Annotated in this window: 49 protein-coding genes and 2 pseudogenes; 11 read left to right on the top strand and 40 right to left on the bottom strand. The window is 44.9% G+C overall.

Annotated features, from left to right (window positions below; translation table 11 throughout):
* Positions 1 to 309: 309 nt before the first annotated feature.
* The 14 genes from D5281_RS16125 to D5281_RS16060 form a co-directional block, all read right to left on the bottom strand.
* Complete coding sequence (locus tag D5281_RS16125) at positions 310 to 2097, bottom strand: ABC-ATPase domain-containing protein (RefSeq protein WP_160561134.1); 1788 nt, start codon at positions 2095 to 2097, stop codon at positions 310 to 312.
* A 15-nt stretch (positions 2098 to 2112) separates the two neighbouring features.
* A complete protein-coding gene (argS, locus tag D5281_RS16120; RefSeq protein ID WP_160561133.1) occupies positions 2113 to 3894 on the bottom strand; it encodes an arginine--tRNA ligase in 1782 nt (593 codons plus the stop codon).
* A gap of 104 nt (positions 3895 to 3998) precedes the next feature.
* On the bottom strand, positions 3999 to 4652 hold the full coding sequence (locus tag D5281_RS16115) for an epoxyqueuosine reductase QueH (protein ID WP_160561132.1): 654 nt from the start codon (positions 4650 to 4652) through the stop codon (positions 3999 to 4001).
* A 36-nt stretch (positions 4653 to 4688) separates the two neighbouring features.
* On the bottom strand, positions 4689 to 5981 hold the full coding sequence (locus tag D5281_RS16110) for an adenylosuccinate synthase (protein ID WP_160561137.1): 1293 nt from the start codon (positions 5979 to 5981) through the stop codon (positions 4689 to 4691).
* A 291-nt stretch (positions 5982 to 6272) separates the two neighbouring features.
* Entirely contained in the window at positions 6273 to 7424 is a 1152-nt protein-coding gene (locus tag D5281_RS16105; protein ID WP_160561131.1) for an aldo/keto reductase, read from the bottom strand.
* A 26-nt stretch (positions 7425 to 7450) separates the two neighbouring features.
* A complete protein-coding gene (gene larE / locus D5281_RS16100) occupies positions 7451 to 8284 on the bottom strand; it encodes an ATP-dependent sacrificial sulfur transferase LarE (protein WP_330585082.1) in 834 nt (277 codons plus the stop codon).
* A gap of 64 nt (positions 8285 to 8348) precedes the next feature.
* Positions 8349 to 9704: a nickel pincer cofactor biosynthesis protein LarC gene (gene larC, locus D5281_RS16095; RefSeq protein WP_160561130.1), complete on the bottom strand. Its 1356-nt coding sequence runs from the start codon at positions 9702 to 9704 to the stop codon at positions 8349 to 8351.
* 72 nt (positions 9705 to 9776) lie between these two features.
* Positions 9777 to 10535, bottom strand: a complete 759-nt coding sequence (larB, locus tag D5281_RS16090; protein WP_330585081.1) for a nickel pincer cofactor biosynthesis protein LarB — start codon at positions 10533 to 10535, stop codon at positions 9777 to 9779.
* 303 nt (positions 10536 to 10838) lie between these two features.
* Complete coding sequence (locus D5281_RS16085) at positions 10839 to 11861, bottom strand: branched-chain amino acid aminotransferase (protein ID WP_160561129.1); 1023 nt, start codon at positions 11859 to 11861, stop codon at positions 10839 to 10841.
* 256 nt (positions 11862 to 12117) lie between these two features.
* Positions 12118 to 12306, bottom strand: coding sequence for a hypothetical protein (locus D5281_RS16080; RefSeq protein WP_160561128.1), 189 nt, complete (start codon positions 12304 to 12306; stop codon positions 12118 to 12120).
* Between the two features lie 329 nt (positions 12307 to 12635).
* Entirely contained in the window at positions 12636 to 13127 is a 492-nt protein-coding gene (locus D5281_RS16075) for a dihydrofolate reductase (protein WP_160561127.1), read from the bottom strand.
* Positions 13128 to 13163: 36 nt separating this feature from the next.
* Positions 13164 to 14012: a thymidylate synthase gene (gene thyA, locus D5281_RS16070; protein WP_160561126.1), complete on the bottom strand. Its 849-nt coding sequence runs from the start codon at positions 14010 to 14012 to the stop codon at positions 13164 to 13166.
* A gap of 147 nt (positions 14013 to 14159) precedes the next feature.
* Entirely contained in the window at positions 14160 to 15758 is a 1599-nt protein-coding gene (locus tag D5281_RS16065) for an MBL fold metallo-hydrolase RNA specificity domain-containing protein (protein WP_160561125.1), read from the bottom strand.
* A gap of 94 nt (positions 15759 to 15852) precedes the next feature.
* On the bottom strand, positions 15853 to 16131 hold the full coding sequence (locus D5281_RS16060; RefSeq protein ID WP_160561124.1) for a Rossmann-fold NAD(P)-binding domain-containing protein: 279 nt from the start codon (positions 16129 to 16131) through the stop codon (positions 15853 to 15855).
* Positions 16132 to 16239: 108 nt separating this feature from the next.
* Here D5281_RS16060 and D5281_RS16055 point away from each other — a divergent pair, with 108 nt between their 5' ends.
* Entirely contained in the window at positions 16240 to 16911 is a 672-nt protein-coding gene (locus D5281_RS16055; protein WP_160561123.1) for an MntP/YtaF family protein, read from the top strand.
* Here the strand turns inward: D5281_RS16055 and D5281_RS16050 are convergent.
* The 11 genes from D5281_RS16050 to D5281_RS16000 all read right to left on the bottom strand — a co-directional run bounded on the left by D5281_RS16050 (position 16846) and on the right by D5281_RS16000 (position 32331).
* A complete protein-coding gene (locus tag D5281_RS16050) occupies positions 16846 to 19581 on the bottom strand; it encodes a cation-translocating P-type ATPase (protein ID WP_160561122.1) in 2736 nt (911 codons plus the stop codon). The two genes, D5281_RS16055 and D5281_RS16050, sit on opposite strands and share 66 nt — an antisense overlap.
* Positions 19582 to 19810: 229 nt before the next feature.
* Complete coding sequence (locus tag D5281_RS16045) at positions 19811 to 21748, bottom strand: hypothetical protein (RefSeq protein ID WP_160561121.1); 1938 nt, start codon at positions 21746 to 21748, stop codon at positions 19811 to 19813.
* Between the two features lie 145 nt (positions 21749 to 21893).
* The gene (locus D5281_RS16040) at positions 21894 to 23048 is read right to left on the bottom strand and encodes a hypothetical protein (protein ID WP_160561120.1); all 1155 of its coding nucleotides are present in this window, start codon (positions 23046 to 23048) and stop codon (positions 21894 to 21896) included.
* Positions 23049 to 23201: 153 nt separating this feature from the next.
* A complete protein-coding gene (locus tag D5281_RS16035; protein ID WP_160561119.1) occupies positions 23202 to 24566 on the bottom strand; it encodes an MATE family efflux transporter in 1365 nt (454 codons plus the stop codon).
* 77 nt (positions 24567 to 24643) lie between these two features.
* Positions 24644 to 25624 (bottom strand): beta-galactosidase small subunit, encoded by a 981-nt coding sequence (locus D5281_RS16030; protein WP_160561118.1) that lies wholly within the window; start codon positions 25622 to 25624, stop codon positions 24644 to 24646.
* The gene (locus D5281_RS16025; RefSeq protein ID WP_160561117.1) at positions 25608 to 27530 is read right to left on the bottom strand and encodes a glycoside hydrolase family 2 TIM barrel-domain containing protein; all 1923 of its coding nucleotides are present in this window, start codon (positions 27528 to 27530) and stop codon (positions 25608 to 25610) included. Before D5281_RS16025 ends, D5281_RS16030 begins: the two co-directional genes overlap by 17 nt.
* 263 nt (positions 27531 to 27793) lie before the next feature.
* Entirely contained in the window at positions 27794 to 28993 is a 1200-nt protein-coding gene (locus D5281_RS16020; RefSeq protein ID WP_160561116.1) for a MalY/PatB family protein, read from the bottom strand.
* 403 nt (positions 28994 to 29396) lie between these two features.
* Positions 29397 to 29540 carry a FeoB-associated Cys-rich membrane protein gene (locus tag D5281_RS16015; RefSeq protein ID WP_160561115.1) on the bottom strand — a complete coding sequence of 48 codons (144 nt, stop codon included), beginning with the start codon at positions 29538 to 29540 and terminating at the stop codon, positions 29397 to 29399.
* Between the two features lie 30 nt (positions 29541 to 29570).
* Positions 29571 to 31757: a ferrous iron transport protein B gene (feoB, locus tag D5281_RS16010; protein WP_160561114.1), complete on the bottom strand. Its 2187-nt coding sequence runs from the start codon at positions 31755 to 31757 to the stop codon at positions 29571 to 29573.
* A 90-nt stretch (positions 31758 to 31847) separates the two neighbouring features.
* Positions 31848 to 32069, bottom strand: a complete 222-nt coding sequence (locus tag D5281_RS16005) for a FeoA family protein (protein WP_160561113.1) — start codon at positions 32067 to 32069, stop codon at positions 31848 to 31850.
* Between the two features lie 49 nt (positions 32070 to 32118).
* On the bottom strand, positions 32119 to 32331 hold the full coding sequence (locus D5281_RS16000; protein ID WP_160561112.1) for a FeoA family protein: 213 nt from the start codon (positions 32329 to 32331) through the stop codon (positions 32119 to 32121).
* A 395-nt stretch (positions 32332 to 32726) separates the two neighbouring features.
* Here D5281_RS16000 and D5281_RS15995 point away from each other — a divergent pair, with 395 nt between their 5' ends.
* Positions 32727 to 33086: a metal-dependent transcriptional regulator gene (locus tag D5281_RS15995; protein WP_160561135.1), complete on the top strand. Its 360-nt coding sequence runs from the start codon at positions 32727 to 32729 to the stop codon at positions 33084 to 33086.
* Between the two features lie 141 nt (positions 33087 to 33227).
* Here the strand turns inward: D5281_RS15995 and D5281_RS15990 are convergent, their stop codons facing one another.
* Positions 33228 to 35714, bottom strand: a complete 2487-nt coding sequence (locus tag D5281_RS15990) for a beta-mannosidase (protein ID WP_160561111.1) — start codon at positions 35712 to 35714, stop codon at positions 33228 to 33230.
* Positions 35715 to 35944: 230 nt separating this feature from the next.
* Here D5281_RS15990 and D5281_RS15985 point away from each other — a divergent pair, with 230 nt between their 5' ends.
* Positions 35945 to 36202 carry a hypothetical protein gene (locus tag D5281_RS15985; RefSeq protein WP_160561110.1) on the top strand — a complete coding sequence of 86 codons (258 nt, stop codon included), beginning with the start codon at positions 35945 to 35947 and terminating at the stop codon, positions 36200 to 36202.
* 4 nt (positions 36203 to 36206) lie between these two features.
* On the opposite strand, the gene D5281_RS15980 is transcribed toward D5281_RS15985, so the two are convergent.
* The 3 genes from D5281_RS15980 to D5281_RS15970 form a co-directional block, all read right to left on the bottom strand.
* Positions 36207 to 36809, bottom strand: a complete 603-nt coding sequence (locus tag D5281_RS15980; protein WP_160561109.1) for an HAD family hydrolase — start codon at positions 36807 to 36809, stop codon at positions 36207 to 36209.
* Positions 36810 to 36914: 105 nt separating this feature from the next.
* Positions 36915 to 37811, bottom strand: coding sequence for a LysR family transcriptional regulator (locus D5281_RS15975; protein ID WP_160561108.1), 897 nt, complete (start codon positions 37809 to 37811; stop codon positions 36915 to 36917).
* Positions 37812 to 37883: 72 nt separating this feature from the next.
* Positions 37884 to 38399: a hypothetical protein gene (locus D5281_RS15970; RefSeq protein ID WP_160561107.1), complete on the bottom strand. Its 516-nt coding sequence runs from the start codon at positions 38397 to 38399 to the stop codon at positions 37884 to 37886.
* A gap of 263 nt (positions 38400 to 38662) precedes the next feature.
* On the opposite strand from D5281_RS15970, the gene D5281_RS15965 reads away from it, so the two are divergent.
* The 4 genes and pseudogenes from D5281_RS15965 to D5281_RS15955 all read left to right on the top strand — a co-directional run bounded on the left by D5281_RS15965 (position 38663) and on the right by D5281_RS15955 (position 40669).
* A complete protein-coding gene (locus tag D5281_RS15965) occupies positions 38663 to 39178 on the top strand; it encodes an ECF transporter S component (protein ID WP_160561106.1) in 516 nt (171 codons plus the stop codon).
* A 222-nt stretch (positions 39179 to 39400) separates the two neighbouring features.
* A pseudogene (locus D5281_RS26960) lies at positions 39401 to 39562 on the top strand (helix-turn-helix transcriptional regulator); the annotation flags it as partial.
* A 21-nt stretch (positions 39563 to 39583) separates the two neighbouring features.
* Complete coding sequence (locus D5281_RS15960; protein ID WP_330585076.1) at positions 39584 to 40297, top strand: helix-turn-helix transcriptional regulator; 714 nt, start codon at positions 39584 to 39586, stop codon at positions 40295 to 40297.
* A gap of 108 nt (positions 40298 to 40405) precedes the next feature.
* Complete coding sequence (locus tag D5281_RS15955; RefSeq protein WP_277935405.1) at positions 40406 to 40669, top strand: zinc ribbon domain-containing protein; 264 nt, start codon at positions 40406 to 40408, stop codon at positions 40667 to 40669.
* Between the two features lie 123 nt (positions 40670 to 40792).
* On the opposite strand, the gene D5281_RS15950 is transcribed toward D5281_RS15955, so the two are convergent.
* Genes D5281_RS15950 through D5281_RS15935 form a run of 4 tightly spaced genes read right to left on the bottom strand, consistent with a single transcriptional unit; the run spans position 40793 to position 44203 of the window.
* Positions 40793 to 42019 carry an ABC transporter permease gene (locus tag D5281_RS15950; protein WP_160561103.1) on the bottom strand — a complete coding sequence of 409 codons (1227 nt, stop codon included), beginning with the start codon at positions 42017 to 42019 and terminating at the stop codon, positions 40793 to 40795.
* Positions 42006 to 42893, bottom strand: a complete 888-nt coding sequence (locus D5281_RS15945; RefSeq protein ID WP_160561102.1) for an ABC transporter ATP-binding protein — start codon at positions 42891 to 42893, stop codon at positions 42006 to 42008. The genes D5281_RS15950 and D5281_RS15945 overlap by 14 nt, the downstream gene beginning before the upstream one ends.
* A complete protein-coding gene (locus tag D5281_RS15940) occupies positions 42884 to 43645 on the bottom strand; it encodes a hypothetical protein (protein ID WP_160561101.1) in 762 nt (253 codons plus the stop codon). The genes D5281_RS15945 and D5281_RS15940 overlap by 10 nt, the downstream gene beginning before the upstream one ends.
* 48 nt (positions 43646 to 43693) lie before the next feature.
* On the bottom strand, positions 43694 to 44203 hold the full coding sequence (locus tag D5281_RS15935) for an RNA polymerase sigma factor (RefSeq protein ID WP_160561100.1): 510 nt from the start codon (positions 44201 to 44203) through the stop codon (positions 43694 to 43696).
* A gap of 513 nt (positions 44204 to 44716) precedes the next feature.
* On the opposite strand from D5281_RS15935, the gene D5281_RS15930 reads away from it, so the two are divergent.
* Positions 44717 to 45913 carry an MFS transporter gene (locus D5281_RS15930; RefSeq protein WP_160561099.1) on the top strand — a complete coding sequence of 399 codons (1197 nt, stop codon included), beginning with the start codon at positions 44717 to 44719 and terminating at the stop codon, positions 45911 to 45913.
* A gap of 109 nt (positions 45914 to 46022) precedes the next feature.
* Here D5281_RS15930 and D5281_RS15925 read toward each other — a convergent pair whose 3' ends face one another.
* The 3 genes from D5281_RS15925 to D5281_RS15915 form a co-directional block, all read right to left on the bottom strand.
* On the bottom strand, positions 46023 to 46289 hold the full coding sequence (locus D5281_RS15925; protein WP_160561098.1) for a hypothetical protein: 267 nt from the start codon (positions 46287 to 46289) through the stop codon (positions 46023 to 46025).
* Between the two features lie 157 nt (positions 46290 to 46446).
* Positions 46447 to 47169: a LytR/AlgR family response regulator transcription factor gene (locus D5281_RS15920; RefSeq protein ID WP_160561097.1), complete on the bottom strand. Its 723-nt coding sequence runs from the start codon at positions 47167 to 47169 to the stop codon at positions 46447 to 46449.
* Positions 47170 to 47290: 121 nt separating this feature from the next.
* Complete coding sequence (locus D5281_RS15915; RefSeq protein ID WP_160561096.1) at positions 47291 to 48607, bottom strand: sensor histidine kinase; 1317 nt, start codon at positions 48605 to 48607, stop codon at positions 47291 to 47293.
* A 255-nt stretch (positions 48608 to 48862) separates the two neighbouring features.
* Here D5281_RS15915 and D5281_RS15910 point away from each other — a divergent pair, with 255 nt between their 5' ends.
* Both D5281_RS15910 and D5281_RS15905 read left to right on the top strand, forming a co-directional pair.
* The gene (locus D5281_RS15910; RefSeq protein ID WP_160561095.1) at positions 48863 to 49522 is read left to right on the top strand and encodes a GPP34 family phosphoprotein; all 660 of its coding nucleotides are present in this window, start codon (positions 48863 to 48865) and stop codon (positions 49520 to 49522) included.
* 152 nt (positions 49523 to 49674) lie between these two features.
* On the top strand, positions 49675 to 50922 hold the full coding sequence (locus D5281_RS15905; protein WP_160561094.1) for an erythromycin esterase family protein: 1248 nt from the start codon (positions 49675 to 49677) through the stop codon (positions 50920 to 50922).
* Positions 50923 to 51052: 130 nt separating this feature from the next.
* On the opposite strand, the pseudogene ptsP reads toward D5281_RS15905, so the two are convergent.
* Positions 51053 to 52347, bottom strand: a pseudogene (gene ptsP, locus D5281_RS26955) (phosphoenolpyruvate--protein phosphotransferase); the annotation flags it as partial.
* Between the two features lies 1 nt (position 52348).
* On the opposite strand from ptsP, the gene D5281_RS15895 reads away from it, so the two are divergent.
* The gene (locus tag D5281_RS15895; protein ID WP_160561093.1) at positions 52349 to 52780 is read left to right on the top strand and encodes a PTS sugar transporter subunit IIA; all 432 of its coding nucleotides are present in this window, start codon (positions 52349 to 52351) and stop codon (positions 52778 to 52780) included.
* Positions 52781 to 52974: 194 nt separating this feature from the next.
* Here D5281_RS15895 and D5281_RS15890 read toward each other — a convergent pair whose 3' ends face one another.
* From D5281_RS15890 to D5281_RS15880, 3 genes are read right to left on the bottom strand one after another with little or no spacing between them, the layout of a single operon-like run.
* On the bottom strand, positions 52975 to 53157 hold the full coding sequence (locus tag D5281_RS15890) for a hypothetical protein (RefSeq protein ID WP_160561092.1): 183 nt from the start codon (positions 53155 to 53157) through the stop codon (positions 52975 to 52977).
* Positions 53158 to 53212: 55 nt separating this feature from the next.
* Entirely contained in the window at positions 53213 to 53647 is a 435-nt protein-coding gene (gene aac(6'), locus D5281_RS15885; RefSeq protein ID WP_160561091.1) for an aminoglycoside 6'-N-acetyltransferase, read from the bottom strand.
* A gap of 25 nt (positions 53648 to 53672) precedes the next feature.
* The gene (locus D5281_RS15880; RefSeq protein ID WP_160561090.1) at positions 53673 to 54176 is read right to left on the bottom strand and encodes an HAD domain-containing protein; all 504 of its coding nucleotides are present in this window, start codon (positions 54174 to 54176) and stop codon (positions 53673 to 53675) included.
* Between the last annotated feature and the right edge of the window lie 710 nt (positions 54177 to 54886).

Here is a 54886-nt window from a genome sequence, read left to right as displayed (position 1 = left end):
ATAAAAGCACCTACCTTTCTTATTAACTTATCATAGAAGATCTTAATTTACAGAAATTATTTCACACACTCCGATCTTTTCCTATCCCCAACTTTTGCAAGCCTCACTGCCGCTTTTTCCGCACTTTCCATTGTTTCCAGATGATTAAAAGTCAGTTCAGGTAATATTTTGCTGTCTGGGCTGGTGCTTTGCTCTGCCAGCACACGGCATCCTCGAAAATGGATTCCCATTGCCCGCGGGTATAAAAAGACCGTTTAGCGGCTGTATCCGGTAAACGGTCAATGGCACAGGATTCGGTAATTTATAATTTTAAAAGCGTAACCTACGATACCGATTTATGCATGCCAAAATTTCCTGTTTTCTCGGTCTTGCCAGTGAAGAAGATATGTCTCCCCGTTCAAACAAGCTCTCAAGGCCATCCCTGTCAAGCTGTTTCTCTAACAATTCGCTCATCTGCTTTAAATTCTTTCTTCCGTCCATCATCTTCAGTTCGGCAAATTTTAAAATCCACGCAAGGGCCGCGCTCTGCTCCTGATCCTTCAATTGCTCCAAATACCTTAACTCCACATTTTCCTTGGAAAGCATGAGTTCACTGGTTCCCATTGTCTTAATTTTGATACGGTCATCCTTTCTAAGCCCCATGTCCGGCTGCGGGCATCTTTTATCAACGTAATCAGGAAACCTGTCTTCCTCCCCGCTCACAGCCGGGTACCCCATAGCAGCCTCCTTCGCCTTTTTCGTAATATCACAGGTAACATATTCCTTCATCTGTATGACTGTGTCCGCCACATGGAAATACGCGCCCGAGCTTCCTGCAACAATAATAGAAGAAATGTCCAGGTCTCTGTATAAGCTATTCACACGGCAGATGAAAGGAGTAATCGGTTCCTCTCCTGCCGAGATAACCTCCTGCATCAGTTGGTCACGAATCATAAAATTGGTGGCGGAGGTGTCTTCGTCAATCAAAAACAGGCTGCTGCCCGCTTCCACACCCTCCATCAAATTTGCTGCCTGGGAGGTGCTGCCGCTGGCATCCTCCGTAGAAAAATGAGCCGTATCTCTTTTGCTTGGAAGATTTTTGATGAAAGGCGAAATATCCACATTGGCAATGCTTCTGCCATCCTCAGCCCGGAGCTTTACCGCCGTCCTGTCCGTAATGACAAACTCCCTTCCATCTCCATAGATATGATTATATACTCCATTTTGGAGTGCCTGCAAAATGGTGGATTTTCCATGATAGCCGCCCCCCACAAACAATGTCACGCCCTTAGGAATACCCATTCCACTTACACTGCCTCTATTCGGCAGGTCAAGCGTAACTTTAAGCGTATCCGGCGTCTTAAAAGGCACAGCTCCTTTCATTGGCTTTTCGGAAATGCCGCTCTCTCTTGGCAGAATCGCGCCATCCGCAATAAAGGCGCACAGAGAAAGTTCCGGGAGCTTTTCTCTGATAAATTCCTGGTCTTCGCAAAGGCAGATTGCCTGTTTTAATTTATTTTTATCGATTCTTGCATAATACAGACTTCTTCGAACGCATTCCGGCAGTATATCAAACAGCATTTTTTCTAATTCTCTGGCGTTAATGGTTCTGCCATTTGCCGGAAATCCTGCTTCAAACCGCAAAATGATGTCTCCTCTGTCAGCATTGCTTTGGTTTGTACCGCTCTGCGCTGCATTTGTCCGGGCTGCGCTGTCCTGGGCAGCATGACCTTTTGCTGTGCTGCCCGTATTTACCCTAAGGGCTGTTCTCTCCAACACCTGCTGCCCGCATCTTGAAACCGAAAGCAAACCGCTTTTCCCTGAACCTTTTGCCTGGAAACTGCCGCCGCTTACCTCTCGTCCGAACAATCTGGTGAGATGATCCTGCAAAGTCACTCTCTTAGCATGGGTATCATAAAAGGCAGGCGGAAAGCCGGCCTTTTCTCCCTTCACCCGCACGGAAAGCCTTGACGGTGCTGCAAAGGGGTCTCCCTGCACATGGTCAATGGAAAGCACATAATCCTTAAAGTCATACTGTCCCCGCAGCTCTTTGTATGCGGGATACCCCCGGTGGTCAATACTTTTTAATTTATTTCGTAATTCAATAGCCGTTTGCATATTTCCCTCTATTCCTTACATTCTTTCCGGCGCTGAGAAGCCAAGCACATCAATACAGGTTTCTAAAATATCCCTTACAAGCACAAGGAGCGCAACCCACCCTGACTTCTTCTCATAATCTTCCTCTGTTACAATTTTAGTCTCGTGATAAAAACGGTTGAACGCATTGGCAAGGCCATAAATATAGGCACAGAGCTTATGGGGCGCCGTTTCCCTGTAGGCAGTCTCCATTGCCGCCTGAAAGCCGGCAATTTCAAGCATAAGCGCTTTTTCCGCATCACTTCCGGCATTCCGGATCCGCTCCTGCTTTGGCAAGGTATTGCCATTTTGTTCATCCTGTTCATTTATCTTATTTAAAATAGATTTAATTCTGACAATGGTGTACAGAATATAAGGGCCCGTATCTCCCTCAAAGGAAGTGAATTTGTCCATATCAAAAATGTAGTCTTTAGAGGCCTGGTTAGACAAATCACCATATTTAATTGCTGACAGGGCAACCACCTTGGCCGTCTTACGTGCCTCCTCCTCATCCATCTGACGATTATCCGTAATTTTGCGATACATTTCATCATTAATTTCTTTTATCAGGAGCTCAAGGCGCATGACGCCGCCCTCTCTTGTCTTGAAGGGCTTTCCGTCCTTGCCGTTCATGGTGCCAAAGCCAATGTGCAAAAGTTCCGTATCAGGGCCTGCCAGTTTTGTCTTTTTTGCACATCTGAAAACCTGTTCAAAGTAAAGTTCCTGGCGCTTATCCGTAAGGTAAATCATCCTGTCCGGATGGTAGGTCTGCATTCTGTCCATAATAGTAGCCAAATCCGTAGTGTTATAAAGGGACGCACCGTCCGACTTTAAAATCATACAGGGCGGAATCTCTTTGGTATCCGTCTCCTCCTTTACATCTACCACAAGGGCTCCGTCACTGATATATGCATACCCTTCCTTTTTCAGATAATCCACCATGCCCGGTATCAGGTCATGGACGTCTGATTCTCCCTTCCACAATTCAAATGATACATTTAAATTCTCATAATTTTTCTTCAAATCCGCCAGGGACACCTTCATGATGTGATTCCACAATGCCCGGTAGCCCCTTACGCCGCTTTGCAGTTTAAAGGTGGCCTCCATAGCCCGGTCTTTGTACTTGCCATCCTCTTTGGATTTCGCACTGGCCGCCGGGTAAATTTCCTCCAGCTCAGAAATGGTAAAAGGAGCTTCCTTGGGGTAATCTCCCTGATAGCCCTCGTCAAAATATACAAGCTCCGGCTGTCTTTCCTGCAATTCCGTGATAATCAGCCCCATCTGCAAGCCCCAGTCGCCAAGATGGATATCCCCAAGCACTTCATGCCCGGCATACTTTGCAATCCGTTTGATGCTCTCACCGATAATGGCGGAACGCAGATGTCCCACATGAAGGGGTTTCGCCACGTTAGGCCCGCCGTAATCCACGATAATATGACTAGGCTTCTCAGGTGTATGCAAACCGAACTTAGGCTCTGTCCGCATCTGATTCAGATAGTCTGCCGCAAAGTCCTCCCGCACCTTCAAGTTCAAAAAGCCGGGAGAGACTGCCTCCACCGTAAGGAACACTTTACTGTCCTTGCACATTTTCGCCACATCCCCGGCAATCATAATCGGAGCCTTCTTATAGAGCTTAGCTCCCGCCATAGCGCCGTTGCACTGATATTCACACAAATCCGGCCGGTTAGAAAGGCTTACCTTTCCAAGCTCCCTGTCATATCCGGCCGCCTCAAACGCATGCATCATTTCTTCTGATATTAAATCCAGAAATTTTTTCATCCAAACCTCCATACTGCCGCTGCGCGGCAACTCAAATCTATACGCAGTATACTATCCGTTCGCACAAATCACTTTATCTATCCTAACATTTCACTGCCATTTTATCAAGCATTAGAGGTATTCCTTTTGGAAAAAACACATCCGCAGTAATCCTGTCTGTACAGTCCATACTCCTTTGACAGTTCCACAGAGCGTTTATATCCATCTTTCTTTTTAAAATCGGAGGGTAAAAAGGATATGCCGTATTCACAGGACAGCTTTTCTCCAATTTCATTTATCTTTCTTGCATTTTTAAGAGGGCTAATGGTAAGGGTTGTGGTAAAATAGTCAGCCTGTGCTTCTTTCGCCTGTTCTGCCGTTTTTCGCAGCCTAAGCGCATAGCATGCGAAGCATCTTTCTCCGCCTTCTTTACACTGCTCCAATCCTTTCACAGTTTCAAAGAATAATCCCTGCGGATAGTCCCCTTCCACCACTTCAATTGGATAGCCGGATGCTTCTCCGCTCACAAGCTGTCTGTTAAATTCTTCTATAAGCCTTTTTTGTTCCGCCATTCTTTTCAGGTATTCTTCTTCCTCTGTGATGTTGGGATTGTAATAAAACACCGTAATTTGAAAGAAACCCCTAAGGTATTCAAGCACATAGCTGCTGCATGGGGCGCAGCAGCTATGTAAAAACAGCTTTTTTCCTTTATTCTCCGTATTTCCCAGTATTTTCTCTAATTCCAACGAATAATTTTTATTTACGTTCATTGTACCCATCCTGTTCCGGCAGTTCCTCCCTGTTCCTCCGTTACCCTACTTTTTAAGTGGACTTTCCCTATAGATAATATCGTCACGACCCGGCCCGTTGGAAACCATGGTAATGGGATAGCCAATCTGTTCTTCTATAAATTCCACATAATTCCTGCAATTTTCCGGTAAATCTTCAAATTTTTTCGTGCCGCGGATATCGCATTTCCACCCGGGAAGCTTCTTAAGAACAGGCTTTGCCTTCTCCAGCCTGCAGGTAACCGGAAAATCTGTCGTCACCTGACCGTCAATTTCATAGCCCACGCACACAGGTATTTCATCCAAATATCCTAATACGTCTAACACAGTAAAGGCAACATCCGTAGCTCCCTGTAGTCTGCATCCATACTTAGAGGCAACACAGTCAAACCAGCCCATACGCCTTGGACGTCCTGTGGTCGCGCCATACTCTCCGCCATCACCGCCGCGCCTGCGCAGCTCGTCTGCTTCATCGCCAAATATTTCCGATACAAAGGCGCCTGCTCCCACAGCTGAGGAATATGCTTTGCACACAGTAATGATTTCCTTGATTTCGTAAGGAGGGATGCCTGCCCCGATTGCGCCGTAAGCGGCCAATGTAGAGGAGGAAGTCACCATGGGATAAATCCCGTGGTCAGGGTCTTTTAAGGTTCCAAGCTGCCCTTCTAACAAAATGGTTTTGCCTTCCTTCATTGCTCTGTCAAGGTAGACAGACACATCACACACATAAGGTCCTACCATTTCTTTATATTCATGTAAGGTTTCCAAAAGCTCAGAGGGGTTAAGCAAGGGCTTATGGTACATATGCTCTAACATTACATTCTTCTGCTGGCAGATTCTTTCCACCTTTTCTTTTAACAGCTCCTCGTCAAAAAGTTCACTGACCTGAAAGCCGATTTTTGCATATTTATCAGAATAAAAAGGCGCTATACCGGACTTGGTAGAACCAAAGGACTTTCCGCCTAACCGTTCTTCCTCATATGCATCCAGCAGAATATGATAGGGCATTACCATCTGTGCCCTGTCGGATACCAATATTTTGGGCATTGGCACATTCCTGTCCGTAATGGATTTTATTTCATTCATAAGCAGAGGAATATTAAGCGCCACACCATTGCCTATAACGCTGGTGGTATGGCCGTAAAAAACACCTGATGGCAGCGTATGCAAAGCAAACTTACCGTAATGATTGACGATTGTATGCCCCGCATTGGCTCCACCCTGAAAACGAATAATTATATCCGCCTGCTGTGCCAACATATCCGTTATTTTTCCCTTTCCTTCATCGCCCCAATTAGCGCCCACTACTGCTTTCACCATTTTTATAACCATGCTCCTTTCTCAATGTGCGAATTTGTGCGCTCAAGCACAAATTTGCGGTTGAAAAAATACAATTCTTTCAACCTTATCCTGCATTCTCCCTTGCTGTCTTTATGAATATTCCACATAATAAAAGCAGGCTGTAAAAACCTGCTTTTATTATCAGCTTCTTACTTTTTGATTATACTCCTGGCATAATCATAAGTAAAATCAATATTTATTATAAAGATTATAAGTTTTAATTATAGATATCTTTCCGGAACGCAGCCAGAAGCATAGCCGCACATTTCTTTAATATCCAAATACCTCTACGGCCTTCTTCATCTTCTCAATAATCCCCACACCAAAAGGACAATTACGCTCGCATCTGCCACAGGCAACACAGTCTGATGCATGATGGGCCAAGAGTTTGTAGTGATCCGCCACTGTCTCAGGCACCGCGCCCTGTGCCAGGCAGAGATTCAGGTACTTGTTGACATCCGCCACATGAATCCCTACGCTGCATGGCGCGCAGTGACCGCAGTACATACAATTTCCCTGGAATTTAAATTTATCCATCCGGGATAAAACAAGAGAATAATCTCTCTCCTGCCTGGAAGCCTCATAGTAAGAAGCCATCTTCTCTATCTCACTGACACTGTGACAGCCAGCCATAATGGAAACGACTCCCGGCCTTGTCAGACAATATTCTATGCACTGATACACATTGAAGGCCACGCCAAAGGGAGAAAGCTGTTCGTTTAGCATATCTCCGCCTCCGAACACCTTCATGACATCAATGGCAACGCCTTCCCGCTCGCACAGCTCATACAAAGCCTTTCTATCAGGATCCATTCCTACAAAACCATTCTGATAGCTTGCCATCTCAAACAAATCATTACAATCCTCGCTTGCCGGCTGCATATCATAAGCGGCATTGGCAGAAAACATCAGTACATCAACCAAACCTGTCTCCACCGCCTTGCGCGCAACCACAGGATTATGAGAACTGAGTCCAATCCCATGGATTTTGCCCTGCGCCTTTAATTCTTTACAGTATTCAATGACAGCCCCGTGAAACACTTCTTCAAAATCCTTTTCTGCATCCACATAATGAATCATCCCAATATCCAGATAATCTGTTCCCAATCTTTGCAGCTGTTCTTCAAAGCCTGCCTTTGTCTTTTCTATATCTCTCGTCCTAAGGTACTCTCCGTTCTCCCACACAGAGCAAATATGCCCCTGCAGCACAAGCTTTTCCCTCCTGCCCCTCATAGCCGCGCCTAAATTATCTCTGAAAGTGGGATTGGGCGTATACATATCAATAAAATTCATACCAAGAGAAAGCGCTCTGTCCAGCATTTCTTTAAATTCTTCCGGTGTCTTATCCACAAATCCCTCACATCCCAACGCAATCTCGCTCACTTTTAGATTGTTACATCTCTTTAATTCTCTGTACTTCATCCTATCACTTTCCTTCCTGCTTTTCCTTAAAGCGCCAGCTTTACATCCATACTGCCTGAGCGGAATCCTTCTAAATCCAATGTTATGTAAACATATCCCAGCTCCTTTAGGTGTACAGCAATTTCCTTTCCATGGCTTGTCAATACTCCAAAAGCATCTTCATCCACCTCAATCCGAGCTATGTCATCATGGACTCTAAGTCTGACATTATGTAAACCTAGATTTTTTAAATAGGCCTCTCCCTGCTCCACCTGGGCCAGCTTTTCATAATCAAGTGTTGTCCCGTAAGGGAATCTGGTAGCCAGACACGGTGCAGACGGCTTCGATGATGTCTTTAAACCATAGGCTGCCGCCAATGCCCTCACCTCTTTCTTACAAAGGCCTGCATCCGCAAGCGGACTTATAATTCCAAGCTCATGCAAAGCCTTGATTCCGGGACGGTACACATGAAGATCATCCTCATTGGTTCCCTCCAAAATAGTCCGTATCCCAAGCTCCGCCGCCTTTTCTTTTATTTTCAGGAATATCAGCTTTTTGCACAGATAACAGCGGTTAACCGGGTTGTCCATGATGCCTGCTTCCTTAAGCTCATCCACCTTAAGAATAATATGTCTGGCCCCAATTTCTCCGCATAACTCCTTTGTTTCTTCCAGCTCCTTCACCGGATGCAGTCTGGTGTGTATGGTCACCGCATACACCTGCTTCCCGGTTTTCTCCGCTTCGTTACAGGCCATTTTCAGTACGAAGGCGCTGTCCACACCGCCGGAAAAAGCAACCATAATATCCTCACATACATATTGATTGATAAGCGTAAGAAGCTTTTCCTTTTTTACCAAATACCCATCCTCTATCATCCCCATACCCCCTGCATGCGGCAGGTTTTCCCTGCCATACTGATGCCAATAAAGTTTACTCCTTCCCCTTTCAGGTATCACTCGTTTGCTTAAAGGCACTCATAATCTGCCAAAAAGATTTCCCACTTTTTTCTGCCAGCGCTGCCACACTGTCGTATTCCGGATAGCACCGCTCCTGTCCATCCGGCAGCACACATCTTTTCACCTTAAGCTCCCCATCCGGCAGCCTTACAACATCATTTTTTCTTGGCAGAACCGTGCGTTCCATCTTAACCCGGCGTATTCCGATTGTGGTAGTTTCCTGAAAGATAATCTGTTCAAGCTTTTTCATCCGTTCTTCATCGCAAATCACGGTAAGCTCATAAGCCGGCCTGTTTTTCTTCATATAAACAGGAAGAAAATGTACATCTCTGGCACCTGCATTCATCAATTTGTCCATCGTATACCCCAGCGCTTCCCCGGTGCAATCATCAATATTTGTCTCCAGCTTATAAATAAAATCTTCCTTTTTCAGGCTTTCCTCTAAGCTTTCGCTTTGACATGTATTCTTTTCCTGAATCAACATGGCACGCAGCAGGCTGGGTCTTTCATAATTCCGCTTTCCAGCCCCAATTCCAATCTTGTTGATTACAAACTGTTTTGGAAGCTCAGAGCCTGTCCTGATCGCCGCCACAATCGCTGCTCCTGTAGGCGTAACCAGCTCTCCTTCCACCTCCGTAAGCCTAACAGGAAGCTGATGGGCTTCCACAATATGAGCCACTGCCGGCACCGGAATAGGCAAAATACCGTGCTGGCACCTTACTGTACCTGTTCCTTCGCATAAAAAAGGCACTATCACTTCTGTGATATCCAGATTATCCAGACATACGGCCACTGCCACAATATCTACAATGGAGTCTACTGCCCCAACCTCATGGAAATGCACTTCTTCTATGGGGACTCCATGGGCTTTAGCCTCTGCCTTCGCCAAAACCTGGAAAATCTGAACGGCTGTCTCCTTTGCCCTGTCACTGAGCTGTCCCTGTCCAATGATATCCATGATTTCTTTTAGCCCGGTATGAGTATGCCCTCCGTGCGTATGCGAATGGTGGTGCTCGTGAGCATGTGTATGGTTATGGGCTTCCTCATCGTGATAATGATTCTCGTGAGGATGAACGCGCTCCTGTTCATGGCTATGGGAATGTCCATGCAGATATTCCATATCATGGTCATGATTTTCGAATTCCGCATCCAACCGGACATGAAAATCACACACATCAAGCCCTGCCTTTTTTACCCTGCTTACCTCCACCTCATATCCATGTACCGGAAGGCTTCTAAGCGCCTTTTCCAGCGCCTGCCTGTCCGCTCCTGCATCCAAAAGCGCCGCCACCGTCATGTCTCCACTGATTCCTGAATAGCATTCCAAATATACTGTATTTCCCATCTTAACCCTCCATTCTTACCAGCAGCCTGTAAATTGTATGCATGCAAAACCATGCTGTGTGTACGAAGTACACTATACGTAAGCTTCCTGTCTGCATCCTAATCGATTAATCTGTGTGGCAATGTAACCCGCTCCATATCCATTATCAATATTCACCACCGCTATCCCATTGGCACAGGAATTAATCATGGTAAGGAGCGCTGAAAGGCCGTGCATGCTTGCTCCATATCCCACCGATGTGGGAACCGCAATCACCGGTCTGCTCACCAGTCCTCCAAGCACACTGGCAAGCGCTCCCTCCATTCCGGCCACCGCCACCACGCAGTTTGCCTCCTGAATCACATCAAGACGCGAAATAAGCCTGTGCAGACCGCTGACGCCTACATCATAAATCCGTTCCACCCTTGCGCCAAAATATTCTGCTGTCTGGGCAGCCTCCTCCGCAACTGGAATATCCGCTGTGCCTGCGGTGCAGACTGCAATTTTTCCATACCGCTTCTTATCCGGCTTTTCCATCTTGAGAATATGAGATACCGTATCGTAGGTAATTTCAGGAAGCACCTCCTTAACCACCTCGTACTGATGGGGATTAGCCCTAGTTCCAAACACTTCTCCATTTTGTTCCAATAACCGGACATAAATATTCGCCAAATACTCGTCCGGCTTTCCGCTGCAATAAACTACCTCCGGAAACCCGGAACGAATTTCCCGGTGTGTATCAAGCTTCGCATAACCCATCTCCTCAAAGGGCTGCTTTTTAAAGTACTTCTCCGCATCTTCTATCGAAATCTTTCCTGCCTTCACCTGCTCTAATACTTCTCTTGCCTCCACAAAATATCTCCTTTATGTCTCCTTGTATTTTCCAATGACAAATAATTGCGAAGTCAAGGGTCCGAAAACACATTGACTGGATCTGTCAGCCAAACGTTCTCACATCCCCCGGTTTCGCAATTCCTTGAATCCCTTTCCTTTATTCCTCTACCAAAAAGGCATTCAAACTAACAGCCTGAACGCCTTATTTTCCATTGTCCATTCTAGTATAACCCACGCTAATTCACCCGGTTTTATGCCGCTGCTTTGCAGCGGCATGGGGAACAGGGTGGATAAACGAATAAGATTTCACAATTACACTGATTATGCTTCCACTACCCATCCTAAAGGCGCTTTGATTGTACCCATCTGAATACCTGTAAGGGTTTCGTATAACTTCCGGGTCACAGGTCCCATCTGGTCCATACCGCTGGGGAAACAGATTTCTTTCCCATGATCTACTACCTTTCCAACCGGGGAAATAACTGCTGCCGTACCGCACAAACCGCACTCTGCAAAGTCCTTAAGCTCATCCACATAAACTTCTCTCTCCTCTGCTTCCAGTCCTAGATATTCTTTCGCAACCTGCATAAGAGAGCGTCTTGTAATGGAAGGCAGGATGCTCTCTGACTTAGGTGTCACCACCTTGCCGTCCTTTGTAACAAATAGGAAGTTGGCCCCGCCAGTCTCCTCCACCTTTGTTCTGGTAGCTGCATCAAGATACATATTTTCATCATAACCTTGTTTGTGAGCGTCCATAATTGCATGTAAACTCATTGCATAGTTAAGACCTGCCTTGATATGTCCCGTGCCATTTGGCGCCGCACGGTCAAAGTCGCTGATGCGAATTGTAAGAGGCTTAACCCCGCCTTTAAAATAAGGCCCTACCGGGGTGGTAAACACACGGAACTGGTATTCATCCGCAGGCTTTACACCAATCACCGAATTGATACCGAACATGTAAGGACGCACATAGAGCGTTGCGCCGCTGCCGTAAGGAGGCACATAAGCCTCGTTTGCACGGATTGTCTTAAGTACTGCCTCCACAAATTTATCTTTAGGAAATACGGGCATCTCAAGACGCTTCGCACTCTGCTCCATTCTCTCGCCATTTAAATCCGGCCGGAAGGTTACAATTCGTCCGTCAGCCGTGGTGTAAGCTTTCATACCTTCAAATATGGTCTGCGCATATTGCAGCACACATGCGCATTCGTTCATGACTACATTGGCATCTTCTGTCAGCACGCCCTCGTCCCAAGCGCCGTTTTTGTAATTGGATACAAACCTGTAATCCGTCTGGACATAGCAAAATCCAAGATTCGCCCAGTCAATATTTTTCTTCTCCATTATCCCGCACTCCTCTTACGTTTTCCTGTAGATATAAATGTGTTTTAAACTTTTTTTATTATTATACTTTTCTACGCAAAAGTCAATAGACCCAAAGGCATCCTTATTCCTTTATGGTAACAGTTCAGCCTTCGGCCGAACTGTTACTGAATCCGGCCATTAGAAGTTCGCTTTCGGCGAAGGGCCGGATTCACTCTCGTTAAAATTCAGGCTTTCTTACGGACTTTGCAGTAAATACACAGACCTGGCTGAATCGTTACTCCTTTATTCTGTCTAGCTGCGTAAGATTAACGCCTAAACTTGACAACGTGACTTTTAATTCAACATAACGCTTATACATTGAATCATATGTGTCAGGTGCTATTTCCTTAATCGGAATCATCCAATCTTGTAATCTCGAAAATTCAGTAACATAATCTTTAATGATATCTGCCGCACTCGGCATAAGCAATCACCTGCTTTCTTATACTAACAAAACACCTTGTATTTGATACCTGTATTATAACAAAAGGGCTTTCAAGTGTAAAGTCTCTCCCACTGCACGTTCTATTGAATTTCCTCAATCTTTGCTTCTGTTACCTCCATCATATCCTTATACTTTACAGTCTTTTCCTGCCCTCCCAGCAGTTCGCTTAAAATTTCGTTATACGCTGGCTCTAACACAGCCGCCTGCAAATCAAACCACCATTACCAGGAAATCAAGTATCATCCTGCTTATTCCGCTTCCCATTTCTTTCTCTCCTTTCTCTGGTCGTCTGCTTTCGTACACCCTGCCTACCTTACCCTCTCATATTTCAGGAAATGATAGGTAATGTCAAAATACGTCTGCTCCTCACTGTCCGCCGTAATCTCCCACTCCGGCAGCTCATCCAGATTTGGAAAATAAGCATCCGCCGCATAAGCATGGTCAATTTTCGTCACATGGGCCACATTACAGTAGGGAAGAAGCAACCTGTAAATACTCTCCCCGCCCACCACATAAACATCCTGCGTATCATACTGCTTTAATTCCTTAAGCAATTCCTCCAAGCTGTGAACCACCGCCGCGTCCTTAACCTTGTAATCCCGGTTGGTTGACATAATAATATTCACACGATTTTTTAAGGGAAGTCCCTGTGGAAAAGTCTCCAAGGTTTTCCTGCCAAGCACCACCACCTTGCCAGAGGTTTCCTGTCTGAAAAATTTATGGTCTGCCGGAATCGTAATCAGCAGCTCATTATGATTCCCAATGGCCCAATTTTCATCTACCGCTACAATCAGATTCATACTTGCATAAACTCCTTTTTTCGTTATCCGCTTCTTTTAAATTGCAACAGGTATATCCCGAATCTGCTCTCCTGTCACATAATTTTCCACCCGTACATCATCTCTTGTAAACTGATAAAAATCCTTTACCTCAGGGTTTAAATCAAACGCCGGAGCCGGATATGGCGTTCTTTTAATTAGCTCTCTTACCATAGGCACATGCCTGTCATAAATATGAGCGTCCGCAATCACGTGAACAAGCTCTCCCGCCTCCATATCGCACACTTGTGCCAACATATGGATAAGCACTGCATACTGCACCACATTCCAGTTATTGGCGGTAAGCACATCCTGGGAGCGCTGGTTTAAAATTGCATTTAAGGTAAGCCTGTCCGCTCCCTTTTTCTGGGTCACATTAAAGGTCACACTGTAGGCGCAGGGGTACAAATTCATCTCATGCAAATCCTGATGCACATAAATATTGGTCATAATCCGGCGGCTGAAGGGATTATTTTTCAGGTCATAAATCACACGGTCCACCTGGTCCATCCTCCCCTCCTTATACTGGTGCTTCACCCCCATCTGATACCCGTAAGCCTTACCAATAGAGCCATCTTCATCCGCCCACTCATCCCAGATATGGCTGTTTAAATCTTTTATATTGTTGGACTTTCGCTGCCATATCCACAGCATCTCGTCCGTAGCGCTCTTTAATGCCGTCCTGCGCAGGGTCATGATAGGAAATTCCTTTGACAAATCATACCGGTTCACCACACCAAATTTCTTAATTGTGTAAGCCTTAGATCCATCCTCCCAATGGGGCCGCACCTTCTCCCCCTCCGTGCTGGTCCCATTCTCCAAAATATCCCTGCACATATTTACAAATATTTCATCTGCCAAACTCATTCTGATTGTCCCTTTCCGCCACAAATATTCCATAATCGCAAAGCCGATAAATTACCGAAATATTCTGTCGATATATTCTTACCACCTATTTGCTTCTCTCCCATATTAAATGGCGGCGTCCTATGTATGCGCCGCCCCACAAAAATCTTAATCATCCCACTTATCACAAAGGGAATTGACCTGATCCGCAAACTTCGCCAAATCCTTATTGGCTCTGCCTTCATTTTTATGTATAACAGCAAGGAGCCTCTGGCCTGCCGCAAGGAGACGGGCAAATACATCGGACACTGTTCTTGCCCTCTTTTTGATTGGAATAGGCTCCGCTTCGTACTCTAACTTATCACTAATTAAATTAAACACCGTTCCGCTATAAGGAGCATAAGCCTTAATTCCATGCTCTATTCTAAGGCACTCCGTAAAGACCTTGCACACCGTATCCTCGCCGTGCACCACAAAAACCCGCCTGGGCTTTTCCTGAAACCCTGTAACCCATTCAATCAGGCCATTTTTATCCGCATGACCCGACATGCCCGCAAGTCCCTTTATGGAAGCCCGCACATCAATGGTCTCGCCAAAAAGCTTTACTTCCGCAGCGCCTTCTATCAACGCCCTGCCCAAAGTTCCTACGGCCTGATAGCCCACAAAAAGAATGGTGCATTCCGGCCGCCACAGGTTATGCTTTAAATGATGGCGGATTCTTCCTGCCTCACACATGCCCGAAGCGGATATAATGACCTTGGGCGTGTTCTCAAAATTGATTGCCTTTGATTCTTCACTGGTGATAGAAAGGCTAAGGCCTGGAAAAGCCAGCGGATTAATACCCGCCCTCACCATAGCAAGAGCCTCATCGTCAAAGCAGCTCATTTCATTTTGGTGAAAAATATTGGTTGCATCCACCGCCAGAGGGCTATCCACATAAACAGGAAAATCCTCATGTCCCTTCACCAGCCGCTCCACCTTTATCTTCCGCAGGAAGTACAGCATTTCCTGTGTCCTGCCCACTGCAAAGGAGGGAATCACCACATTTCCACCTCTGTCAAAGGTCTCCTTCAAAATTTTAGCCAGTTTCCCCACATAATCGGGATGATCCCCAGGATGGTACCTGTCCCCGTAGGTAGATTCCATCACCACGTAATCCGCACTCTCTGTCAGGGTCGGATCTTTGATAAGAGGCTGGTTTTTATTCCCGATATCTCCTGAAAAAACGATTTTGCGGGTAACGCCTTCCTCTGTGGCCCACACCTCAATACTGGAAGAACCCAAGAGATGCCCTACGTCCGTAAACCGGATTTTGATCCCCTCGCAGAGCTCTATCTCCTTTCCATATTCGCATGGAAACAGCCGCCTGATGGCCGCGTCTGCATCCTCCATGGTATAAATAGCCTCATGAGGGGTTATCTCCGCACTTCTTTTGGCTTTTCTGTTTTTCCACTCCGCCTCCTGCATCTGGATATGTGCACAATCCCGAAGCATAATGCTGCACAAATCCGCCGTTGCCTTCGTTGCTAAAACTTTTCCCCGAAATCCCCTTGCAGACAATAAAGGAATCAAGCCTGAATGATCTACGTGGGCATGGGTCAAAAGCACATAGTCAATCAGTGACTCCTGTACCGGCAGCTCACTGTTTTCAAACACATTAATCCCCTGCTCCATTCCATAGTCTACCAGTATGTGTTTGCCACAGGCATTCAGATAATGGCAACTTCCCGTCACCTCATGGGCGGCCCCAATAAAAATAAGCTTCATACTTCCCTCTCTTCCGCGCCGCTTTTGCGCATACCAGAGTTTGCGGATGCAGCGCAGACACAAACTCTTTCACTTCCAAATCACACTATCCGATTCAGCAGTAATCCCGGCAGATAATATAATCTGTTTTTCCGTACATCTCCTCCACCGCCGTAAAAAAAATATCTAAGTCCTCCTCGCTTTCTGTCGTCCCGTGAAAGAAAAACACCGCAACATTGTAAACCCTCTCCAGTTCTTCCTTTATCATCCGGCCAAGCTCCTTGTTCGTGTCCATAAAAGCAATCCTGCACCCCTGGCTGGCATATTTCTCTAACATGGAATATTCCTTTGCCCCTATCCCTCCGGTAAGTATGCATACTTTTTCTTCTGTCATGACAATTTCCGTGCCTTTCTCTGCCTGTGCCGACAAAATAATTCATATATCGTAATCAAATTATACCATAACCGAATATGATATAGCAAACAATTAAGGCAGCTTGACATGACTTTCTCAATTTATTTATTTCTAATTTTAGTGGTTGTCCTGTCTATGGACGCTTTTGCCGCAGGATTATCTTACGGAATGGAAGGGGTTCGGGTTCCTTTTCTGTCCATTTTTATACTAGCTCTTTTATCCGGCAGTATGCTAACCGCCTCCCTGCTTGCCGGAAACCTGATTTTACAGCTTATACCCGAAGCATTCACAAAGGGTATTTCCTTCTCCATACTTTTTTTACTCTCTGTGTACAAATTTTATGATTCTTTTCCCCACTGGGGTCCGGTCAAAGATTTCGCAAAGGGCATCCTGCATTTTTTCCGCCCCCAGCCTATCTCCCAAAAGAAAAAGGGCCCCCAGTCCCCTCTTCCTAAAGATAACGGCTTAACCACCAGAGAAATCACCAAAAAAATCAATAAGGAGGACACCTCCTATCTCTCCTATAAGGAGGCGTCCTTCCTTGCGCTGGCCCTTTCCATAGACAATATTTCCGCGGGACTGTGTACCGGAACCATATCCCTGCCTCCCTTTATACTGCTTTTCCTTACAACCGCAGTACACTTTTTGTCCATCCGCCTGGGACTTTTTGCCGGACATCTTCTTTGCGCCAAATCATATAACTTCGCCTGGCTGGGAGCTGCTATTCTCATGCTGCTGGCTTTTATGCGCCTTTTCTAGCGCTTTTATGCCACCTGGGGCCTTGCTTTGCAGGGCCTTAGAAAGCACCAAAAGCTCATGGACCACCAGCGGCATACTGGCCAGGGCCCCTAACGTTCCCCACTCCGCAAGGCTAAGCCTGCTGGTCCCAAAGAGGCTGACAAAATAAGGAATTTCTGTCACAAGAGCCTGCAATGCAATTCCAGCCGCCCAGGCTATGACCATATAAATATTTTCCAGATGATTCATCTTAAAAACAGAGCGGTTCACATCCCGCATCCCCACCGCATGCATCAGCTGGCTCATTCCCAGCACCATAAAAGCATGGGTCTGGGCCTTGTTCAGGACAAGGGGCAGGCGGAGAATCTTTTCCAGATTCTGTATGTTCACCGGCAGGTTACTTCGCAGTAATTCCTGATATGGAACTGTCAGAAAAGCAAGCAGGCTGATACAGCCAATCACTACCCCATAACACAATGTACAGGTCAGCCCTCCGTAAGAAAAAAGGCTGTCCGTGCTCTTTCTGGGCCGCTCCTTCATCAGCGTGTCCCCATCATTTTTGTCCACCCCTAACGCAAGAGCAGGCAGCGAATCCGTGATTAAATTAATCCACAAAATATGGCTTGCCTTTAAGGGCGTTGGAAATCCTGCAAGGACTGCAGCCAGCATGGTAATAATTTCCCCAAAATTAGAGGAGAGCAAGAATAAAATGGTCTTGCGGATATTTTCATAAATGCCCCGTCCTTCTTTCATTGCCTTTTCAATGGTAGCAAAATTGTCATCCGTAAGTACTAAATCCGCTGCGTTGCGGGCCACATCTGTCCCTTCTTTTCCCATGGCAATCCCCACATCCGCCGCTTTTAGAGAAGGAGCATCATTGACCCCGTCTCCTGTCATCGCCACCACCTTCCCCCTTGCTTTTAAAGCCTCTACAATCCGTACCTTATGTTCCGGCGAAACCCTTGCAAAGACCCGTATGTTCTCCACCTTTTCCGCAAATTCCTCATCGGTCAATCCGTCAATCTCCGCCCCGGTCATACATGCTTCTCTATTCTTCGCAATTCCCAAATCCCTTGCAATTGCATAAGCGGTATCCACATGATCGCCGGTAATCATCACTGTGTCCACATGGGCGTCTTTAAAATGTTCTACCGCCTCCCCTGCTTCCTCCCGGGGCGGGTCGATCATTCCAACAAGCCCTACAAATATCATGTTTTTTTCATCCTTAAGATTCCCCTTATGCTTGCTTGCCATAGCCAGCACACGGTAGGCCTTCTCCGCCATCTGAGAAACCGCTGCTTTTGCCTCTCTTTTGGCCTTCGCTGAAAAAGGCGCTTCCTTGCCATGCATCCAAACACTCTGACAGCGATCTATGATTTCATCAGCCGCCCCCTTGATACAGGCAATCTGTTCCGTTCCCTTTTGATGCACTGTTGTCATCCTTTTGCGCTCCGAGTCAAAAGCCCATTCGTCCACACGGGGAAGTTTTCTCTCCAATTGACTCTTTTCCACTCCATGCTTATGGGCCAGGTCTAAAAGAGCCAGCTCCGTAGGATCCCCCAGCCTACTTTCGCCAATGGCCGCATCATTACACAACACACATACCTCAAAAAGAAGACTATCTTCCTCCGGGCTTAATTGGGCTTCCTCTACCATCCTGCCATCCACATAACACTCTTTTACGGTCATTCTGTTTTTTGTAAGGGTCCCTGTCTTGTCCGAGCATACCGTATTGACCGCTCCTAATGTCTCCACGGAAGGAAGCCTTCTCACAATCGTTCCCACCTTCACCATGCGAGATACGCTAAGCGCCAGCACAATGGTCACCACCGCAGCAAGTCCCTCCGGTACCGCCGCCACTGCAAGGGAAATCGCAGTCAAAAGCATGTCCCCAATATCCCGCTTTTGCACTACCGCTACCACAAACAAAAAGGCACACACACCTACCGCCAGGACACTAAGCAGCTTTCCAAGATCTGCCAGTCTTTTTTGCAAAGGCGTCATTTCATTGTGCCCTCCATCAATGAGTCCTGCAATCTTCCCAATTTCCGTGTCCATTCCGGTAGCAGTTACAATTCCTTCTCCCCTTCCATAAGTAACCGTGGTGGACATGTGTGCCATATTAAGCATGTCCCCTATGGATTTGGCGTCTTTTGCCAGTTCACCGGCAGTCTTATCCACCGGAACAGACTCCCCGGTAAGGGCGGATTCCTCGATTTTAATATTCACCGCCCGAATCAGGCGCAAATCCGCCGGCACCTGCCTGCCCGCTTCCAAAAGCACAATGTCCCCTGGTACAAGCTGTGCGCTTGGTATTTCACATTCCTTCCCGTCACGCCTGACCAAGGCTTTGGGGCTGGCAAGCTCCTTAAGGGCTTCAATGGCTTTACGGGCCTTGTCCTCCTGAATCACCCCGACCACTGAATTTAAAAGGATAACCGCCCCAATAATCGCCGCATCCCCTGCCTCCTTCAAAAAAAGAGAAATGGCTATGGCTGCCATCAGCACATAAATAAGCGGGTCACACAACTGCTCCATAAACAGCATAAAAATTCCTTTTTTCTTCTGTTCCTTCAGCTGATTGGGGCCATACTTTTCAAGCCTGACGCCAGCCTCCATGGTGGAAAGCCCTTTTTGCGCACTGCTGTTAAGCTCTCTTATTACCTCCGATGTGTTCTGCTTAGCATACATATTAAACCTCCATGCTCCTTTCTCGACCTGCGAATTTGAGCGTAAGCACAAATTTGCGATTGATAAAATCTGCCCCAGGCTGATTTTTCAATCTATCCCTCCTGCTCTTATGATTTTATATGCAGACAAGCCGGAAATTATTACTTTTCCAATTTCTCCTAGGTATTCGTACCCATGCTAAGCCAGCTTCTAAAAAAGCTGCCGCTTATGCGACAGCTTTCAAATCATTTTACTCATTTATTCTAAAAAATCCAAAGTTCTCTCCATTGTATTCAAATACTTCATGCACATAATAATTATCCGTTAGCCCCGGAAAATTGCTCTGCATTTCCGCCAGCCCTTTTAATGAGCAAAAGAACCACTGCTCTCCTTCCAGTCTATATCGAATCCTTTCCATTGTATCCAAAGGCATATTTCGATAGGACCACTCCGTTGTATGTAAGTGCGTATCCCTGTCAATCATTGACATAAGCTCAGGTACGCCTTCCCCGAAAGAAATCGCATCCGGCGGAACCTGAAAATAAACATACTCCGCAAATTCCATCAATTCGTCCCTTTTCCAAATTGTTTCGGCCGATGTCTTCCAAGCTTTCGGCATAGAATAAATACTGTCAAAAGCCATTACAAAAAGAATGAACGTAGTTACTACCCGAAGGCAGAGAAGCAAAAACCGATTGGGTTTCTCAAATACAGGGTCTTTCCTTTTTTTCCAGTCCTGATAAGCATCCTGGCTTTTTTGGAGAATAACCGCCTGCAAAATCAGCATCAGGAATAAAATAATAAACATGCTGCCCTCTACCGGACGATTTATATAGTAAAGCATCAGCATCAAACTCATCAGACCAAGGAGAAAATAAAAAGATTTCAGTCCACACTCTTTTTGAGTAGGCCAAAACACCTCAAACAGTGCCGGCATAACCGCCCCCATGAACAGAATTGTCCCTCCAACCCATGCATGCGTCACATCCGGCAATGGCAGCTCAATCAGATCAATATAATTCCTGTCAGATATAAGCGGAAACATAAATTCTTTCAAATCTAAAAGCTTGCCCCCCGCCAAAAGATTATATCCATTAATCACCAGATACGATAAACCAAATGGAAGGAGAACATAAACAGCCAATTCCCGAATCAGCAGTAATCCCTTCCGAAGGGAAAATGCCTGCCCGTCCATAATGCCTTGAACCCACCTATAAAACGCAAAGGAGCACATAATGACAATACCCACTTCCGTTGACCAAACAAACGACAATGTAATAAAGCACACTGCCATAATATTATATCTCCGGCCTTTTTTATATTCCCAAAGAGCAAGCGCCATCAAAATCATAGGAAATATCATGCGGTGCGGATGTACCTGCAAAAAGACGCCTCCCTGCATCAGCATAAAATACTCCTCACCAATGGCAAACATTCCAAGATAAAATATCACATCGTTTTTTGCAAAAAAATTCAAAATATACAGAAACAGAAGAATCGAAAATCCTGCCAAAACTGCCGATGCAATAAAAATTCCCGTCAGATAGTCCACATGAAAACATTTATGCAAAAATTTAAGAGCCGGCATATAAAGGATTCCATAATGCCCATAAAGAGACTCCATATCTTCACTATACGGTATTAACCAACAAGCATTGATGATACTGTTCGTATAAGCATGGCTGTGATAGGTCCTCCCCTGGATATCCTGAAATATATTAGGTGCATAAAACTGGACGGATACACCCACCGTAAAAAGCAGGGACACTATCACACGGATTTTTTTCCGGATTCCCGATCCTGAATTCCCCGGCTCTTTGCGCATCAGTAAAAGGGATATTATCACACCAACTGCCATCAGGGTTATCCATAATGGAAATGGGAAGTACCTGCGTATCAAGTCATCCTTGTTTAATGGATGATCGGCGTTCGTCTCATTGATATAAAATAAGATAATCCAGATTATCAAAAGTACACTTGCCAAAATACTCCACACTTTTTCTATGACCTGATTTGTGCTGCTATTATTCCGTTCCATAAACCAATAAGCCAGCAACATTGCCGCCACAAAAACAGCGCACATAACCACAAAAAATTCCATATTATGTAAAGGCAATGCCCATCGCGTCATTGCCAGCAATACAAAAACACTGCTTCCCACAAAAAAACACTTCAATTCTTTCGACATAAAATAACTCTCTCCTTATACATGTGGATTCTGTTTTCACCAGGTACACCCATATAGGTGATCCAAACGCTCTCACACTTCGCGAGGCAGTTGATTGTAAATCATAAGGCCATGCCCTAAGGCATGGCCACAAGGCGATACATATTTAATTTCTGATTGCCGGTGTATAATTATCAAAGTAACTGTAATTGCACCGTATGCAGGTGTAAGCCGTATACCCCTGCGTATTCTCCGTTGCCGGTATTACCACTGCCCGGAATGTATGATTATTCAAATCGCGCTCTATCACTTCCGCCATACTGCTTCCGCAATTACATATGAAGGAGCGTATTCCCGTTTCCGTACAATTTGCCTCTTTCAGTACATAAGACCTGTAATCATGCTCATGAGGCGTAGGAGAAGGCGTTGCCGATGGTGAAGCGGAAGGCGTTGCCGCTGAACTTGCCGGTGAAGCGGAAGACTGATTATTGGGCGTAGACGTACTCGCAGGCGAAGCACTTGCCGAAGGACTCGGTGTGAGTTTATTAATCGGCCTGGAATCCAGCACAACCCCACATACGGTACAGGTTCTCTGTTCTGTTCCCATATACTTTTCAGTGGCTTCCTCCGCCACCTCCCAGTCTGTTGCCACATGGCCTGGGGCAGGTATCATTTCCGTATAAAAATCACCGCAGCTGCAACTGTATTTTCGAAGTCCTGCCAAAATACAGCTTGGCTCTCTCTCTGTAGTAGCTGTGTATTGATGAATATGAGCAGGTTCTTCTTTCTTTTCCCCATTTTCATCCTCAAAGGGCACTGTCTCCTGGGCCATAATTTCGTCACAGTAAATACATTTTTGCACCCGGAGTCCGTCCTGATCCGCAGTAGGTTTTCTGACCACTTCCCAGTCATCTGCCACATGGCCGATTGACATAACATCCACATAGTAGCTATCGCCACATTCCTCACAAGTATACTTAAGCTTTCCTGCACTATAACAGGTAGCCTTTTTTTCAACAGATTCCTTGTAATCATGTACATGATTTGCCAGATCTACTGTCCTGCCCGTAGAAAGCAGTAAATTCTCTACATCTGGTAAGGCTGTGGCCTCAGGTACATTTGTAGGGGTTGCTTCAGGCGTAGGCGCCTGCGTAGCCACGGGTACTTCTTCGGCAGGTTCATCCGTATTTTGAGAAACCTCCATATTTCCGTCATCTCCAACGCCTAACATGGCATAGCCAATAATACTAATTGTAGCCAGACAAGCCACCACCGCCATAACTGCCAGGATGCCCGTCAGCACTTTCGCAATTCCACTCATTTGTCCTTCTCCATTACACTTTTTACACTAATTTATTATATACTTCCATCACCTTTAAGTATATATTTTTTATTCCAATTTGTAAAGCCACTATCAATTTCCTTTGCCTTAAAACCTCACGCAGTTTTCGTTAGATGTATGCTCCCCATTCGCTTACCGGAACAAATCATCCCGTGTGATATTATTCAGCCATTTCCCGCTGCGGTAATGCTTAATTACCCACGGCCACTTGACAAATTCATCGGTACACAGTAAAAAGTAAACCCACATTACAGGCAGTTTTAAAGCAAAGGCGGTAATAAATCCCAGGGGCACCGCATAGACCCACATATCAATGGTATCACATATAAATCCAAACCGACTGTCCCCTCCTGCCCGGAATACACCTGCTATCAAGGTGGTATTTACAGCTGCTCCCATTACATAATAGGTATTAATTAACAGCATATATTTTAAATAATGCATTGCCTGTTCAGATAATTCCGCATACATTAATACCAAAGGGGTAGCTGCTAAGACAATCAGCCCTCCGATTGCTCCTGTGATCACCGTAAGCTTCATCAGCTTCTTTGCCCCTTCTCTGGCCTCCTCCATCTTATTCTCACCAATGATATTCCCTAAGAGAATTCCCCCTGCGCTTGCCATACCAAAGCACAGGATTGTCCCAAAGTTCCTTACCACAATGACAAAGGAATTAGCCGCCACCGCATCTGACCCAAGATGCCCGATAATCACGGAATACATGGAAAAAGCCACGCTCCAGCTGATGTCATTGCCAAGGGCAGGCAGGGATAACTTGGTAAAATCAGAAAATAATAGCTTATTTCTCACAAACAGATACCGAAAATCCAGTTTTATATCTTTGCTGAAAGCCGATACCACAAAGCACGCTGCCAATTCAATCAGCCTGGATGCGGAAGTTGCAATAGCCACGCCCATAGCTCCAAGCTTTGGCGCGCCAAAAAGTCCAAAAATAAATACCGCATTTAAAATAATATTCAGGGAAAAGGCCAGCACATTCATAGCCGTACTGATTGCCACTCTCCCTATACTTCTTAATACGGCCAGGTAAACCTCCGTAACGCCCCAACACAGATAGCTGACACTCATATACCTTAAATAAGAAGCCCCTATGGTAATCAACTCTCTGTCATTGGTGAAAAGGCGCATCATTGTCTCAGGGAAAAATACCGCCATTCCGGCAAACCCCATAGCAATTATCAGGGAAAACCTAAGGGCAATGCCCTCCACTACCTGAATCGCCCGCAGGTCACCTTTTCCATAATACTGGGCGCAGAGCATGGTTGCACCGGTTCCCAGGCCGTAAAACACCATAAAAAGCACACTGGCATATTGAGAAGCTAACGACACCGCCGATATGGATGACTGTCCTACATAGTTTAACATAACCACATCCGCCGAGCTGACAGCCGCGCTGAGCAGGTTCTGTATGACAATCGGCAGCACCAGCTTAAAAATCTGACTGTAAAAGTAATCACCCTTTATTCTATTTTTCATTTATGTATGAATCTCCGTTCCCGCCGGCACCCGCTTTCATGGATACCAGCACTCATTTATTGTTTCAAAACCGCTGCCTATGAAATACAGAAGGAGTAAATAATATCCTTCCCTGCATCAATGTGATACTCAGGCTCCACATCAATGCCCCAGCTGTTGATACCGCCCACGCCCCGGACTGCGCCGTAAACACACATTACCGTCCTTCTCCTTGGCGGCAGTTCCTCTATGTGGGTTGCATTTTCCAGCTCTGCTGCTGTGTAGGGAAGACAGGAAAAAGCAAAATTGCCCTCCTTCGCTGAAAACCGTATTGCAGAAGGCTCCGCTTTTCTTGTCCGGTTATCAAGTGTGCTGCTTCTGTAAATTTTTACCCACTTTGTATCCATATGCATACCGCAATCCTGAGGCACCAGATACGGCGTTACGGGAAGTCCTTCCACCTCATAAATTCCAGGCACGCCTCCGGCCATTCTGTCAGGATAGGTTTCCCCGGAAAGTCCTTCATATACAAATCTGTCGGCACAGGTAGGCATAATAAACCGCATTCCAAACACTGGAAGCTCTGGAAGCTCCCTGTTCCCATGATAATGCACCTTCACCTCTATTTCTCCGGTTTGATTTACCAGATAAGACACCATAACCTGTGCTGCAGGCTGCGTAATGGCCTCATAGGTATATGTAATTGCAAGACTCCCTGCCCTCTCATGGCCTGTATATTGATTATTTTCCGGTGCCCGGGGAAGGGTAATTTCCGCTCCGTCCACCGCCACCATGACTCCTGCATAATTCACAAACAAATCCGCAGAAAGCCACATACCGCTTTTAAATTGAAACCGGCTTCCCCTGTCGTTGTCGGTAAGGGCACGCCAGAAGGTGGGACGGGGCGTTCTGTACAGCCATTCCATTCCGTTTATTACCAAAGATTCCGGGCCACCTGTCACATAGGAAAAAATATACGCAAATTCTTTCCCTTTAAAGGAACCATGAACGCCCAACGTAACATCCCCAAAAACCAGGTGAAGCCTCTCACCTTCCATCCCTTTATTGATACAATCCATAAAAATACCTCACTTCCTGCATGGCGGGTTTTTCTGTTCTGTCCGCAAAAACAATACCGTTTCCCGAAAATTCGTAGTCAGAAGGCCGATCGTCAAAATCTCCTCCGTAGCGCAGCACCTTTTGCCCGGTCACTTCATCCGTCACCGCAATAGCCTGGTCAATAAAATCCCATATAAAACCGCCATGATACATTTCAAATTCATCCAAAAGCTTCATATAGGAATCCATTCCGCCAAGTGAATTTCCCATATCATGCATATACTCACAGAGCAAATACGGCTTTTTCGGCTCATTGGTAAGGTAATCCCTTACCTCATCCGGTGTGGCGTACATACAGCTTTCCACATCCGATATGGCATCCTCATAGCTTCTGTTGTTAAACACTCCCTCGTAATGAACCAGCCTGCCATCCTTCTTTTCCTTAAAATACCTATACATAGCCGCCAGATTCTCCTCCGCATAGGATTCATTGCCCAATGACCAGAACAAAATGGAGGTATGGTTTTTGAAGGTTTCAAAGTTATTCCGCGCCCGGTCTAAGATGACCTCCTTCCACTGCGGCAAACTGCCAGGCACATTCCAGGAAGGCTCAATTGCACCCATTTTCTGCCAGGAACCATGCGTTTCCAGGTTCACCTCCGCCATCATATAAATGCCGTTTTTGTCACACATCTCATACCATGGGATCTGATCCGGATAATGACAGGTGCGCACTGCATTGATATTGTTTCGAAGGAAAATCTGCATATCCTGCTCCATCTCCTTTCTCCCAATGCATCTACCCTGCTCTGCGCTCCACTCATGTCGGTTCACGCCGTTTAAAATCAGCCGCTTGCCATTCAAATAAATAACCTTATTTATGATTTCTACTCTACGGAAACCTATCGGATAAGGCACCACCTCTATAAGCCGGTCGCTTTCATCATACAGTCTGATAAACAATGGATATAAATAAGCGTTATGATTGTCCCAGGGTGTTACTTTCCCAATCTTTTCGCCCTCCAGCTTACAGATAATTTCCGTGCCTTCGCCCGTTACTGCTTTCTCATTTCCCGGCAAAGGCATATTCCGCTTAAGCAGACACCTTCCTTCCCTGTCCGTAAGTGTAACCTCCGCCCTGCCAATGGTTTCATTCGGCATGGAAATCCTAAGCTCTAACCCAAAGCTTCCTGTTCCATCCTCTAAAAGCGCAGGCTTCGCCCACATATCCTCCACATGCATCTGTGGCAGGGCATACAAAGATACATTCCGGAAAATGCCAAAGAAACGGAAGAAATCCTGATCCTCCAAAAACGCCGCCGTACTTCTCTTGTGTACCTCCACTGCCAAAACATTCCCTTTTTCCCGCATATAAGGGGTAAGGTCAAAGGTAATCGGCGTAAAGCTGTCCTCCCCATAGCCTATAAAATGACCATTCAGCCACAAGTACATCGCCTGCTCCACACCTTCAAAGCAAATGGAAATCCTTTTTCCTAAAAGCTCCTTGTCAAGGTCAAATTCCTTCAGATAGGAACCTACCGGATTATAGGAAGCCTGGCTAAACATGCCCTCCCACTCCTTAGTTCCATCAAGACTGTGGGCCGGGCGCCTGTAAAAATGTCCCTCCCAAGGGTACATAGTGTTGATATAATGAATTTTGTCATAACCTGCCATTTCTATATGACAGGGAACCTTTATCTCGTCAAATCCGGCGCTGTCAAATCCTTCCTTGTAAAAATCGGCCGGCCTTGAAGGCACATTTTCAGAATAATGAAATTTCCATATGCCGTTTAAGGACTGCACCAGAGAGTTCTTGCCGTCCTGCGCCTCCTCCTCCCTCATGTAAAATCTGTGATCACTATGGGCATCTAACGCCCCCACCCGAAAAACCTCCGGGTTATCCAGCCACCTGATATCTGCTTCCATCGTTCCTCCTCCTTTACAAAGCAGGCAAAGCCCGCCATCCTATATTGTAACTGTTTCTTTGATGCTGCCGTATCCATCAGCATCTAAATTCTGCCATCATCAATGAAAGTCCCCGCGCAAATCTAAATCTTTGTTCACATTATAACCGATAAAGCGGAATTTGTTTAGCCCCAAATAAAGTTAAATTCGTCCTGTTATGACAAATTAAGGGGGACCAATGTCCCCCAATGATTACTCCTAAATGGATGTTTTTGTATATTGCATTATGGATTAAAAACGTATTTATCTAATCGTTCCATAGCCTCCACTACCAGCAAGTGGGGAAGCGCCAGATTAAGCCGGATCGCGTAAGATCCGTGGAAAGGGCGTCCGTCCTGCCAGATTACGCCAACCCGGATGCCTGCCCGTATCAGCTCGTCCATATCCATTCCATGAGCCTTGCAAAACCTCTCACAATTCAGGAACAGCATATAGGTCCCCTCCGGTTTCGCAAGCTCCACTCCTGAAAAGTGCTCTTTGATATATGTATATGCATATTCTACGTTTTCGGTCAGCACATGACGCAGCTCGTCCACCCACTCATAGCCCTCCGGCGCATAAGCGCCAATCAGCGCATACATGGATAGCACATTTACATTGTTGTAATGGCTCATTTCCGCCTGTTTTCTTACCCGGTCACGCAGGTAAGGATTGTATATAATATGATAAGAGCCAATCAGCCCGGCCAGATTGAAAGTCTTAGAGGGCGCATAAACACTGATTGTCCTGTTTCTTGCATCCTCCGAAACAGACTGGGTCGGGATATGCTTATATCCTTCCAAAGTAAGGTCAGACCAAATTTCATCCGACACCACCACACAGTCATTTTTCGCATAAATCTCCATGGCTTTCTCAATTTCTTCTCTTGTCCACACACGACCGCATGGATTGTGAGGAGAACAAAATACGGCAAAATGGATATGTTCTTCCTTCAGCTTTCTATCCATATCTTCATAATTCATCCGCCAGGTACCATTTTCATCCCGCACCAGTTCGCTATGTACGATTTTACGCCCAATCGCCTCCAAAGAGTACGTAAAACCGATATAGGCAGGCGCATGCAAAAGCACAGCCTCGCCCGGCGCACTGAACGCCTGGGCTGCGGAGGATACACAGCCTAACACGCCATTTTCATAGCCAATGGCTTCTTTCCCAAGGCCCTCCACCCCATTTCGCTTATTCTGCCATTCAATAATCTTCTCATAATATTCTTCCCGAAGGTTAAAATATCCAAAGGTAGGATGCTTCGTTCTTTCTATGATAGCATCCTGTATGGTTGGAACCGTAGCATAATTCATATCTGCTACCCACATGGGAATCCTGGAAAATCCTTCTTCCACCTTAGCATCCGCAAAGGGAATCTGTTCCACCGCTATGGCATCCTTCCCCTGCCTGTCAATAATAGACGTAAAATCGTATTTCATATTCATCCCCCTATTCTTGCCAATTCTTATAAACTAAATGTGTCAGAATACACTATGCTTGCATTACTGCCGCTTTCTGATTGATGTATTATACCCTACGTTTCAGCCTGCGTCAACGTATTATTCTTTTTACATGATAGAAGGCCGTATCCTGTTACTTTTCACGGGTCAGGAATGCGCATTTACTGCGCATTCCGTGAGAACGTGATTCAGGTGTGAGGAGCGATTTTTGCGAAGCGAAACTTGGAATATCGCCCCGAATGTTACTATGAGCGGCTCCCAGGCCGTGAATAGTAACCGTATCCTCTCAGATGGGGGCCGGGCCTTGCAGTTATGCGCACAACTAAGCGCAAGGTCCATTTCCCTAAGACCTTGCGCCACATACTATTTGCCTAATTGCTATTTACTTCTTGCTTCCGCATCCTCCGCACTGTGCACAGTCACATCCGCACTGCAAAGACTTGCCGCTTTTTTTATCCTGAATCATTTTTCTAATCACGAGCCCTACAACACAGGCTAAAACTACTGCCGTTATGATTGTACCCATAAGCCAATCTCCTTATTAAATCATATTCATCTATTTGATTCCCATGGCTGCTTTTTTCATATCCACTTTCAGGGTGGTGCTTTCCTTGTATGGTCTGAAAAGCAGATATATGAATCCGATTACCAAAAGGAATGCAACAACAGTTCCAATTCCAAATGCTCCCGCACTGCACAGCATACCAATCTGGTATACACAAAGAGAAACTGCATAAGCAAGCACTGTCTGATAGCCAATCGCAAACCAGAACCACTTTATATTATTCATCTCGCGCTTAATTGCTCCCATTGCAGCAAAGCAGGGCGCACACAGCAGATTGAATACAAGGAAGGAATAGGCCGCTACAGCGCTCATACTTGCCGCTAACTGTTCCCAGATTTCCGCACCGTCTTCCGCAACCTCTGCCACTCCAAAGAGAATGCCGATTGTGCCAACTACATTTTCCTTTGCTATCAGGCCGGTAATGGCAGCAACCGCCATCTTCCAGTCACCCCATCCCAAGGGTGCAAATAAAGGAGCAAAAACACCGCCGAGAGCCGCAAGAATACTGTAATCAAGCTCCTCTGCCTCCAACATTCCAAAAGAACCGTCCATCCATCCGAAGCTCATAAGGAACCAAAGGACAATGGTGGATAAAAGAATAATCGTTCCGGCCTTTTTCATGAAAGACCAGCCTCTCTCCCACATGCTTCTTAACACATTGCCTGCCGTAGGCATATGGTATGCCGGCAGCTCCATAACAAAAGGCGCCGGATCTCCTGCAAACATTTTTGTCTTTTTCAAAATAATACCGGAACAGATGATTGCTGCAATCCCTACAAAATATGCGCTGGGCGCCACCCACCATGCGCCGCCGAAAAGCGCGCCTGCAATCAACGCAATAATCGGAAGTTTAGCGCCACAGGGTACAAAGGTTGTGGTCATGATCGTCATCTTCCGGTCCCTGTCGTTTTCAATGGTTCTGGATGCCATAACGCCAGGCACGCCGCAGCCGCTGCCAATCAGCATAGGGATAAAGGACTTTCCGGAAAGGCCAAACTTTCTAAAAATTCTGTCCATGATAAATGCAACTCTTGCCATGTATCCGCAGGCCTCCAAAAAAGCAAGGAAAATAAAGAGCACCAGCATCTGCGGTACAAATCCCAGCACCGCGCCTACTCCGGCCACAATACCATCCAGTATAAGGCCCATTAGCCAGTCCGCACAGCCAATCGCCTCAAGGGCGCCTTCAACTAAAACCGGAATGCCCGGTATCTCAAGTCCAAATAGGCTCCATCCGTCTCCAAAAACCCCGTCATTGGCCCAATCTGTCGCCCAGGTGCCTACCGTTGTAACCGATACGGCATAAACAATTATCATAACCACTGCAAAAATGGGAAGGGCCAGCCATCTGTTGGTTACAATCTTATCAATTTTATCCGATACCGTCAGTGTTTCTTTTCCGGCTTTTGTATAGCACTCTCCGATAATGGAGGATATATACACGTATCTTTCATTGGTTATGATACTTTCCGTGTCATCATCCATTTCCTTTTCCAGCATTTCAATTTCAGCCGACACATCAGGGACTTTTTTCATCTGCTCCCCAATCTTATCATCCTTTTCCAAAAGTTTCACCGCAAAAAATCTCTTTTGCTCCTCCGGAATATCGCTGCCAAGCTTATCCTCCACAGCCGTTAGTACATTTTCCACTTTGACGGCAAATTTATGCACCTTCGGCGCCGCTTTTTTTGCATTCGCCAAGGCTACGGCCCGCTCCGCCGCTTTCATAATTCCGGTTCCCTTAAGGGCGGAAATGGTGGTTACTTCACAGCCAAGCCTTTCGCTTAATTTAGATATATTGATCTTATCCCCTGACTTTTCCACAATATCCATCATGTTCACAGCCATCAGGACCGGAATGCCAAGCTCAATAAGCTGGGTGGACAGATAAAGATTTCTTTCAATATTTGTGCCGTCCACGATGTTAATAATGGCATCAGGCCGCTCGTTGATCAGATAATTTCTTGCCACCACTTCCTCCAACGTGTAAGGAGAAAGGGAATATATACCGGGAAGGTCCATGATGACCACATCCTTGTTGCCTTTTAACCTTCCTTCTTTCTTTTCCACCGTAACGCCCGGCCAGTTTCCAACAAATTGGTTCGAACCGGTAAGGGCATTGAACAATGTTGTTTTACCGCAGTTTGGATTTCCTGCAAGCGCGATTTTCACTGACATATCATACCTCTTTTCTATCTATTATTAGTTGCTGCTAACTCCTATGTAAAAAAAATTTCCCTTTTCTCAAAAATCATTCCTACCGGAAAATTATTCCACCTGAATCATTTCAGCGTCAGCCTTGCGCAGCGACAGCTCATAGCCCCGCACAGTTACCTCCACCGGATCGCCTAAAGGCGCAACCTTTCTCACAAACACTTCCACACCCTTGGTAATTCCCATGTCCATAATCCGTCTTCTTACCGGCCCTTCTCCCGTGAGCTTTGTCACCTTCACGGTTTTCCCACAGGGAATTTCTTTTAATGTACTCATGTATCATCCTCCATTCTGCTAATTCTTATCCATTTAATCTATATGCAGACTAACCCACCATAATTTTATTTGCCATATCCCTGCCGATAGCAACCCTTGCCTCTTTCACATTGACAATCAGGTTTCCTCCTATCTGGGATACCACTGTGACAACTCCGCCTGTCACGAAGCCAAGATTCTCTAAAAACCTTTTGGTTTCCTCTTTACCGCCCACCTTATGAATCACATTGGGCTCTCCTTCCCTTACCATTGATAACGGCATCCTTACACCCTCTTTCCGTAGATAAAATTCAGTAGACTTCTTCATTCTGTATCATAGTGCCTATATGAAATTTCCAACCGCTTTGAAATCTCAGAGTTCACTGTTGCTTTCTTAAGTTAGTATATTCTATCATTCATTAGTTGTCAATGATTTGATGAAATCTTTTTTAATTTTTTTCTTTTATAATTATGTTGTACTATAAAACTATGATATAATAGACTCAAAAATCCAGACGCTGTGCGTCTGCCGCGCTTACGCGCTCAAAGATTTTCATGAGAAGAATGCGCTTGCATATTTGGCAAGTGGCTGCTAACATGTGGAAAACAGCTCCTAACACGGTGTATCTATAATGGAGCAATCTAATAAAATTTATAAGGAAAGTATGAGGAAGTATGATGCATACAAATGAGTCAGCTGAAAACTATCTGGAAACAATCTTAATACTGAGCAAAAAGAAGCCTGTGGTCCGCTCGGTGGACATTGCCGAAGAACTGGGTTTTAAAAAATCCAGCGTCAGTGTTGCCATGAAAAATCTGAGAGAAAAAGAACACATTACCGTTACCAAAGAGGGATTCATCTATTTGACCCCAACCGGCAGGGAAATTGCGGAAATGATTTACGAGCGTCATGAATTTCTCACCACATGGCTGACACGTCTTGGTGTGAATGAAAAAATTGCAGCCCAGGATGCCTGCAAAATCGAACATGTCATCAGCAAGGAAAGCTTTGAGGCTATCAAAAATCATATCAAATAAAACCTGCGGTTCTGTTTATGGCATGAATGCTTGGCATTCCGGCTGCGAGCGGGCTTACCGGTCTTTAAGTGCATGCCATTTCATCGCCTCAAAAAGGGACTGTGAGAAATCACAGTCCCTGTCTTAGTGCATTAGCACCTTTCAGGCTATATCAAAGACAGACCGGCATGTAACATGCTTTGCGTCTCCGCTCATAATGGAAACAACATACTCCCCTGCCTCCATATCAAAGAAGTTATCGGAGAGCCACAAATCTCCATCTGTCCCGATAATTTCCACGTTCTTTGCATAAGCGTTTGCATGTACGATAATCTGGTCCCCCTTCTTCTCACAGCGCAGATCAGGATTCTCAAAGAAATAATGCTTGGGCGCCGTAAATAAGCAGGTATTTTGGGACACTACCTGACCCTCCACCGTAAAGCTGTACTCTAAATGAATTTCCCGCTCCTCATAGGCGCCAAAATCCATTTTTTCAAGCCACACCCCGTCAAGGGCCGGAACCGTTACCTGGCAGTTTCCTTCTTCCAATACGCTGCTGTCCGGCTTTCTCAGACTCCATGAGACAGTCCCCCTAACTTCCTTCCTGGTTTCATTTGCAACATGCAGTCTTGCGCTCTTTTCAATTGGACCTGGTTCCTGAATGCAGAAAGTACGCTCGCTCAGCTCCCCAATCTCCTCGCAGGAAATCATAACCGGGGCAAACATTTTCTTCTCCGCATAGTGAAGGGCTTTCCATCTTCCATAATAGTCAATGCTGGCCCATGATGCCACCGGCCAGATATCGTTCAGCTGCCAGACCACCGTTCCCATACATCTGCCTCTGTAGCGTCTGAAATGCTCCACTCCATAGCGGATGGCGTCCGCCTGAAGGAGCTGGGAGGCATATAATAAATGGTCGAAGTCCTTCGGATACAAATAGGTTGCCGACAGATAATTTAAAATCTTGCCGTTGGCCGCCCGGTTTCTCTGGTGCATTTCCATGACTCTTGAGAAAATGTTCCTGTCCGAAGGCTCCGTAAAGCTCTCTACCGTTTTTAAGCTTGGGAAGGACTGGAAACCAAACTCGGACAAGTATCTGAAATGGAACTTCCTGTATTCGGTAAAAGGCTTATTGCCATGCCATACATCCCAGTAATGCATGTCTCCATGATCCTCAGACCAGGAATTTTCAAAATTTCCTCCTGAGGAAGGGGATGACGGCCAATAAAAGGCATTGGGATCTTCTTCCTTTACAATCTTGGGAATAATATATTCATACAGTTTAATATAATCATATTTCTGTTTTTCAGAAGTTTTCCAAAATTCAATCTGCGTCTCAATCTCATTGTTGCCGCACCAAAGTCCCAGACAGGCATGATGGCGGATTCTTCGCACATTTTCTATGGTCTCCTGGGTAATGTTGGCCTCAAACGCATCATCCAGCTCATAGGATGCACACGCATACATGAAATCCTGCCATACCACCAAGCCCAGCTCATCACAGATATCAAAGAAATAATCATCCGGATAATAGCCGCCGCCCCACACACGGATACAATTGTGGTTTGCCGCCACTGCATCCTCAAGCAGTCTCCTTGTCCTTTCCTGATGAATACGGCCAAGCAGATTGTCCTCGGGAATATAGTCCGCACCCATAGCAAATATCTTCACGCCGTTCACTTCATGGGCAAAGCAGCTCCCCCATTCATCCTTGTCCGTGTTCACCGTCATGGTACGCAGGCCAATTTTCCTCTCCCATACATCCAGCTCGCTTCCGTCCTCGTCAAGAAGGGAGACCTTCACCTGGTAAAGGGGCTGCTCCCCATATCCGTTGGGCCACCAGAGCTTGGGATTCTTAACCACAAGTTTATAATCCTGTTCTTCTCCCGGCCCATCTTCCACCGTCATCACCTGGCCGTCAGGAGCCGTCACCGCAATTTGAATCCTTCCTCCATCGCTGGCCAAGCCGCTTTCTTTATGGCTAAAAAGCTCCAGGGCAATATCGAAGTCAAGGGTAACCCCTTCCTCCTCATGTATCTGTGTTATGTAAACCGAATCCAGGCGGCTCTTTTTTACTCCAAGCAGCGTTACATCCCTGAATATACCGGCATCAGGCAGTCTCGGGCCCCAATCCCATCCGAACATACAATGAGCCTTACGCAGGTGGGGGAAACCTACCATTGCATCCTGAGAACCCTGTACGGCCACCTTTTCGTTTTCTTCCCTGATATACTTGGTAGGAGAATGAAGCACCACCTTTAACTGGTTATCTCCTTCTCTGATGCTGTCTAATTCAAGCAGGTTAAATTCCCAGATTCTGTGCATGTTGTAAGCGCAGCCAATCTGCACATTGTTTACATAGACATCTGCCAGCGTATCTATCCCGTCAAAGCGCAGCAGCAGGGCATCACAGCCAAGCATCTTGTCCGTCACCTCAAAATCTGTTGTGTAGCAGAAATCATTTTCCATAAGAGGAAGCACTTTTAACTCATTATCCCGGTAGAATGGATCCGGTATCAGCTCCTTTTCAAGCAGCGCACCGTAAACCGAGCCGGGAATCTTAGCGCTTATCCCCTCCCTGGGCACAAGAGAGGAATCTTTTCCGATGATCTGTAAATTCCAGGCCCCGTTTAAGCTCTTTTTTAACATATTCTTATCCTTTCATTTGACTAAATTTACTCTTTTCGAGCGAGTAAACACACCTTATTGCTTCTGGGCTTATTATAACACAGGGCCATTTTTGAAAATAGTAAAATTTCTAAAAAAAGTTGTATAAATAAATTCATAAAAATGTCACACAAAATTAATTAAATGAATCCTTTTTCTATGATATACTTAAGAAAATACTTTTGAAAAAATTGACCACATGGAGGATTTCTATGAAACAAAAACCAAAACAAATTGCTGCCATCATCTGTATCATACTGCTTGTTCTTTTATATGTGGCCACGCTGGTGATTTCTCTTTTAGATTTCCCCGGTTCGGACCGGTTGTTTGCAGCATGCCTTATGGCCACCATCGGGCTGCCGATTCTTTTATGGATTTACATCTGGCTTTACGGCAAGTATACCGGCAGTAAGACGCTGGCCTCAGACACTTCTAAAATCCAAAAAGCCGATACGGAAAAAGATTCCTAGCAATTTAACCGGCAAGTATTTCTTCCAGTTCCTTTTTTACCTGGGCAAGGGTGTGAAAAACAATTCCTTTCATCCCCTCCTTCACTGCTGCCTCCACATTTTTCGCCGTATCGTCAATGAAAACACATTCCTCCGCCTTCAGTTTGTAACGCTTTAGCAAAAGTTGGTAAATTTCAGGGTCCGGCTTAATCAACCTCTCCTGAAAAGACAAAATTCCACCATCTATTTCTTTTAAGAAATCAAGGGCCTTTCTGCAATCTTCATATGCCTTATGTGAAAAATTAGAAATCACATAAACCCCATATTCTCTGTTTTTTAACTCCTTGATCCACGGAATTGCATAATCATACCGCACAATCATCTTTTCCACGTTTTGGAATACTTCCCTGATTTCTTTTTCAATAGAAGGATCATTTTGTATAAAGCCTGCAAGAAGCTCATCATCATCAAGAGCTCCTCTGTCCAGCTCATTCCAAAACTCGCTTTTCACTGTGGCTTTCGTCAATTTTTCATAAACTTCTTCCGAAAAACCAAAGCTTTGATAAAACTCCTGCCAGGCAAATCCTGCAAGCACATTTCCAATATCAAACACAACATTCTTAACCATAATCACTCTCCACACTGTTTCATTTGGCTGCTCCAAACCTTTTCTTATTATATCCCAGGCAAACCTGTCCATTGACTTAACAGATGCTAAAACCAGGGATCAAGCTTATACGCCTTCCAGTCCATGCACCATTCCCAAAAATTCCTCCGCAGCCTTAGAGGCCGGTCCGCCTGCATCTGTCACCACGCAAATCTTCCTTTTGGGAATCATCTGATTAAAACGCAGCTCAAAAAGTCTGCCGTCCTCCAAATATTCCCTGGCAAAATCCCGTACCACACTTCCAACCCCCAGATTTCTTAAAGCAAACTGTACAATCATATCGCTGGTGGCAAGGGCAAATTCCGGGTGCAGCTCCACGCCATTTTGTTTCAAAAATTCATCCATGTAGCTTTTCGTACTGGTACTCCCCTCCAAACATATAATGGGAAGCTTTTCCAGCTCCTGAAGCTCCAGCATGTGGTTCTTATACTGCATAAACTTCCGCCCTGCCACAAACACATCCTCTATCTCCCGCACGGGAATTACATGCAGTTTAGACTGTTCCGCAAAAGGCGTACTTACCACTCCAAACTCGATTTCCCCCTGACGCAAAAGATTTAATGTCTCCGGTGTAGGCGCATTGGTGACAGTCACTTTAATGCCCGGAAACCGCTCATGATATTCCTGCAGCATAGGCAGCAGGTAATACTTCAGGGTCATATCGCTGGCACCTATCTTCAGTTCCCCATAATCCAGCTGCAGCATAGAGGACAGCTTCCGCTCCCCAAACATAATCTGCTCATATCCTGCCTTTACATAGGTGTACAGTGCCTGTCCCTCTGCGGTAAGCCTGATTCCCCTTGGCACACGCACAAAAAGCTTGGCTGAAAGGGCGTTCTCAAGCTGCTTTAAAGCCTGGCTGACCGCCGGCTGTGAAACAGAAAGCTCGGCCGCCGCTCCGGTCAGACTGCCGTTTTTGGCCGCGTAGTAAAATACTTTATAATACTCCAGATTTCCTACCATACTTACACCTCTGCACCTACAAGCTTATCTTACCAGTCTTCCCAAATTATCTACCCGGCAAATCCGGGAATATTATGTCAGCTTAAGCTCTATTCCTCTGCGCCATTTCATTTCAGAATCATTCCTGCACAAAAAAAGACTCTTTTTCCCAAGGAACGGCTTCATATTTTTTTGCACCTCATCTTTGTCACGAACCAGCAGCTTTTCTTCTCCCAGAACCAAAATCAATTTTGACCTTGCATGGTAAATCTTCAGTCTTGCCGTCAAAGCATCTAAAGACTTTTCTTCTGCTGTCATCACATAATCCTCAAAGCAGCTGCCCACCTGCAAAAAGGAAATAGGAATCACACGGTTTTCCATATCTGCATCGCTTTTCCAATACAAAAGGTTCAGCCGCACATTACGGAATACCTCACTGTGGGATCGCAGACAGGCCGCCACATCCGCCGCCATATTACTTACATAATCAGAAGGCAGCGCGCAGTCTATCACCAGCGTCATCTCCAATATTCCTCCTGCATAATTCCCCGGCACATGCAAAACCCGCTCCACCGCATTATTCAGGTTCATTTTAAACAAAAGCTCCACTTTCCCGTCTCCTTCATTCTGTGCTAAGATGTCCTTTCAAATTGTATCACAACTGAATCCTTCTTACTATAACATTTACCTGTCTGCCGGTAAATAGTTCCAAAAATAATTACTTTATGTATTCCCTCCCATGTGCAAACTGGTATTGTCATTTATTCCAAAACTGGCTATTTAAAAAATACCAGTTTCCCTTATAATAACGAAAACAAAAGTGAAATAAAGCAAAGGTGAACCAAATTCACCTTGCGGAAACGAGGTAAAACATGCAAAACAAAATTCCTACCAAAAAAATAACCATTGCCGCAATCTTCATGGCTTTGAATATTGCGCTTAGTTCCTTCGGCGTCCCGGTTCCCGGCGGACACTTTTATTTATGCGATGCCGCCATCTGCACGGCCGCTATTTTGCTGGACCCATTTTACGCCTTTGTGGTTGGCGGCATCGGCTCCTTTTTAGGAGACTTTTTCTTCTATCCCACACCTATGTTTGTATCCCTTGTAACACATGGCCTGCAGGCTGTCGTCATCTCCCTGTTTGCCAACAGGCTTTTCAAAAAGAATCATAAAGCGGGCGCAATCATTGGCGTTACCATTGGCGCCCTTATCATGATTGTTGGTTACACCTTGGGGCGGGCTTACCTATACAGCACACCGGAATACGCAGTTTTAAAGCTCCCTTATCAAATCCTTCAGGCTGCTATCGGCGCGGTTGCCGGCATCCTTCTGTGCTACCCCTGCAGGCTCCGCGAAATTTATTCCCGCGAGCAACGAGCCTACTAGACATGCTTACAGAGATGCGAAGCATCTCATAGATATTTGGCGACTGCCGCGAGGGTCAGTGTCAAAGGCCCGGCGCATTCCTGCCCCGCCATAAGTAAAAATCCTTAAGAAATATCGAAACTTATCAAGCCATGTCAAGATTTTTATGGTATTCTTAGTAATAGTTTAAGTCATGAAGCCCAAGGCTTCACTGTTACTATTTGTATTTTGGGAGGCGGGATAATGTCAGATAGTCGTTTATTCAAAATTCTATATTATCTTTTGGACCGGGAACACGCTACGGCCCCTGAATTGGCAGCTGAATTTGAAGTTTCCACAAGAACAATTTACCGTGACGTAGAGGCCTTAAGCAGTGCAGGCATTCCAGTTTATGCCGAACCGGGAAGAAATGGCGGTATATACTTATTGCAGGATTTTGTTTTAGACAAAGCAATCTTATCCGAAAATGAAAAGCAGGAAGTATTGATGGCAATACAAAGTATATTTGCCACGGGCTATACCGGCGGAAAAGAAATACTGACAAAGCTATCAGCGCTTTTCAATGTAAATACAAGAAATTGGCTTGAAGTAGATTTTACCTGTTGGGGAAAAAACGCTTATGATAACACAAAATTTGAACAATTAAAAACAGCGGTAACCCAGTGTAAAGAAATAGAGATCGTTTATGAAAACACCAACAGTGAAAGAAGTAAGCGAATCATTCAACCATTAAAAATATCTTATAAATCAAAAGAATGGTATTTGAAAGCGTTTTGCACCAAAAGGCAGGATTTTCGCATTTTCAAATTAAATCGCATATTAAAATTGGAATTATTAGAAAATACATTTGTGCCAAAGCCATACCCGGAACCAGAAAATAATCTATCTCAGACATTCCCCCGGCTCATTCTTTTGTTTTCAAAAGAAATTGCATATCGTGTCTATGATGAATTTGACGTAACAGAAATCGAATATCAGAAAAACGGTGATTTACTTGTTTGTACTGCCATGCCCATTGATACATGGCTTATTGGTTATCTGCTTTCCTTTGGAGCGCAAGTTGAAATACTTGAACCAAAATATTTAAAAGGTGTTTTAGCCGAACAGGCACAAGAAATTTATAAAAAGAATAAACCCTGACAAAACGTGTCAAGATATACGTGCTATACTAAAGACCATGGCGTAACAGTACAGCTACACATAAACTTTAAGCACATAAGAAAGGACGAGGTTAAGAAAATGAGTGAAATGAATCAAAAATTTTGTCAGTGTTGTGGTATGCCCATGGGAGATACGGATGAACTGTATGGCACAAATGCCGATGGCAGCAAAAACCAGGAATATTGTAACTATTGTTTTGAAAACGGTAAGTTTACTTTTAACGGTACGATGGAAGAAATGATTGAAATATGTGTACCCCATATGACTGCGGCTCACCCTGATATGAGCAAAGAAGAAGCAAGAAAAGCCATGCTTGAATGGTTTCCGACACTGAAACGCTGGAAAAACTAACCCCCGCCAAATGTTCATGCAAGCCTGTCTGCCTGGCTCGCTGCCTGTGGGAATCAAGGGGCGGTAGTTAAAAACGCTGCCGCTCCTTTGCATGATAAAGCAACCCTAACAAAAGCGAATGCCTCAGCTGATCTGCTTACGACTGTATCCCCAATATATGACCGGCCCTATTGCCACCGTCAGCGCTGCATAAACCACCAGCAAAATCGGCACGGCTCCTATCACCCTTCCCGCTATTGTAAATAAACTAAAGTAGTTTAGCGCAGCCTCCATCTGCAGCAGTTGATCCGGCAACAGAGAGAGAATTTTATTTACGAAAACACTGTTCATGTTGGCAAGAAAAGAAGGAATAAAAATCAGCACAAAGGGCACCATAACCGCTAAAACCGTTGACTTTGTTTTCGCCGACACTAGCATACTCAAAAAAGAAATAAACAGACACCCCATATAGCCGCCTGCTATGACCAAAAGGTATTTTTGCCATATGGTTATGTTGTAAAAACACTTCCACCCGCTTATATCCGCCTGAACCGGACAGTTCATTCCATCCGCTCCCAGATAAAGAAGTATAAATCCCGAGTACAAGATAACACTCCCCCAATAAACCATGGTTGTAATGCAAAATCCTGCTTTGATTTTTGAAGTTACCGCCTTATTTCTCCCGTACACAGATGAAAAAAAGACAGAATCAGACTTCCATACAAACTCGTTTGAAAAAATCCCTGCCACAAGGTAGCCTAAAATCAACATGGAAATCATAATAATAGTGGGGGAAAACGCAAAGAGCTGAGTCCATCCTTTCATATAATTATAGTAAAAAGGCGTTTGTATCCTGTGATACTGATCCATCAAATATGCCTTTTCCTTGTCCGAGAAGGTATCTTTGGCTTCTTCATCCAGCCATGCTTTAAGCAAAGATACCCGGTTTGCATAAAAATCCCCGGCGTCTGTTTCCGAAAGGGAATCCGCCCGGTAATAATCGTATTCCCTAAAGTGGCTTGCATAGGAATAATTCAAAAGATTCCTGATTTCACTAATGCCCTGCCCCCAGCTGTAAGCAATCTCATTCTCCCTGGTTTCATCCGACAACGCCTCCTTTGAGTGACGGATACGTCTGTTTTCCGTAATGACCTGCCGGATTTTTTCTTCCTCCAAGAAACCTGCCCACTCCTTCTGCATGGCCCGCAGTTCCCTGACTGCTACCGGTCCATACTTTTTATCGCCCTTTCCATCCACATAAAAAATATTTGTGGCAAAATAACAAGTTACACCTACCAAAAAAAGCAGCAGGAGAAGGGCTATCTTACCCCCTGTTTTCAAAAATACCTTCTTCAGCTCATATCGACACATCTTCTTCCACCATCCCTTCTCCTAAATAGTGCAAAAATACATCTTCTAATAAAACACTTTCAGGCCGGGCATTTTCAGAAGGTCTTTGCCCGGACAGAATTCTCAGATTCACCCCTTTAGGGATGATCCTCACATTTGCCACCTTATAATTTTTTCTGTAAGTTTCTGCATCTTCCTTTGAAACATCCAGACTCCACACCTGCCCCTGCATAGGCGCAAGCAGTTCCTTGAGGCTGCCGGCCACACAGATTTTTCCTTCTTTCATAAGCAGAATTTCCTTTGCAATATATGCAACATCCGACACAATATGGGTGGAAAGGAGCACTAGCCTTTCCTGGGCCAGTTCTCCAATCAGATTTCTGAATCGGATTCGCTCATTGGGGTCTAACCCTGCGGTGGGTTCATCCAAAATAAGGATAGAGGGGTTGTTTAACATGGCCTGGGCAATCCCCACCCGCCGTTTCATTCCGCCTGAAAGCTTTTTCATTTTTTTCTTTTTTTCCTTGTCCATCCCCACCTGCTTTAACAGCCGGGCGGTTCGCTGCTTCGCGGTGGCAGGCCGCAGTCCCTTGATGGACGCCACATACATAAGATAATCATATACCGTAAAATCAGGATAGTACCCAAAGTCCTGTGGAAGGTAGCCCAGCAGCCTTCTGTATTCCCCGTCCAGCTCAAAAATATCCTTCCCGTTCCATGTAATACACCCGCTGCTTGGCTTTATCAAAGTGCACAGCATACGCATAAGCGTTGTCTTCCCGGCGCCGTTTACACCTAAAAGCCCATAAACCCCTGTGGTCATCGTGTACGATATATGGTCAACCGCAGCTACATCCTTAAATTCTTTTGTGAGATTTGATAGTTTTAATTCCATGAGGGCCACACCTCCCATATTTCTTTCAGATTCTTCTGTCCCTTATAAATACAATATCCCAAATACACCAAAGCCATAGTGAGCATCATAAACCAGATAGGCGGCGAAATCACTGCATACACCCTTTCATCCAGCACAAGCCGGTTCCAGATAAGACACCAGACCAAACATAAAACCAGTGCAAGACTCTCAGAAACCATCCGGCTATACAAAGTGCGGAAACAAATGCAGCAGGTCACAACATAAGGAAGGAAAAAATGAACCGCCAGCTCTGCTGCAAGTATCTTCCCTGGCAGAACCATTGCCAGTGAAAAACAGCACAGCAAAAGAAAATCCACCAGGGCAAAAAGAAACATCCTTGCCGCATAAATTTGCCTTAAAGAGTAGTAAGCAATACATTCTATTTCCGCCCCACCGCTTTTGTCTTTCCACAGCTCCGGCAGTAAAAATACAGCAAACAGCGGAGCCGCAACCCCCATACATCTTTGCGTGTAAGCGCTGCTGCCTGTGGCATCCAGTAAAACCCACAGCATCAGCAGCACTCCCGCCTGCAAAATCCACCAATATTTGCGGATATATCTGCCCTGCTGATACAAAAATTCCGCCGGTGTAAGCATTTCCCGGGCCTGGTTTTCATAAAACGCCGCTTTTGATTTTTGAATCAGCTCCACTGGCGCAATCCCGCCACCTTCCCCGCCCCCATCTCTATCCGGGCTTAAGTATTTTCTGATTTGACCATTGGATAACCTCATACATTCTCCTTTCCCTTCTCTTAACCGGCAGCAATTACAAAACCTTCCCTACTCTTTTCCAAGGTAAGCGGAAAGCATCTCTCTTGCTTTCCTTACCCTGTACTTTACAAGCGGAACGCCGATTCCCAGAATCCGGGCAATGTCTTTTTGCTTTCTCTCCTGCAAAAAATATAAAACCGCCACTTCCTTCATTTCCTCTGGCAGCCTTTCAAGCGCAAGCCTTACGCCTATCTGCTGGTCCATATCCGGCTTGTACAAATCGGCTTTATCGGGCAGTTCCTTTACCGGAATTTCCTTCATTTTCCTGTAATAATCCCGGCACAGATTGGCGGCAATCACATACAGATAATTCACCGCCTTTCCGTAATGCCGGTATTGCTTCAGAGTTTGGAAAAACCGAACGAATGTTTCCTGAGCCATATCCTCCGCATAGCCATCATCATCCATATGCCGTCTGCAATACTTCAGTATCTGTGGATAATACTTCCGCACAAAGCTTTCAACTGCCTGATCATCGCCCATGCGCATTTTTTGTATCAGCCAAAAATCCCCGTCCATATTCTTCCTCCCTCCTTTCCCCGGCTTTATAGTTAACAACCCTTTCATTATATATAACGAAGCCGGACAGAAAAAAGATAGTCCTCTTTTTGAAAATTTAGTTAGAAAAATCAGTTTGTACCGATAGTTCTTTGGCAACAGCAAAGCAAAAGTCTGAACTGTTGTTACTTTTCACGGGTCAGGAATGCGCATTTACTGCGCACTGCGTGAGAACATGATTCAGGTGTGAGGGGCGATTTTTGCGAAGCGAAACTTGGAATATCGCCCCGAATGTTACCATGAGCGGCTCCCAGGCCGTAAATCGTAACGAACTGTTACGTTCTTTTATCAGATTATATATTTAACCTTTGAAAAAAAGATACATTTTTATTATAATGGGAAAAGTGACCAGCAGTTCTCCCAAGTGCTTTGCACCTTGCTGCAAAGGGACGTAGCGCTTTGGGCGAAGGCCGGATGTTGCAAAGGGCCGGCATAACAGACCGATATGACAAGAATGGAGGATTCCTATTACAAATGAAAGGCTTTACCTACAAACACACCATTTATTCCTGCTTTATAGGATATATTGTGCAGGCGATCATCAACAACTTTGTTCCCCTGCTTTTTCTCACTTTTCAGTCGTCCTATGGGATACCCCTGTCCAGGATCACGTTTCTTGTGACTTTTAATTTTGGATTGCAGCTATTCATTGACTTAATCTCCCCCGCCTTTATTGACAAAATAGGCTACCGGGCTTCTATTTTGATTGCCCATATCACTGCGGCAGCCGGCTTGATTGGCCTGACCTTCTTACCGGAGCTGATGCCCTCCCCTTTTATGGGACTGATGGCATCTGTGGTGATTTATGCAATCGGCGGCGGCTTAATTGAAGTGTTGATCAGCCCTATTGTGGAGGCATGTCCTACCGACAATAAAGAGACTGCCATGAGTCTTCTCCACTCTTTCTATTGCTGGGGGCATGTGGGCGTAGTCCTTCTTTCCACCTTATTTTTTACCTTCATCGGCATTCAAAGCTGGAAAATATTAGCCGGACTTTGGGCCATTGTTCCCATATTTAATATTCTTTTGTTTGCCAAAGTTCCCATTGCGACCCTGCTTGCCGAGGGCGAAAAGGGAATGACCGTGAAAGAGCTTGTACTGAATAAGCTGTTCTGGATTCTGCTTATCCTAATGATTTGTGCGGGAGCCTGTGAACAGGCGGTCAGCCAGTGGGCCTCCACTTTTGCGGAAAAAGGGCTGCATGTGAGCAAAACCGTAGGCGATTTGGCAGGCCCCATGCTCTTTGCTGTCCTGATGGGAAGTTCAAGGGCCATATACGGTAAATATGGGGAAAAAATCGACCTGCACAAATTTATGTATTTCAGCGGACTTTTGTGTCTGTTTAGCTATCTTTTGATTTCCCTGTCCCCTTCCCCTGTGCTTGGACTTGTTGGGTGCGGCCTTTGCGGGCTTTCTGTGGGAATCCTCTGGCCCGGTACTTTTAGCATTTCGGCGGCAAAATTAAAAGGCGGCGGCACGCTTTTATTTGCGCTGCTTGCCTTAGGCGGCGATGTTGGATGCTCTTTAGGACCTACCACCGTTGGCATTGTTTCCGGTCTTTTGGACGATAACTTAAAATATGGTATATTGGCCGGCGTTCTTTTTCCAATCTTGCTTTTAATTTTCCTGCCCCTTACCAAAACAACTTCAAAAGGTGCGGTCGGAAAATAAGTATTACAGGGCAAACCACCGCATTTCAGTGGTTTGCCCTGTCTTATGATTGGCCTATTGTGTCAAGCCCACACTTAACATTACTATCATTCCATCCGCTTCCATAACCTTAGTATAGTAAAACAGCAATGGCTTTTCCTGATATTCTGTGCTTTGCGCGGAATTTTTTACCCTCATAGCGTCCTGTAATCTCCACCCGCATGTCTTCCGTCATATCTCCAGCAGCCCCATCGGCGTCTTCGTAGCTGCTGCCATCACCCAAAATTGTCCTTACATAAAATAGGGTATCCTCATCATACAGAACAGTCAGCTTATGCCCATTCCCCTTGCTTTCAATTGTACCATCTTCCTTCACCACCTTGTTATCGGCTTGCATATGAAACTACATCTCGCCAAGCTTCGATATCTTCCGCTTACACTGACTTCACTTTCTGTTTCTTGTGAACCCTCGCGACTCTATTGCAAAAGGATGCCACGCTTCGCGGGACATCCTCTTGTTCATAAGAATCCTATTTAACTACTTTTTCCCACAATCAGATTCCCTTCATCATACGGGTGGACATAAGGCAGGTCTCCCCATTGACAAAATAGATAACCCGTTCCTTTGTATCCACCTCTTTGATATTATTCCTGTTGGCAAGAAAAGAACGATGGCAGCGCACGAAGCATCTGTCATCTAACGTATGCTCTAAGTCTTTCATGGTTCCGTAAAATTCTATCTGGCGGTCTTTGGCGTGTAAAACTACCTTGTGAATATTACTGGAGGTTTCAAAAAACAGAATATCCTGATAATCAACGCTGATCTTTCGCTCTCCGATCTCTATCGTATAGGTTTTATGTACCTTATTGGTCTGTAAGGTATGGCGTTCCCATGCGTGCAGCAGGCACTCTCTGATTTTAACCTTTGCCTCGGCAGGATTGTCCTTCAATACGAAATCCATAGCCTCCACACGGTACTGGAACGTCATATAGCTCAGTTCCGAATGCGCGGTTATAAATATGATGAAGCAGCGGGGATCATATTTTCTGATTTGTTGGGCCAGTTTCATACCGTTCATATCGCATTTTAAATCAATGTCGAGAAAATAAATTCCCGTATTTTGGCTGGTCTTGACCGCCTCTAACAGCTCATAGGGATTGGCGGTATCCAAAACAAGCCGCATATCCATTTCTTCCATCAGCACTGTATTATGAATGGTCTGCACAACAGCCTTCCGCTGCACGGCGTTATCTTCGCACACAAAAATATAAAGCATATGAATCCTCCCTTCTTGCCAGCCCCTTCAAATTACATGCATGCAAAACATGCTGTGTGTATGAAGTACACTATGTGCATGCACAAATTTGTTGTGTGGAAACAGAAATTCATTTCTGTTTTCACACTTCTTTTCTTTCAATCTCCAAATACTGCGTAAAGCAGCCGTCCTTCTTAGTGGTTTCCCAAAGTATATTGTCATATGACCGAATTATTTTTTGCGCATTGGCAAGACCGATTCCCGTATGGCCTTCTTTTGTGGTAAATCCCTGCTGTTTCAGTTTCTGCAGGGCCAAATCGCCCTCCTCCATGCTATTACGGATAATGATTGCAACCGTATCCGGATTTTGAATCATATTCAACCCAACTTCAGGGCGCTTTGTTTCCATGGCCGCCTCCACGGCGTTGTCCAGAAAAATTCCAAGAAGCCGGGCTAAGTCTACCGTATCCATAGAAAAGCAAGGGATCTGATCCGGAATGTCAATGGTAACGTTGATCCCCATTTCATGTGCATAAATCATTTTTGCAGAAAGCAGACTCTTAATCTCCAATACAGCGATATTGCCAAGTTGGTTCAGCTTATAATCTCCCTGGGTGATCATCTTTTGGGTGGGGAGGATTTTTTCCTCAAAAAAGTCCTTTAGCTTTTCCATATCTCCGTTCTCAATATAGCCGGACAGGGAGGTTAAGATATTGATGTAATCATGTTTAAAGGAGCGCAGTCCATCATACATGGTTTCCAGATTGTGTGTGTAATCCTGTAAATCCGCAAACGCCCTTTGCCTGGTTTCTGTCCGCATCTTTTCGCGGTAAGCCCCAAACATGGCCAGAGACAGAAAAACCGCCACCATGAAATAGCCCGCAAAGAGCATAACATGATAATACATCCGGTCGGCAAACAAAGGCACCTCCGCCCCTACTTCCGTGTGAAAGAAAAACACAATGACAAACAGCAATAAGGCCGCATCTATCAAATACCATACCTGCTGTATCTGCAATATGCCCCTCCTGCTTAGCAGTCCCCACCGGATTGCCCTGCCGCAAAGCAGTGTCATGGCATAATACAATATCATTTGGAGCGCCGCAATGCAAAAGTCCCCATAAAAATTCTCCTCCAAAGAATCCATAAAAGGCAATAAATGCCGAACCCCCACAAACACATTATCCAGGATAACGGCAAGTACGCATCCGAAAAGTCCCATACAAATATTTTTAGGACGGGTATCTTGATAAGCAGCCAAGCCATACAAGCAGACCGCTAACAATACGCCAAAAAGCCCATACAGCTTATATGTCAGCAACGGTATGGGCAATGCCGCAAAGGACATCAGCGCATAAAGAGCCGCAAAACCTTTTAGTCCCATTTTTTGCGGCCAGATATTGCGAATCGTGATTGCAAACAGGAAAAAAGAAAATAAAAGAGAAAGATAAGAATTCATTTGGTTCCTCCCTTCATGGCTCACAATCCTATGTATTATACCGAATCAAAGACCTAATAGCAAGCGTCAGGGAAAATCCACGGACTTTGACGCAAGTGCAAAAATGATAAATAAACGCATTTTTCAAAGGATGCGGAAAGCGTTTATTCACCCAATCGGGTATTTTACGACAATTTTGGAAGAAATGCCGTCCTTTCTGCTATGCTATATACACTTAAGGGCCCTGAATATTGTGCAAAAGAGAGGAGATTATACATGAATTTGACAACCACTGAAAAATATACAATAGCTGTGCTGGGGACCCAGGGCAAGCTGTCCGGCCTTCAAAGGCGGGAACGGGGACTTTGTCTGGTTGCATCCTGCGTCTGGGACATGATTCAGGCAAACGCCGTAACTGCTGATGAAAAAGGTAAATTGATGGTTTTTGGCCCACTCCCCGAGCCGCTCTCCTACTGCGCCCCGGTTTATGAAATGCTGGCTAAAAAACCCAGAAGACCGGAGAGAGTGGTTCTGGATTATAGAAACACTCTGACGGGTAAACGTATCAAGGCTTTGACGGAAACCATTGCAGACAATCTGATTGACAAATCCGTACTAGTGGTGGAGAGGCAAAGCAGCTTGCGAAAAGCCAAACTTTGCCATGTGGATACCACCGTTATCGCCCAGGACATAGCTGCGGTGAAACATATAGACGAAACAGTTCCCCAGGAGCAAATCATGCTGGCGGTTCTTCTGCTGGAAAGCAAAGCAGCAAAAAAGCTGCTGTCCAAAAAGGAGCTGTCCTGCCTGAAAAAAGCACTCAAACAGGCCAACAGCGATTTTGGGCACTACATACGCCATATAAAGAATATGATTTTGGCGGCAGAAATCGCAATTTTGGTCAGTATTGCAGCGGCAGCGTCTCAAGCAATTTGATTCCCGTCTGCAACAGGCCAGGTGAGCATCTTTCTTACAGACAATGCAGTAAATGCAAAGCCCTGGGCTGAGCTGAGCCAAGCAAAATAGATACCATTACAGCTACTGATTTACATAATTTAGGAACAATGAGAAATGAGGTGTTTTACGTGATGTCAAAAAAATTTTTTTGTGCCTGTCTGGCATTGATAACCTGTCCGGTTCTATTTACAGGATGCGGCAATGCCGCCTCGTCTGTGTCTGCAGATTTACCTTATACACAAGCAGGGCCTGATGTAATTCCAATATCCTCTGATGTGCAAGTGGTGGGACTGGGAGAAGCAAGCCATGGTGTAGCCCAGTATCATCAAATGAAAGCTGATGTATTCAAATCATTAGTAAAAAACAATGATTGCCGGACGTTTATCATCGAAGGAGATTTTGGCGGAGCGCTAAAAGTGGACCATTACATCAACGGCGGCGCCGGTTCTGCCGAAGATGCCGTTGGTGCAATCGGCTTTACCATTTATCAGACCCAGGAAATGGTTCATTTGATAGAATGGATGCGGTCTTATAATGAAGCGGCTTCACCTGAGAACGCATTGCATTTCTATGGTATGGATGTGCAGCGCTTTGACAACAACAAAGAGTATCTGTTCTCTGTTCTAAACCGGACTATTCCTGAATTAAGTGCAAAATATACGGAAGCATTATCCCAGCTCACAGATGAAAACAGAAATTCTTTAGATACGGCCACCTTAAAAAGCGCAAAAGAAGCCGTTTCGGAGCTGATGGATCAAATGGATACCTTTGAAGCAGACATTGTAACAATATTAGGGAAATCAGCTTTTGATTTTGCAAAAGAGTGTGCGAACACCATTTTTGCGTATTGCGATTTGCAGTTGAGTGATAGCTACAATGCTACTCGCGACCAACACATGTATGAAAAGGTGGAATGGTTCTTACAGCATGGAGATGGAAGTGTTCTGTTTATCAATGGGCACAATGGGCATATCGGGAAGACCTCTGTTGCCGGCTACACATGCTTAGGCCAGTTATTGTCAAAAAATCTTAAAAACGGTTACTATGCCATTGGGACAGATGCGCAGAAAACAAAGTTTAATTCGCAAAAAGACAGTGGCGGGTTTGAGGTTGTGGAAGTCAGCAATTCAAATGACCTGAACAGTCAACTTACTGATTCTGACAGCAATCAATATTTCATCGATTTTGCAAACGCACAGTCTGACGAGACATGGAAACAAATTTTGAGCAGCGAGCAGACGATTACCACACTGAATGTTAGTTTGTCCGGTATGCAGAAAATGTTAAAATTTGCATATACCACAACGATAATTCCGCAATCCACATTTGACGCCATGATTGTCTGCCGGGTGGTTACGCCTTCCACGATTATCATATGATGAAGCAGCAAAACAAACTGGGCGGCGGCAAGGCCAATGGGCTTTGCCGCCCTTTCAATGACCGGCAAAAGTATATTCCACGTCTCCAGGAAGCGTGGAATCGGACTGCCATAGGGCAAGCCAAAAATTTTTAAGCCCGGGCAGCGCCAGGCTCTCTGACTGCTTTCCTTATTTTTAATACCATAGACGGCGCTACTGACAATTCATCAATTCCCATCCGCAAGAATTCTTCCGTCAATTCCAAATCTGCGCCCGGCTCTCCACAAATGCCAATCCACTTTCCGCATTTATGGGCATTATCGGCCGCTATTTGAATCATTCTTAAAATGGCTTTATGGTGAGGTTTATAAAAATCATCCAATTTTTCATTTTGCCTGTCTATGGCAAGTGTATACTGCGTCAAGTCATTTGTTCCAACACTGAAGAAGTCCACCATCTCTGCCAGTTCATCGCTAATCATCACTGCTGCGGGCGTCTCTATCATGATTCCCTGCTCCGGCACTTTATAGGGTACTTGCGCTGCTTCCAGTTCTTCCCGGACTTCCTTTACGATACCATAAATCTTAGATACTTCTTCCGTTGATGTAATCATAGGATACATAATGGCAATATTTCCATGAACTGCGGCCCGCAGTAATGCCCGAAGCTGGGTTTTGAATATATCCGGCTGTTTTAGACAAATCCTGACCGCCCGATACCCCATTGCCGGATTATCTTCTTTGCCAAGCTTGAAATAATCCGCCTGTTTGTCCGCGCCTATATCTAACGTGCGGATAATCACCTTTTTTCCCGCCATCATCCGGGCGGCCTGCTTATATGCCTGAAATTGTTCTTCCTCCGTTGGAAAATCCGCTCTGCCAAGATATAAAAATTCACTGCGGAACAGCCCAATTCCCCTGCATCATTTTCCAGCACATAACCTATGTCACTGACATTTCCAATGTTGGCATAGATATCGATTTTCCTTCCGTCCAAAGTCACATTTTCTTTCCCTTTTAAGGTATGGAGCAGATGCAGCTTTTCTTCCTCCTCCTTTATTCTAAGCATGGTCTGGCGGCGGATTTCTTCTGAAGGCTCAAAAATAACTTCTCCGCTAAAGCCATCTACAACCGCCTGCATTCCCGTATGTATTTTCTCCAAATCCACAGGCACTCCAATCAGAGCCGGTATATTCATCATACGCGCTAAAATTGCCGTATGGGAATTGGTTGAACCATGCACTGTCACAAAAGCAAGTATTTTTTTCTTATCCATCCAGACAGTTTCACTGGGGCTTAAGTCATCCGCCACTATAATAGCAGGCTCCATTGCCCCTAAATCTGTTTCATCCTCTCTCATCAGATTACGCCCCAGACGGTTGGAGATATCTTTGATGTCCGCCGCCCTTGCTTTCATATAATCGTCATCCATTCCTGCGATTCTTTCCATGGCGGATTTAGCATTTCCCTGTGAACACGTAATCCTCCATCCCATTTTGCGTGATACGGATTATCACAACATTGATCATGCAATCAAAAAGATAGGCCGCCAAAAAAGTATCGAACTTCTTAAAAATAGTCTGCAAAAATTTTTTTACGAAGAATTATTCCATCCGGATATCCGGTTTCAAAACAGAGAAACCGCCTTGGAATTTCTGTGTAAAAATGTGGTAAAACTGGGGTTGGCATATGATGACCTTTATCAAAATGTGATAGCCAGAGAGCATATGTCAAGCACAGCCTTTGATAATGTGGCCATTCCCCACTCTCTTTCCCGGAATGCCAAGCATAATTTTATCAGTATTGCTATCAACCCCCCGCCAATCCAATGGAGCCAGGAGCACAATGTTCGATTGATTATCCTGATTGTTATTAGCTAGGAGGATCGGCAGCTTTTTTCAAGTATCTTCCAGGAATTAAGCAATATCCTCAGTAATCCATCTTATGTAAAAAAGCTGATTACCTGTAAAACATTGCCGGAATTTACCACACAGCTCTCGGATATGATTGGGACTACATAAAGCAGCAGCTTGATACGATATAGAATACAGGCTCTTTTGCATCATTTTTGCTCTCAATCATTTCTGATACCTCGTCCTTTCTGTGTTGTATTTGTGGTTTCTGAAAATAAAAAAGGCAGCGGATTGTCTGTTAAGATAATCGCTCCGACTCCCCCATAATAAAAGTCCACCCATGAATAAGGCATTCCGACATACTGCATTAAGGTTCCGCCCAAATCAAAAACTACCGTTTTCATAATTACTTTGCTTCTCCCATTCACACTTTCAGACTACCATGTCTGAAAGTGTGAATTATAAATCCTTAGTAAAACAGATAATTCTGTTTGCTTCTGTAAAATTCATAGCTTTGTGGAAGTGATAGCTGCCTGCATTATCTATTTCGCAATCACTGGCGAACTCAAAGCAGCCGTTATTTTTTGCCCATATTTCACATGCTTCTAATAGTTCTTTCGCATACCCTTTTTTCCGATATCCATCTTTAATAAAAATACCTTCTAAGTAACCAACCGGTGTTGTTTTTGTACCTTCTACATAATCATACCGCAACTGGCATTGTGCAAATCCGATAGGAATATCTCCTTCATATTTCATAAAAAATTGTGATTTACCTTTAGAAATTGTTTCATAAAATTCAGTAATCAGTTCGTTAACAGAATGGTTATTCCACAATAATATCGCTAAATTTGCCAGTATTTCTAAATCTCTATTTTCTGCCTTTCGTACCATATCCATACCTCCAAAATGTAAACAACTATTTATTATCCGATAGAATTTTTACAGCTTGTTTTACATTCTCAAGAGTAAGCCCTATTGTCTGATCCGTTTTTACCTGATGCTGTTTGATCTGATCACTGTGCAAATCAAGATCATCGAGGACTACCCAGTCCGTAACACTATTATGCAAATTTATCCACAACAGAATTTCATCGGCTTTTACCAGACTAAATTTCTTGGTTTTTCTAATTTCTTCTGTAGTTAAATCTGGTGTTACCCCGCTTATATACAAGTTTTCCTTTTCTAATAACTCAACCAACTTATTTGCCTCTGTACATAACGGTTTTAACTCGGTGTCAAACCAAAAGCGCCAGCCAGAATGAAGGATTATTTCTGAATTTGTCTCTTTTACCAAACTCGCCAACAATTTGATTTTTTCTTCATCAATCAATGCGCCATCACTGATTTCTGTCTGATGACTATCTTTCCAAAAATTAGAATTGAGAACACCATCTATATCCAGAAATAAAACTTTTGACATTTTTTCTTCCTTCCATAGGTTTAGATTTTTTCTCCTTGATTGTACTACAAACGTTTTCACAATTCCATTAGATTTTCCTTAATCTCTCTTTACTCTCTTTGCCCTATTATTTGCTATCATCATCTGCCCTGCTCGGTGCTGACCACCCTCAGCTTGCGGCAGCTGACGTATGATTTTGGAAAGAAATAGGTCTTAAATACCTCATCCTGCCCTGTTAGTTTGTAAGTATCGGGATAATCTTTGCCACATTGTCAAGTAATGAATCCAAATATTTCAAAGACGACTTACAAGAGACACAGGAAGGAAATATGCTATTTAAAATAATTTTGAAGTGAAATACGTGATGCAAAGGACTCTCCAATATTGGCAACAGCTATCATTGAGGGAATTGACGTACTTGTGGCTGGCGATAAAGATTTTCTGGTTTTAGACGTGGAAATGCCCGAAATTGTCACAATGGCGGACTTTCTTAGACAGTATTGATTAGCTTGTCAGGAGGAAGGAATGTGCAGATGATTCTAAATCCAACTGTATTGTTGGAAAGTGGCGGATGGTTATGGATAAGCCGATTTTAAGTCCCAATTTTACCATTGACCAAAAGATTTGACCATTTATGTGTCATATGATAAATTATATGTAACTCAAACTTCGCACTTGAATAAGTGCCTATGCACCTTGAAAATTCAATAAAAACTGGCAATAAAATAGCA

Origin of the sequence: Parablautia muri (assembly GCF_009917485.1) — a bacterium.
Lineage (GTDB): Bacteria > Bacillota > Clostridia > Lachnospirales > Lachnospiraceae > Suilimivivens > Suilimivivens muri.
The sequence above is the reverse complement of the archived record's forward strand: the minus strand, read 5'-3'. Positions and strand labels throughout refer to the sequence as shown.

Coding starts and splice junctions, on each gene's coding strand:
- D5281_RS16125 (WP_160561134.1), bottom strand. CDS start 2,097: ATGCAAACGGCTATTGAATTACGAAATAAATTAAAAAGTATTGACCAC.
- argS (WP_160561133.1), bottom strand. CDS start 3,894: ATGAAAAAATTTCTGGATTTAATATCAGAAGAAATGATGCATGCGTTT.
- D5281_RS16115 (WP_160561132.1), bottom strand. CDS start 4,652: ATGGGTACAATGAACGTAAATAAAAATTATTCGTTGGAATTAGAGAAA.
- D5281_RS16110 (WP_160561137.1), bottom strand. CDS start 5,981: ATGGTGAAAGCAGTAGTGGGCGCTAATTGGGGCGATGAAGGAAAGGGA.
- D5281_RS16105 (WP_160561131.1), bottom strand. CDS start 7,424: ATGAAGTACAGAGAATTAAAGAGATGTAACAATCTAAAAGTGAGCGAG.
- larE (WP_330585082.1), bottom strand. CDS start 8,284: ATGGGGATGATAGAGGATGGGTATTTGGTAAAAAAGGAAAAGCTTCTT.
- larC (WP_160561130.1), bottom strand. CDS start 9,704: ATGGGAAATACAGTATATTTGGAATGCTATTCAGGAATCAGTGGAGAC.
- D5281_RS16085 (WP_160561129.1), bottom strand. CDS start 11,861: ATGGAGAAGAAAAATATTGACTGGGCGAATCTTGGATTTTGCTATGTC.
- D5281_RS16080 (WP_160561128.1), bottom strand. CDS start 12,306: ATGCCGAGTGCGGCAGATATCATTAAAGATTATGTTACTGAATTTTCG.
- D5281_RS16075 (WP_160561127.1), bottom strand. CDS start 13,127: ATGAATCTGATTGTAGCGGTAGATGAAAATTGGGCCATTGGGAATCAT.
- thyA (WP_160561126.1), bottom strand. CDS start 14,012: ATGAGTTTGGCAGATGAAATATTTGTAAATATGTGCAGGGATATTTTG.
- D5281_RS16065 (WP_160561125.1), bottom strand. CDS start 15,758: ATGAAGCTTATTTTTATTGGGGCCGCCCATGAGGTGACGGGAAGTTGC.
- D5281_RS16060 (WP_160561124.1), bottom strand. CDS start 16,131: ATGACAGAAGAAAAAGTATGCATACTTACCGGAGGGATAGGGGCAAAG.
- D5281_RS16055 (WP_160561123.1), top strand. CDS start 16,240: ATGACTTTCTCAATTTATTTATTTCTAATTTTAGTGGTTGTCCTGTCT.
- D5281_RS16050 (WP_160561122.1), bottom strand. CDS start 19,581: ATGTATGCTAAGCAGAACACATCGGAGGTAATAAGAGAGCTTAACAGC.
- D5281_RS16045 (WP_160561121.1), bottom strand. CDS start 21,748: ATGTCGAAAGAATTGAAGTGTTTTTTTGTGGGAAGCAGTGTTTTTGTA.
- D5281_RS16040 (WP_160561120.1), bottom strand. CDS start 23,048: ATGAGTGGAATTGCGAAAGTGCTGACGGGCATCCTGGCAGTTATGGCG.
- D5281_RS16035 (WP_160561119.1), bottom strand. CDS start 24,566: ATGAAAAATAGAATAAAGGGTGATTACTTTTACAGTCAGATTTTTAAG.
- D5281_RS16030 (WP_160561118.1), bottom strand. CDS start 25,624: ATGGATTGTATCAATAAAGGGATGGAAGGTGAGAGGCTTCACCTGGTT.
- D5281_RS16025 (WP_160561117.1), bottom strand. CDS start 27,530: ATGGAAGCAGATATCAGGTGGCTGGATAACCCGGAGGTTTTTCGGGTG.
- D5281_RS16020 (WP_160561116.1), bottom strand. CDS start 28,993: ATGAAATACGATTTTACGTCTATTATTGACAGGCAGGGGAAGGATGCC.
- D5281_RS16015 (WP_160561115.1), bottom strand. CDS start 29,540: ATGGGTACAATCATAACGGCAGTAGTTTTAGCCTGTGTTGTAGGGCTC.
- feoB (WP_160561114.1), bottom strand. CDS start 31,757: ATGTCAGTGAAAATCGCGCTTGCAGGAAATCCAAACTGCGGTAAAACA.
- D5281_RS16005 (WP_160561113.1), bottom strand. CDS start 32,069: ATGAGTACATTAAAAGAAATTCCCTGTGGGAAAACCGTGAAGGTGACA.
- D5281_RS16000 (WP_160561112.1), bottom strand. CDS start 32,331: ATGCCGTTATCAATGGTAAGGGAAGGAGAGCCCAATGTGATTCATAAG.
- D5281_RS15995 (WP_160561135.1), top strand. CDS start 32,727: ATGCATACAAATGAGTCAGCTGAAAACTATCTGGAAACAATCTTAATA.
- D5281_RS15990 (WP_160561111.1), bottom strand. CDS start 35,714: ATGTTAAAAAAGAGCTTAAACGGGGCCTGGAATTTACAGATCATCGGA.
- D5281_RS15985 (WP_160561110.1), top strand. CDS start 35,945: ATGAAACAAAAACCAAAACAAATTGCTGCCATCATCTGTATCATACTG.
- D5281_RS15980 (WP_160561109.1), bottom strand. CDS start 36,809: ATGGTTAAGAATGTTGTGTTTGATATTGGAAATGTGCTTGCAGGATTT.
- D5281_RS15975 (WP_160561108.1), bottom strand. CDS start 37,811: ATGGTAGGAAATCTGGAGTATTATAAAGTATTTTACTACGCGGCCAAA.
- D5281_RS15965 (WP_160561106.1), top strand. CDS start 38,663: ATGCAAAACAAAATTCCTACCAAAAAAATAACCATTGCCGCAATCTTC.
- D5281_RS15955 (WP_277935405.1), top strand. CDS start 40,406: ATGAATCAAAAATTTTGTCAGTGTTGTGGTATGCCCATGGGAGATACG.
- D5281_RS15950 (WP_160561103.1), bottom strand. CDS start 42,019: ATGTGTCGATATGAGCTGAAGAAGGTATTTTTGAAAACAGGGGGTAAG.
- D5281_RS15945 (WP_160561102.1), bottom strand. CDS start 42,893: ATGGAATTAAAACTATCAAATCTCACAAAAGAATTTAAGGATGTAGCT.
- D5281_RS15940 (WP_160561101.1), bottom strand. CDS start 43,645: ATGAGGTTATCCAATGGTCAAATCAGAAAATACTTAAGCCCGGATAGA.
- D5281_RS15935 (WP_160561100.1), bottom strand. CDS start 44,203: ATGGACGGGGATTTTTGGCTGATACAAAAAATGCGCATGGGCGATGAT.
- D5281_RS15930 (WP_160561099.1), top strand. CDS start 44,717: ATGAAAGGCTTTACCTACAAACACACCATTTATTCCTGCTTTATAGGA.
- D5281_RS15925 (WP_160561098.1), bottom strand. CDS start 46,289: ATGCAAGCCGATAACAAGGTGGTGAAGGAAGATGGTACAATTGAAAGC.
- D5281_RS15920 (WP_160561097.1), bottom strand. CDS start 47,169: ATGCTTTATATTTTTGTGTGCGAAGATAACGCCGTGCAGCGGAAGGCT.
- D5281_RS15915 (WP_160561096.1), bottom strand. CDS start 48,607: ATGAATTCTTATCTTTCTCTTTTATTTTCTTTTTTCCTGTTTGCAATC.
- D5281_RS15910 (WP_160561095.1), top strand. CDS start 48,863: ATGAATTTGACAACCACTGAAAAATATACAATAGCTGTGCTGGGGACC.
- D5281_RS15905 (WP_160561094.1), top strand. CDS start 49,675: ATGTCAAAAAAATTTTTTTGTGCCTGTCTGGCATTGATAACCTGTCCG.
- D5281_RS15895 (WP_160561093.1), top strand. CDS start 52,349: ATGGCGGATTTAGCATTTCCCTGTGAACACGTAATCCTCCATCCCATT.
- D5281_RS15890 (WP_160561092.1), bottom strand. CDS start 53,157: ATGAAAACGGTAGTTTTTGATTTGGGCGGAACCTTAATGCAGTATGTC.
- D5281_RS15880 (WP_160561090.1), bottom strand. CDS start 54,176: ATGTCAAAAGTTTTATTTCTGGATATAGATGGTGTTCTCAATTCTAAT.